Consider the following 56,868-nt stretch of genomic DNA (forward strand, 5'->3'; position numbering starts at 1 on the left):
AGATGGCGAACATGATCATGTAGCCGGTGTGAATGTCATTGATGGACTTGTAGTAGTCGAACACCCAGCCGCCGATCTTGGTCATGACCACGCCACCCAGGCCGCCCGCCATGCCGCCGATGCCGACCACGGAGGCCACGGTCTTCTGAGCAGACAGATCCAGTTGCTGGAACAGCAACTGGGCGTGGTGCTGATCGAAAGGACGTCCCGCTCGGTGTCGCTGGTCAGCGCCGGGATGGGCGTTGCGATCGTTCCCGAAGACTCGCGCAACGCCTGTTTCGAGAATGTCATCTTCAAACCTGTACAGACCCAGACACAGTATGAGATCCACTCCATCTGGCGCGACGGCGAGAATGATCCGGCCATCTCGGCAGTGCGAGATATCATCCTGCGGGCCTGGGTTTCGAACTAGGGAGTCTGCACGGTCTCTTTTCATCTACGGCCGGGCGTCAGCATGATTTCATCGTCTTGAGAACTCGCACCTTCGCAAGTTCATGCGCATTACCATAGGGTCATGGAAAACAGGGCGTGGAGCAGCAGATGGCAAGGCACAAACCGGCAACGAAGGGCGGTTATCAGCGCGGTGAAAGCACCCGTGCTGCCATTCTCATGGCTGCCGTCGAGGTATTTGGAAGACGCGGTTATGAGGGCGCCTCGACCCGTGACATTGCCAAAGCCGCCGAGGTCAATGCGCCTGCCATTCAATATTATTTCGACAGCAAGGAAGGTGTGTATCTGCAGTGCGTCGAGCACTTGATCACACTGTTGTGGCAGAAGATGGGCGCTGCGGTTGAAGCGGCGGAAATGGCCGCTTCCGACAGAACCAGCGACGATCAGCGATTGATCGAAGCGGCTCTGGGGATTCTTGCAGCGGTGCTCGTTACTCAGGAAGACACCCACCATAGAAAAGCGTGGCGTGCGTTTTTCGATCGTCAGCAGGCGGGGCCGTGCCCCCCAAGCGCGACGGTTGCCTTCGAGCAAAAATTCAAAGGGCGCATCGACTCGGTAATGCGGCAGCTGATTGCTCGCCTGTCCGGGTTCGCTCTTGAAGACGAGCGTACGATCCTGCACGCCATGGCCTTGTTTACCCAGGGACTGGCATTTCGAGCGCATAAACCCAGGTTGGCGACAGCCCTGGGCCAGGAAAACGTCAGTCGCAGCCAGATGAGGCTGGCCAACGATATCGCGCTGACCCAGGCCCGTTTTACCTTGCACGGACTGGCGCAACGGAACCCATCCCTCACACGCTAGTTTTCTCCTGCCTATCACTGCCTTCTGAACTGGGAGTACGCCAGCACAAACGCTACTAACGTGGCTAGGTATCTGTGGGGTATCCACATCGCTCGCACACCAAACATATTCACATCGTTTATTCTACATTAAGAATTTAATTCCCATTATGGAATCGTGCTATTCCTCACTCTCATCCAGACGCGACATGGCTCAAAGGTGATGACCGATGAGCTGACATTCAAAATCGGGTGGGACAAAGATGAACGATGGTGTGCTGGACTCACTGCGCGTGATCGAGTTCTGTGAAGGGATTGCGGGGTCTGCGGCGGGACTGCAGCTCAGCGAAAGCGGTGCCGAGGTGATCAAGGTCGAGCTGGCTTCACAACCGCTCGAGCGCGGCGGTGCTTTGTTTTCGGTTCTCAATCGTGGCAAGCGCCATGTCTCGCTGGAATCCGTTGCGCAGCTGTTGACGTTGCTCGAGAGCGCGGACGTGTTCATTCACCAACTGACCCCGGCGCAGGCCGCTTCTAACGGACTCGACGATGGGTCGCTGAAACGACGGTTCCCCTCGCTGGTGGTGTCGGCCATTGGCGGCTGGCCAGCACGTCATGCCCTGGCAGACGCCGTGCCGAGGGAGACGCTGGTACTGGCACGCCTAGGTTTGCTGGACGAGCAGCCTGGCCATCGTCCGGGGCCGGTGTTCGTGCGCATGCCCTTCGCCAACTGGATTGCCTGCTGGTTGTGCGTGGTCGGCGTCATGGCGCGGCTGATCGCCCGCGACCGGGATGGTCGTGGCGGTGTCGCTCACACGAGTCTGGCGCAGGCGGCCCTGGTGCCCATGAGCATGCATTGGTCCCGAGCCCAGACGCCCACCCCCGTTTTTGCAAAAGGGCTGGATAAGCACATCCCCATCCCGTTGCACCGCTGCAGCGATGGCCGCTGGCTGCATGTGCATTATTCCCCGGACAAGGCCCCGCTGATGGCGCATGCGCTCGAAGCGCTGGGCCCTGCTGAAGTTGCGCGGCTTAATGCCGCCTGGCCGGAGAGTCACGTGGCGCCTAACTTTGGCGCCAACCGGCACATTTTTGCCACGCGTCCCGCACAGGAATGGGTCGAGCATCTCTGGCAATGGGACGTCGCGGCGCAAATCGCAGCGCCGTTTGGTGCGGTCTACTTCGACGAGCAGGCCCGGATCAACGGCTATGTCGTGAAGGTGAACGACCCACTGCGTGGCATGACGCTGCAGCCGGGGCCTTGTTACTCGGTGCAACCGCCTGCCAGGCTGCGCGGTCCGTCGAGTCTTGGCAGCGAGGGCATCCACAGCATCGAAGCGCGTTCCCCGGCACCCGTGGTGGCCGGCGCCTCCCCGTGTCACCTGCCACCGCTGGATGGCTTGAAGGTGCTGGATCTGGGGGCTTATCTCGCGGGGCCGTTTGCCTGCATGCTGCTGGCTGACCTGGGGGCGCAGGTGATCAAGGTCGAGTCGCCCAACGGCGATGCCATGCGCCGACTGGAACGCACTTTCAGCGGTACCCAGCGCGGCAAGCGTGGCGTTGCATTGAAGTTGGGAGAGGCTGCAGCCCAGCCTGTAGTCGAGGCGCTGGTGCGCTGGGCTGATGTCGTTCATCACAACATGCGCCTGCCGGCCGCGCGCAAGCTCAAGGTCGATTACCCGAGCCTGAGCGCGATCAATCCCTCGCTGCTCTACTGCCACGTCAGCGCCTATGGTCCTGATGGCCCTCGTGCGGACTGGCCCGGCTTCGATCAACTGATGCAGGCCGCGTCTGGCTGGGAAACCGCGCAGGGTGGCGAAGGCAATCCTCCGCAATGGCTGCGCTTTGGTGTCGGCGACTTTTTTGCCGGTTTGTCGTCCCTGTATGCATTGCTGCTCGGCGTCTACGCCCGCAACCGCACGGGAGAGGGGCAGATGGTCGCCTCGTCGCTGTTGGGGGCGACGCTGTTGACGATGGCCGAAGCCGTCGCACTGGATGACGGGTCCATCACCGAAGTGGATGTCCTGGACAGTGCGCAGACCGGCCTCAGCGCGGTGCATCGCCTCTATGTGTGCGGCGACGATGCCTGGCTGGCCGTCGCGGCACTGCACGGCGATGAAGCTGCGCGTCTGTTGGCCTTGCTTGGGGCCGAACCCGGCGTGTGGTTCCTGAGCCGAACCCGTGGCCAAGCCATTGCCGAACTCAAGCGCCACGGGATCGCAGCCGAAGCGGTGCGCCAGGATCAGCGCGACGCATTCCTGGACGATCCACAGCACGCTGCGGCGGGCTTGCACGCTCACTATCCCCATCCGGTATACGGCGATCTGCAACAGGTGGGCGGCTTTTGGGATTTTGGCAATTTGCCGCTCAAGCTCGATCGTGCCCCTCCGGCCTTGGGGCAGCACAGTCGTGAAGTGCTGGCCGAGTTGGGTTTTGACGACAGTGAACAGCAGCGCCTGGTCGAGGCGGGCGTGCTGCGCCTTTGAATGCAACGGGTCATCGAGGAGCAAGCGCAATGGAGGAACTGGATTTCAGCGGCAAAACGGTACTGGTGATCGGCGGGTCCAGCGGGATCGGCAATGGCATTGCGCGCAGTTTTCTGGAGCGCGGTGCAACGGTGTATGTCTGGGGAACGCGCCCCAGCGCCGATGACTACGCCGACTCGCCCGATGCATGCCTTGAAGGGTTGCATTATTGGCAAGTCGACGTGGCAAAGGCGACGCAGATCGATGCTGCGCCCACGCCGTTCGAGCGCCTGGATGTGTTGGTTCAGGCCCAGGGCACCGTGCTGTATGACCGGCAGGAGTTCGAGCCCGAGGGGTTCAGTCATGTCGTTGAGGTCAACCTCATCAGCCTGATGAGCTGCGCGCGCAAGTTTCATGCGCAGCTCAAGGCCGCGCAGGGAGCCATGATCATCATCAGCTCGGCGGCGGCCTTTCATTCCACCCGCGGCAACCCGGCCTATAACGCTTCGAAGACGGGCGCTTTCGGGCTCACCCGCACCCTGGGCGAGGCGTGGGCCCGCGATGGCATAAGGGTCAACGGCATTGCACCGGGGCTGGTACAGACCAAGCTGACGCGCGTCACGACCGACAACCCCAAGCGTCTCGAAGGCGCTTTGCGCGCCATTCCCTTGGGACGCCTGGGCACGCCCCAGGACATGGCCAATGTGGCTATTTTTCTCGCTTCGCCATTGGCCGCCTACATGCTCGGGCAGACCTTGCTGGTCGACGGCGGGATGCTGCTGGCTTGATTCAGGATTGCGAACAGACGAGGAGGGCTCATGGCCTGGGACTTTGAAACCGATGCCGATTTTCAGGCAGAACTGGACTGGATCGACAGATTCGTGCGCGAGGAAGTCGAGCCTCTGGAGCATGTCCTGGGCAGCCCTTGGGACATTCACGATCCGCTGTTCCAGTTATTGGTTCCGCCGCTGCAGGCGCAGGTACGTGAACGTCGGTTGTGGGCCTGTCATCTGGGGCCGGAGCTGGGAGGGGCCGGGTATGGGCAGGTTCGTCTTGCACTGATCAACGAGATTCTCGGACGCGCCTTGTTCGCGCCCATCGTCTTCGGTTGCCAGGCGCCTGATTCGGGGAATGGCGAGATCCTTGCGCATTTCGGCAGCGTCGAACAGAAACGCCGGTATTTGCAGCCGTTACTGGATGGCTCGATCGTCTCGTGCTTCGCCATGACCGAACCCCAGGGCGGGGCGGACCCGAGTGTATTCACCACCCGTGCTACGCGGGAGGGCGATGGCTGGGTGCTCAATGGCGAGAAATGGTTCGCCTCCAACGCGCGCTACGCCTCTTTTCTCATTGTCATGGCGGTGACCGATCCTGAGCAGGGAGGGCACGGCACGATGTCGATGTTCATCGTGCCCGCCGATGCACCGGGCTTGACCATCGAGCGCAACGTGGGGATCGCCGACGACCCGCAGGCTACCCACGCGTACCTGAAATTCGACGGCGTGCGACTGCCCGCCGACAGCATGCTGGGCGAGCCAGGTCAGGCTTTCGTGGTGGCGCAGGTCAGGCTCGGTGGCGGGCGCGTGCATCATGCGATGCGCGTCATCGGCCAGGCGCGCAAGGCATTCGATGCACTGTGTCAGCGTGCATTGTCTCGCAGCACACAGGGCAGCCGCCTGGCGGACAAACAGATGGTGCAGGAGAAGATCGCTGACTCGTGGATCGAGCTGGAACAGTTTCGCCTGTTGGTCATGCGCACGGCGTGGCGCATCGACAAGTACCAGGACTACCTCAAGGTTCGCAAAGACATTGCCGCCGTGAAGGCCGCCATGCCCAAGGTCCTGCATGACATTGCAGCTCGGGCGTTGCAGATTCACGGGTGCCTTGGCGTGAGCGACGAGATGCCGTTTGCCGGGTTGATCATCCGCTCCTTTCAGATGGGCTTGGCCGACGGGCCGACTGAAGTGCACAAAATCACTCTGGCCCGACAGGTGCTGCGCGACTACAGCGCTGAAACCGACATGTTTCCCGCCTGCCACCGGCCAACCGCAGCACGGGCTGCGCGGGAAAAATTTCATGGGGCACTGGAGTCCTTGGCGCTCGCCGGCGGTGACGCATGACCGGCATCGCTTGGCAGGCGCTGGTCGATCTGCGCCGTCTGGCTGACTGGATGGATCGGCAGGGGCTGGGCAGTGGCCCGATCGAACACCCGCGGCGCCTGACCGGCGGCACCCAAAACTTGCTGTTGCACCTTGTGCGGGATGGACGCGAATACGTATTGCGTCGCCCGCCGCAGCATCCCCGTCAGGATGGCAGCAGGACCATCGCGCGCGAAGCGCGAGTACTCGCGGCACTGGCCGATACTTCGGTGCCCCATGCGGCGTTGATTGCAGCCTGTGATGACCCTTCGGTGCTTGGGGCAGGCTTTTATCTGATGGAGCCTGTCGCAGGTTTCAATGCCAGCGCAGGGATGCCGGCGCTGCATGCCAACGATCCGCGCATGCGTCAGCGCATGGGCTTTGCCATGGTTGACGCATTACTCAAGCTCGGCGAGGTCGACTACCGACAGGTGGGCCTCGAGGGTTTCGGCAAGCCCGAAGGTTTTTTGCAGCGTCAGGTTCAGCGATGGCTGTCGCAGCTTGAGGGCTATCACGATTACCAGGGCTGGCCTGGCACCCAGAGCCTGCCTGATGTCGGGGTTATCGCAAAATGGCTGGAGCAGCGTTGCCCGGCGCAGTTTTCGCCAGGCATTCTGCATGGCGACTACCACCTAAACAACGTGATGTTCAGCCTGCACAACGCCGAGATCGCCGCCATCGTCGATTGGGAACTGGCGACGATCGGCGATCCTTTGCTTGACCTTGGCTGGTTGCTGGTGACCTGGCCCGGTGCCGATGGGCGAGGCGCGGGAACCATTCACGTTCAACCCTGGGAGGGATTTGCAACGGTCCAGGCGCTCATCGAACACTACCGCCACGCCACGACACGTAACCTGGACGATCTGACCTGGTACATCGTGCTAGCGGGTTTCAAGCTCGGCATTTTGCTCGAAGGCAGCTATGCAAGAGCCTGTGCCGGAAAATCCCCCATGGATACCGCATTGACCCACCACGCGAGTGCCTTGCGCCTGTTCGAACAGGCCCGCGTGCGCATGGCCGGGGAGCCCTGAACGCTTTTTATGGGAGGCAGCAAATGGCAATTGACCGACAACTCGATGGCAAGAACATCATCGTCACCGGCGGGGCTCGAGGCATCGGCGCAGCGGTGGTCAGCGCCTATGTCGAACAGGGGGCGCGCGTCATCAGCCTGGACATCGTCAACCAACAGGACCTGGCAAGCGATCACGGGCCGGGGTGGGTCTTTCACCGCCAGTGCGACACTGCCCAAAGCCAGTCGGTGGACGAAGCGTTTGCCTGGGCGGCCCAGCGGCTGGGCGGACTGGACGTGCTCGTTCACGCCGCCGGGATCGCTCCCAACGCCATGGCACAGGACATCGAGCTGGATCAGTGGGAGCAGGTGTTCGCGGTAAATGCCAGAGGCACCTTCCTGACCAATCGGGCGGCCTATGGACTGATGAAAGACGCAGGTGGCCGGATCATCAATTTCGCCTCTGCCGCCGGAGTCATGGGACAGCCGGGCAAGGCGCACTACGCGGCGAGCAAGGGCGCGGTGCTGGCGTGGACCCGCACTGTCGCCCGTGAGTGGGGACCGCTGGGCATTACCGTGAATGCCATCGCCCCAGCCATGTGGACACCCATGTACGACGCCACCCGCGCCAGCATGAGCCCGCAACAGCTTGAGCAGCATGACGCGTTCATGGCTACGCATATTCCGCTCGGCGGGCGCCTGGGAGACGCCTGCACCGATCTCGCACCGCTGCTGGTGTTCCTGGCGGGCGAGGGATCACGTTTCATCACCGGCCAGACCCTGCCGGTGGACGGCGGCATGTTAATGCTCAGTTGAGCCGGTAGCCGTCGGCATTGCGGTAGGCAGCAGCACGGCATGGATCATTTTGGTGTGCAGGCCCACCGTGGTGGTCAGCGAGCTGGTGTGACCGGGACTGTGCCAGCTGCTGATCTCGTTGAGCATCGCCAGCATGCACGGGACCATCGTCTTGACGGGCACCTTGACGAAGCGTCCCTGGTCCATCCCCGCTTGCAAAATGGCCCCCAGTCGCTCGGCGGTGTCCTGGCGCAGTGCGTGAATCCTGCCTTGCTGACTGGCCGTCAGGCAACGGTATTCCAGGCGGGCGAGGAGCCAGCGTTGGCGGTGCTCAAAGGTAAAGGCGACGTGGCTCTTGATGAACGCGTTGAGCGCCTTGAGCGGATCGCACAGGATGAGCAATTTGCCTGGCAGCGCCTGCAGCAGGTCGGTTTCATAGGCTTCGATCAACTCGAAAAGCAGCGCATCCTTGCTCTCGATGTGGTTATAGAGCGAGCCCGCCTGCATGCCGATGGCGCTCGCCAGTTGACGAAGGCTGACGGATTGATAGCCGCGCTCGACGAACATTTGCAGGGCTGTGCTGCGGATCAGTTCATGGGGTGAGCGTGTCGTACCGGTAGGCATGACGTCTTGCGTGGCGAGAGCCTGCATGAGTAGCACCTCGAAAAGGAACGGTGAATGTGCGCCCGGCGGCCTGGCGCAGGCCGGCGGGCACAGACTGGATTACAACTGGGTCACGCGAATCCGCGCAGGCTGCACCTCGATCACGCCGCTGCTGTTCGCATTGGCCGCGTCAGTGCCATGCCATTGCTCCAGCAAGGCGGCCAAACGTTGCCGTGCATGTTCCAGATAACGTTCGCGTATCGGGCCGAAACCGCGCACGGCATCAGGCAGGTCGGCCAGTGACACCGCCAACGGGAGGTTATCGGCGTTGAGTGGGGGCAGCAGTTCGTCGAGCAGCGACTCGTAATCGGCCAGCCACTGCAGCTCGATCTTGCGTTCATGGGTGCGCCCAAAAGGATCGAGCCAGGTGTTGCGCAGCCATTTGAGGCGTGCGAGCACCTTGAAACCTTTCATCATCCACGGCCCGTAACTGCTCTTGCCTGGCGCTACACCGTTGACAGCCTTGTGCAGCAGCGGCGGGGCGAGGTGAAACCGCAAGCTGTAGTCACCTTCGAAGTCCGCGTGAACCTTCTTCAGGAATTCGCCATTGCTGTACAGTCTGGCAACCTCGTATTCATCCTTGATCGCCAGCACCTTGAAGTAATGACGCGCCACTGATTCAGTCAATGCACCGGGTTGCCCCGTCAGTATGGTCTCGGCCACCGCGAAGCGCTCCACTCGCTGGCGATAGCGTCTGGCGTAGGCGGCGTTCTGGTAGTGAGTCAGGTAGTCGACGCGACGATCGATGCGCTGCTCCAAGGTCTGCGCCATTTCGCGATCGGTGCCCTGGACCTTGAGGGTTTGCAGCCGTGCAACCAGGCGCGGCATGTCCACCGCCGCGCGCCGCCCCCAGAGGAACGCCGTACGATTGAACTCGACGGCTGTCCCGTTCAATTCGATGGCTTGCATCAAAGCTGGCTCGCCCACAGGCAGCCAGCCCTTCTGGAAGGCAAAGCCGAGCATGAAGGTGTTGGTCGCAATGGAGTCGCCCATCAGGGCGGTTGCCAGCCGGCTGGCATCGACGAACAGCGCCTGGTTTTCGCCCACTGCTTCATTGATCTGCCGCGCCATGTCCTGGCTGCGAAACACCGGATCGGGATGGCTTTCCAGGTCGCCGCTTTCAGCCTGTGCGGCAAACCGGCGCACGAAAGCGCTGGTGACGCTCTGTTCGGTATTGATCAGCGCGTGGGTTACTTCATGACGCAGTTTGACCAGCGTTTCACCACTGGCGCTGACCACCAGATCGCAGCCGAGCAGTAAATCGACTTCGCCCTCGGCGATGCGTGGTGCATGGAGCTGTTCCTGGTGTTGAGCAATGCGGATGTGCGACCACACTGCACCACCTTTTTGCGCCATGCCGGCCATGTCCAGATTCAATACGCCTTTGCCCTCGATGAACGCGGCCATGCCCAGCAACGCACCAATGGTGACGACACCCGTGCCGCCGACGCCCGTGACCAGAATGCTGTAGGGCTGATCGAGCGCGGGTGAGGGTGGGTCTGGAAGCACCCACTGTTCCTGGACATCGTCGGCCAGCGCCTTGGGTTTGCGAGGCCTGCCACCCTCGACAGTGACAAAGCTGGGGCAAAAGCCTGACAGGCATGAAAAGTCCTTGTTGCAGGACGACTGATCGATTTCCCGCTTGCGCCCGAATTCGGTTTCGACCGGCACCACCGACATGCAATTGGACTGACTGCTGCAGTCGCCACAGCCTTCGCAGACCGACTCATTGATGAGTACACGCCGCGCCGGATCCGCGAACTTGTCACGCTTGCGTCGACGACGTTTTTCGGCGGCGCAGGTCTGATCGTAAATCAGCGCGGACACGCCGGGGTATTCGCGGAGCTGCTCCTGAATGTCCTCCATGTGCTCGCGAGGGTAGACCGGTACATCCGGCGCAAGATCAGTCACGCCCTCGTAACGCTCGACCTCGTCGGTCACCACCACGATTCGCTGCACGCCCTCGGCTGCCAGTTGGCGGCTGATCCGGGCGACGCTCAGGGTGCCGTCCACCGGCTGACCGCCGGTCATGGCCACCGCGTCGTTGTAGAGAATCTTGTAGGTCATCGGCACCTTCGCCGCGACTGCGGCGCGAATCGCCAGGAGTCCGGAATGGAAGTAGGTGCCATCACCAAGGTTAGCGAACACATGGGGCGTGCGGGTAAACGGCGCCTGACCGATCCAGGCCACGCCTTCGCCGCCCATCTGGCTGAATGTCTGTGTCTGCGGGTAGATCCACGCGGCCATGTAGTGGCAGCCGATGCCCGCCAGCGCGCGACTGCCGGCAGGCACCTTGGTCGAGGTGTTGTGTGGACAACCCGAGCAGTAATGGGGTACCCGATCCATCAGATTGGCCGGGGCCTGGCTGCCAGCCAGCTGTGCATCCAGCACGGCCAGGCGCACCTGCAGCGGGCCATTTGGATGAACCCGCAATATGCGCCGCGCCAACGCACGGGCGATGTGCGATGGCGTCAACTCACCCACGGCAGGCAGCAACCAGCCCGTGTGCGGCAGGCTCCATTCACCTTTTTCGTCGAATTTGCCGACGATGCGCGGGCGGACATCTTCGCGCCAGTTATAGAGTTCCTCTTTGAGCTGGTACTCGAGTAAGTGGCGCTTCTCTTCGACCACGATGATTTCTTCCAGCCCCTGGGCGAACTGCCTCACGCCCTCGGCGTCCAGCGGCCAGATCATCCCCACTTTGTAGACCCGCAGCCCGATCTGTTGGGCAAGCGTCTCGTCGATCCCAAGCAGTTTCAGGGCCTGACACACGTCCAGGTAAGACTTGCCAGACGTGATGATGCCGATACGAGGTCTGGCAGCGTCCATCACCACACGGTCGAGGCCGTTGGCCCGCGCATAGGCCAGCGCGGCATAGAGCTTGTGCTCGATCAGGCGTTTTTCCTGGGCCAGTGGCGGGTCGGGCCAGCGAATGTTGAGGCCGCCTTCGGGCAGGGCAATGTCCGGAATGACCGGTTGCACCCGGTCCGGATCAAGGTCGACGATGGCCGCGCTCTCGACGGTATCGGCCACCGCCTTGAGGGCCACCCAGCACCCGGAGTAGCGCGACATGGCCCAGCCATGCAGCCCGTAGTCCAGGTATTCCTGCACACCGGCCGGCGCCAGTACCGGCATCATCACAGCCTTGAACACATGCTCGGTCTGGTGGGGCAGGGACGAGCTGCGCGCACCGTGGTCGTCGCCCGCCACCGCCAGGACCCCGCCGAATCGGGACGTGCCCGCCGCGTTGGCATGGCGGAACACGTCGCCGCAGCGATCCACGCCCGGCCCCTTGCCGTACCACATGCCGAACACGCCATCGTAGGTCGCGCCTTCGAAAATATTCACCTGCTGGGTGCCCCAGACCGAGGTCGCCGCGAGGTCTTCGTTGACGCCCGGATTGAACACCGTGTGATGGGCTTTGAGGTGCTCGCGAGCCTTCCACAGCGCCTGATCGAACCCGCCCAGCGGCGAGCCGCGATAGCCTGAAATGAACCCGGCCGTATTCAGCCCATTGGCCAGGTCCCGCTGGCGCTGCATCAACGGCAGGCGCACTAGCGCCTGAATGCCGGTGAGCAGGACCTTGCCCGTGAGCTGAACATATTTGTCTTCCAACGAAGGTGCAGCGGACATGGCGTTCTCCGGTCTTGTTATACCCGTGCCTTCGAGGGCACGGCTGTTATGTCGGCGAGTCTGGCGATGCAGGGTTGAATCGTAAAATCACAAAATTGCGCGGACGCTATTTGAAAAACCGATACCTGAAGCACGGCAGTTAACGTAGCGCATTAAAATGTGAGACACAATTGCAAAATCTGTTCTATTATTTCGCCAAGTCCAATTGCTGACTACAACAATAAGAGGAGTCCGAACCATGCGTGCTGCTGTCATTCATGAGCGCAATGCCCCACCTGTCGTCGAGCAGTTCCCCGAGCCTCAGCCGCAAGACGGGTGTGTGCTGATCGATATGGACACCGCGGGCCTGGGCGGTTGGGACGTGCTGGGCGCTTATCGGCTGGGGGTCAGCTATCCCTGTGTCATCCGTGGTGAGGGCGTGGGCCGTAGTGCCGATGGCAGGCGCGTGTATTTCGGCGAGCGCTCGATCCAGCCTTTCGGCGCCTGGGCCGAGAGAACCCTGGTGCCGGTCGAGGAGGTGTGGGAGGTTCCGGACGACGTCGACGACAAGACCGCGATCAGTATGGGCATCGCCGCCACCGGTGCAGTGGTTCCGCTGGAGCTGGCCAATATTCAGAAGGGCGAAAAGGTGCTGATTCTGGGGGCGACCGGAACCCTTGGTCTGATTGCCCTGCAACTGGCACGACTGTTGGGTGCCGGACGCGTCGTCGGTGCCGCCCGTTCCGCCGAGGCGCTGGCCGGTCTCAAATCCCGTGGTTTTGCCGACCAAGTTGTGCGACTGGGCGGGGACGATGACAGCGCGGCGTTGAAGGATGCGGCCGAGGGCGGCTTCGATGTGGTCCTGGACCTGGTCTGCGGTCAACCGCTGCTGTCGTCGCTCAAGGCGACCAATCGTGGGGCGCGGATCATGACCATCGGCACCGGGGCAGGCCGCAAGATCGAGCTGGATATCGCAGACCTTCTGTTCCGCAACCTGTCCTGCATTGGTACCGGTCAACGTCCACCGGCAGACCGCCGGCAGATATGGGAACGCTTGCTGCGTACCGCGCGCGAACAGCGGATTCACGTCGATTACGCTGACTACACCCTGGAGCAGGCAGGTCAGGCCTGGGCCGATCAGGTCTCAGGTCCGCACGCCAAGATCACTGCGCGGGTTCGCGGTTGACCGATGGCGCGAACCAGCGACGTCTCCCTGCGTCAGTTGCGCTATTTCGTGGCCGCAGCCGACGCGGGTCAGTTCTCTCAGGCCGCATTGAGGGTTCACGTGTCGCAATCGGCAGTGACTGCCGCGGTGCTGCAGCTCGAAGAAGTTCTGGGGGTAAGTCTTTTTGATCGGCTGCCTCACGGCGTCGCGCTAACAGCCGAAGGGCACAAGTTCGTGCAGCATTCGCGGCATATTCTTGAAACGCTGCAAGACGCCTTGAGTGAGCCATTGTTTCTCAGTCATGCCATCGCCGGGAGCGTGCGGGTCGGAGCGTCGTATACGGTGCTCGGCTATTTTCTGCCGTCGTTGCTGGCAAGGTTCAAGCGCAGCTATCCGCAGATTGAAGTCGATCTGCTGGACCTTGACCGCGTGAACATTGAAAGCGCTGTCGCCCAAGGCGAACTCGATCTGGGATTGACCATCGTCTCCAACACCCAGCACCTGCACGTTTTCGAACACCGCGTGCTGATCCGTTCACCCAGGCGCCTGTGGCTGTCGAACCAGCATCCCTTGGCGAGCGAGGCCTTACCCCGCCTGGACGATGTCGCGGAGCATGCGTACATCCTCGCCACGGTGGACGAGGGGGAGGTGTCCACCCAGCGTTACTGGCAGGAAAAAGGCGTGACGCCTCGGGTCGCGCTTCGCACCTCATCGATGGAAGCGCTGCGCGGGTTGGTGGCCCATGGATTCGGGGTGACGATTCTGTCCGACATGCTCTACCGGGCGTGGTCGCTGGAGGGCAAGAAAATCGATATTCGCCCGCTGGCCGACGCCATTCCGCCCATGGAGCTCGGGTTGATCTGGCACCCGCAGAAAAAACTGAGCGAGCCGGCGCAGGCCTTCCGGCAATTTTTGATCATGGCCTGCACCGGTTGACCTTGAACTTCCTTGCTCGATCACTCCCCGGCGCTGCAATGCCGGTTATCAGCCGTGAACCTGGATAATTACAACAAGAAGGAGAAGACCATGCTCATCGATGTCCATGCACATTTGCTCACCAAGGGAATGCTCAACCAGCACGAGTTCTGGGGGCCATTCATGAAGACCCAGGGCCTGACCGTGGGGCATTTCTCACTGGGTACCAAACAGCCCGCCAAGGCCGCGACGGACGAAGAAGCCGAGGCCAATCTGCTTGCCAGGATGACCCATGCCAGCCGGCGGGCACTTATGGCCGAGCGGGGCGTGGACAAGCTTGTGTTGTCAACGCCATCCCACGCGTTCATGTATTGGGCTGGCGAGTTCGGCTCCGAATACACGCGAATCTGCAACGACGAGATCGCAGCGTTCTGTCGCGCCGATCCAGAGCATTTCGATTTCTGGTGCCACGCCAACATCGCCGAGCCCGAGACAGCGGCTCGTGAAATCGATCGCGCGGTCAGGGTCCTGGGTGCCAAGGGCGTCTGCGTGGGAGGCGCCAATTTCAACGGGCTTGAAGCCCATGACGAGAAACTGTTTCCAGTCTGGGAAAAACTGTCCGAGCTTGATGTGCCGATCATGGTGCACGGATACAACCAGTCGATCTGGCTGGGCGAGCGTCATACGCAGGACAAGTTCGAGACCAGTTCGATCGTCGGCGATTGCGTGGATGAGACCCTGTTCTTCTGGTACCTGATCAACGGCGGTGCGCTGGACGTTTTCCCCAATCTCAAAACCTACATCACTCACGCGGGCGGTATGGCGGTGTTTCAGCTGGGGCGGCTGAGCGAGCTGAATCGAGCCATGGCACCGGACTCAAGGAATAAACGTCCGCTGATGGACTACATGGACAACTTCTACTTCGACCTGGACGTCCATGCGCCGGCACTACGTCGCGCCGTGGCAGAAGTGGTGGGCAGCCACCGACTGCTTTACGGCACCAACTTCGGCGGCGCATACGATCATGGCGACCTGACAGAGGGCCTTGGGCTGAGCCAGGAAGAGCGTGAACGCATTCGCAGCGCCAACGCGATAGAGCTACTGAAGCTGAGTGTGCCAACCCCTGTGGTCTAGGCGTACAAGCGCCATTGCGAGCCGCGCCCGGCGCGGCTCGTTCCCCATCAGGGCTTATTGCCGATCGGCATTGCGCGCCTTGATCATGGCGGCGAAGTCACGCTTGAGCTGAGGGAAGTAGGCGATTTGTCCGCCCATGCCCCCGGCGATATCGATGGAGGCCGCACTGATGAAACTCGCGTACTCGCTCGCCAGAAACAGCGCCATTCCGGCGACATCCTCAGGCTTGCCATAGCGTCCGAGAGGGACGACTTTCATCACCATTGCGTCGAATTCCTCGCGACTCACGCCCGGGCCCATTTCCTTGTAGTGACGGTCCCATTGGCCGGTGTCGATCCAGCCCATGTTCAGACTGTTCACCAGAATGTTGTCCTTGGGCAGCGACATGCCGAGGGTTTTCGACAGCGCAATGCAGGACGCCCGATTGATCACCGATGGGATGCCGTCCGGTGTCGGGATCGCGCCCGCCAGCGCATTGATTTCGATGATTCGTCCCCATCGCTGTTCACGCATATGCGGGACGACCGCCTGGACGAAACGAAAATGGCCCATCTGCAACACATTGGCGTGCTCGAGAATGGCTTCCGGTGTGAGGGTGTCCAGATTGCCGCCGCGTCCCTGACCTGCGTTATTGACCAGCACATCGACCCCGCCCCACGCCTGCACCACCTTTGACACGAATGCCTGCACTGCAGCCGTATCGGTGACATCCACAGCCCTTGCGATGACGGCTTGCGCCTGCGCCGCGAGAACCTGGCCCGCTTCATTGACTGCTTGTTCGCTACGAGCGCAGATCGCGACACGTGCGCCTTCGACAGCGAAAGCCTTGGCGATCGCCAGGCCGATGCCTCTTGAACCACCCGTGACGATGACGCGCTTGGTGCTCAGATCGATATTCATCAATTTCTCTCTTTTTGTTTGGAGTGTCGCATTTCGCCTCGAAAGGCAGGCTAGAGCATGTTTGGCTGAAGCGATTAAGTCTCCTGCGAGCCGAAACATCAGGATACGTCCATGCAAAAACTTTAATTGAACAATAATATTAATTGTGTGCAGTATTGCCTCTGTAGCGAGCGGCTGCAAGGTGAGGAAGGGGAGCGCTAAACGATTCTTTAAATTCTGTATAAAGAATGTGAATCTTTATGTGGAATTTCAGAATCAGATCATTTACCTTGAGATTCAGCTGACGAGGTAGCGGTAAACAGAGGTGATGCAAACCTCAGTGGCCAATCGTCCGGCCTGAAACGAAAAAGCGATCTATCCTGCGGGACAGAGCGCGGAGCAGCAGGGCCTGGATGCACATAAACGACTGAAAATAAAAATAAAAGGTAGTTTGTATGAAAGAGATGACCAACCTGGGTCGCTGCGCGCTGACCCAGGGTGCTATCACGCTGTTGGTGCTGGGATGCGGACAGTCTGCTTTGGCCGCGTCCTTCGATTTGCCTAACCCTGACTACCGCTTGCGCTGGGATAACACGGTCCGTTACAACCTGGGCATGCGTACCGATGGGCAGAACAGCCGCATCATGAATACCCCGAACTATGACGAGTCGGACGGCAAGTTCGATCGGGGCGATATCGTGACAAATCGGCTGGATGTGTTAACCGAAATCGACTTCTCCTACCTGAACGACTGGGGTGCACGCCTCAGCGCCGCCGGTTGGTATGACCAGGCCTACCACGACGACGATGTAAAAAGTCGCGTCGCCGGCTACTCCACCAGCTATCAGAACGATCATTACAGTGGCGAAGTGAACCGCTACGTCCGCGGGCCTTCCGGCGAAATTCTCGATGCCTTCCTGTGGCGCAACTTCAACATTGGAGATACCCCTGTCAACGTGAAGGCCGGTCGTCACACTAACTATTGGGGCGAAGGCCTGTTATTCGGCGCCCACGCGGTTTCCTACTCCCAGGCGCCGAGCGATGGCGTAAAAGCAGCCACCAGCCCGGGTATCGAAACCAAGGAAGTGTTCCTGCCGGTCGGGCAGGTATCGGCCAAGGCTCAGGTGACCGACAGTCTTTCGGTAGCCGGTCAGTACTTCTATGAATGGGAACCCACTCGCATTCCCTACGGCGGAACCTATTTCGGTGGGGCCGACCCATTGTTCGAGGGGCCTGATCGCCTGCCATTGGCGGCCAATGGCTCAGTGCTCCAGCGTCAGAATTCGCGCTTCGGTCGCGACGGACGTAACTGGGGCGTGATGGCCAAGCTCAATGTCGAAGAGCTGGAGTCCACTTTCGGTGCTTACTATCGCGAGTTCGACGACTATCAACCCTGGCTTGCCCCGCAGGTCAAAGCGAGTTCGGGTCTGTATCGCGTGGTCTATCCGCGTGGCGTGAAGCTGGCGGGCCTGAGCTTTGCCCGGGTGATCAACACCGTGGCGGTGGGTTCCGAATTGTCCTACCGCATGAACGGCGCGCTAAATGCCACCGGCGTCAGCGCCGTCGATAACGAAGGGCCTCGTGGCGATACGCTTCATTTCATCGCCAACGCGGTGTACGGCGTGCCACGTAACTTCATTGCGGAGAACGCGACACTGGTCGGGGAGTTTGCCTACAGCCATCTGCTGCGTGTCACTGAACACGACGAGCTGTACAAAGGCGTCGGCACCGCCGCCTGTACCAATGGCCGGACCCCGGGCATCGCCGGCTCCGGTAGTGAGTCGGATGGTTGTTCTTCGAAAAACTACTACGCGGTGGCAGTCAACTACACCCCGCAATACATTTCAATTTTCCCGTCGTGGGACCTGGACGTACCGCTGACCGTCAACTACGGCTTGCACGGCAACGCGGCCACTGCCGGTGGTGGTAACGAAGGCGCGTTGTCCTACTCGCTCGGCGTCAAGTTCACCTACGCGCAACTGTACGAGTTTGGCCTGCGTTATGCAGATACCGACGCGCGTTCGAAAAATCTGGCAAATAACACCATCGGCGGTAACGGCGCCGTTGGCGGCACCGATCGTGGCTGGCTTGCCTTCACGTTCAAGACCTCATTCTGACAAATCCAATAAGAATCGGAGTAAGTGTGTATGAAGCGACAACTTGCCTTATCCCTGGTGTTGACGGGATTCGCCACCTGCAGCCTCGCAGCGGTACCGGCCAATGAGGCAGCGGAAATCGGGAAGACGCTGACCCCCTTCGGCGCCCTGTTGGCGGGCAACGCCGATGGCAGCATTCCGGCCTATACCGGCGGCCTGACCGCGGCCCCGGCAGGCTTCAAACCCGACAGCGGTTTTTGGGTAGATCCGTTCAAGGATGAGAAGCCTCTGTTTCGAATCGACTCGAAAAACGTCGACAAATACGCCGAAAAACTCAGCGAAGGGCAGAAAACCCTGCTCAAGAAATACCCCGATTACTACCTGGACATCTATCCGACTCACCGCACCACGGCGTACCCGAAAGCGGTGCTTGATGCTTCGGCGCGCAATGCCACCAACTGCCAGATCCAGAAAAATGGTCTGGCAGTCGACACCGCATGCCGCGGCGGACTGCCGTTTCCGATCCCCAAGACCGGCAACGAGGTGATGTGGAACCAGCAACTGCGTTACAAGATCGGTACCGGTTACTCGACCACGTCGTCGTCCAACAGCTGGGTGGTCGACTCCAATGGCGCGATTACCAAGACCGCCGAGCAGGCTACTTTCGAAGAAACCCCGTACTACCAGGTCAACCAGCAAGATCGCGATCCGACCCTGTACGCCCGGGTCTTCTCGCGAAACGACTATCCGGCGCGGCGTTCGGGCGAAGTGGTGATGCTCAACGATTATCTTGACCCGCAGGCCAAGGCACGCCGTTCATACAGCTACTCGCCGGGCCAGCGCCGGGTGAAACTGGCTCCCGAATTCAACTTCGATACGCCGGTAGCCAGCCAGGGCGGGGTGACTCTGTTTGATGAACTGCAGATGTTTTCCGGCAGCCAGGACCGCTTCGATTACAAGCTGGTCGGTCGCAAGGAAATGTACATCCCGTACAACGCCTACAAGTTCTACTTCACGGCAAAACAGGACGATCAGTTCAAGCCGCACTTCGCCAATCCGGAATACGAACGCTGGGAGCTGCACCGGGTGTGGGTCGTCGAAGCAACGCTCAAGCCGGGCATGCGCCACGTGTATGGCAAACGGACCTATTACCTCGATGAAGACACCTATGGCGTGGGCCTGTATGACGCATGGGACAAGAGCGGCGCGCTGTATCGCTCGATCTTCCTCAGCGGCGTGCAACTTTACGACAAGACCATTCCCTACAACGTCAAGAACGTCGTCTACGACTTCAACAAAGGGATGTACGCGTTGCTTAACGACGGTTTGAAGGGTGGGTACAAATTCGTCGAAAAACCGTTGGCCGAACGTGACATGAACATGGAAGCCGTGGTTGCTCGCGTCACGCAACGTTGAGGCAGGAACGGTTGGCGTGAAGGCCAGATCGGGCGCATTGCGCAGTCTCGATCCGGCGAACGAACCGTAGAGCAATGCCATCGGGTGACCAGTCCAGGTCGCCCGGATGAGGATAAAAATAATGATCAGCTCTGAACCTCATACCGTTTGCCACGCCGTACTGGCCAAGGAAAAATCATCGCGCCCGTGGTTCACCGCCGCGCGCGCCTGCCTGCTGACTGCCTGCCTCATAGCCGCCATGCAGCCCGTGCGGGCGGCACAAACGAGCGCTAACAGCGAGGTGCTGGACGCGCCGGCGCAATCGGTCGACGAGCGTTTGCCGGTACCGACTCTCTCGGTGGCGCGGGTTGGCGACGCATTGGTCGCAGTCGGTCCGCATGGCGTCATACAGCGTTCCTCGGACCATGGGCAGAGCTGGCAACAAGTGTCGAGTCCTGTTTCCAGCGATCTGGTCCAGGTGCGTTTCATCGATGATCGCAATGGCTGGATCGTCGGCCACGATTCGCTGGTCATGCACAGCAGCGACGCGGGCCAGAGCTGGACGGTACAGCTTGACGGCCGCAGCCTGATCAAGTTGCTGGCTGACTACTATCAACCGCTGGCCGACAAGGGCGACGAGGATGCGGCCCGGATCGTCAACGAAACCGCCACTGCCACCAGCACCACCGCCACGCCGGGGGTACTCGCCGCGCCCTTTCTGGATGTGCTGTTCGATGCACACGGCAACGGTTTCGTCGTGGGCGCGTTCGGCATGTTGCTGCATAGCAGTGACAACGGCGCTCACTGGCAGCCGTGGATCGAGCGCAGCGACAACGACCGGCGCATGCACCTGTATGGCTTGGCGCAGCGCGACGGCGTGTTTTACATCAGCGGCGAACAAGGACTGCTGCTCAGGCAGGACGTCTCCGGCGAGCGTTTCACGCACCTGGAACTGCCATACGCCGGAACCCTATTCGGCGTGACGGCCTTCGACGATCTACTGTTGGCTCATGGTCTGCGGGGGAACCTGTACGCCAGCCGCGACGATGGGCAGCAGTGGCAGAAGATCGAGACCGGCATCGGCTCAAGTCTGATGAGCGTCGTCGATCAAGGTAAGCAATGGCTGCTGGTCGGGCAGGGCGGTGAGCTGGTGACCCTCGATCCCGAAACGCTCAAGGTCAGCACGTTGCGTGGGGTCGAGGGCGGTGAGGTTTATGGCGCCAGCGGGACCGGCAAACCGGGACAACTGCTGGTATCGCGATTTACAGGCGCCAAGGTCGTGGATATCGCCACTGCCCAGTGAGTTTGGCAACGCATTGCAACGGCAACGACAGCTGTTTGGCTGGCAAGCATTTTCAACGGGAACGCAGCGATGGTAGAGCAAAAATACAACAGCGGAATGCCGGTGATCGCAGAGCTCAAGGACTTCGACATGAAGTCCGGTGGGCGGCTGGAGCGCATCATCTTCAACAACCGTATTCCGGTGATCATCGCCTGCTTGCTGGCGACGCTGATTCTCGGGTTCTTCGCCACCCGTCTTCAGGTCAACGCCAGTTTCGAGAAAATGATTCCCAGCGCCAGCCCCTATATCAAGAACTACCTGGCCTACAAAAGCGAACTGCCCGGGCTGGGCAACACCATTCGCATCGTGGTCGAGAACAAGACCGGCGATATCTACGATCCCGAATACCTGCAGGCACTGCAGAAGGTCAACGACACGCTGTATCTGATCCCCGGCGTCGACCGGTCGTGGATGAAGTCGTTGTGGATGCCCATCGTGCGCTGGAAGGAAGTCACCGAGGAAGGTATCGAGGGCGGTGCCGTGATGCCTGCCGATTACAACGGCAGCGCGGCATCCATTGACAAGCTGCGACAGAACATTGCCCGGGCCAACATCATCGGCAACCTGGTGGCCAACAACAGCCAGTCGAGCATGATCGTCGCGCCATTGCTGGAAACCAATCCACAGACCGGCCAGCCTTTGAATTACGGGGACTTCTCCAAACAGCTGGAGAGCCAGATTCGCTCATTGCAGAGTGACAAGATCGGCATTCACATCGTCGGGTTCAGCAAGCTGGTCGGCGACCTGATCGATGGCCTGTATGCCGTGATGATGTTCTTTGGGATCTCGGTGGTCATCGCTGCACTGTTCGTTTATCTCTACACCCGCTGCTTGCGCAGTACGCTGCTGCTGGTGGGCGTCGCAATAGCCGGGGTGATCTGGCTGCTGGGTCTGATGGAGTTGCTGGGCTACTCACTGGACCCGTATTCGATTCTGGTGCCATTTCTGATCTTCGCCATCGGCCTGTCCCATGGCACGCAGAAGATGAACGGAATCCTGCAGGACATCGGCCGCGGTACGCACAAGTACATTGCCGCGCGTTATACGTTCAGGCGCCTGTTCCTGACCGGCTTGACCGCGCTGCTGACCAACATCGTCGGTTTTGCCGTGTTAGTGATCATCGATATTCCAGTGATTCGCGACCTGGCGCTGACCACCAGCATCGGTGTTGCGGTATTGATCTTCACCAAGCTGTTGCTGATTCCCGTGGCGTTGTCCTATCTGGGCGTCAGTCAGCGAGCGGCGCGCATTGCGATCGAGAAGGACCGTGCCGGGGAGGCGAACAAAGGCATTCTGGGCAAGATCTGGCGCGGGCTCGACCGCTTCACCGAACGGCGCTGGGCGACCCTGGTGATTGTCGTATCCCTGCTGGTGACTGCCGGTGGCAGCGCGGTAATGATGCACCTGAAAGTCGGCGACCTCGATCCCGGCGCGCCGGAATTGCGTCCGGATTCACGCTACAACCAGGACAGTGCATTCATCTCGAAAAACTACGGGCTCTCCAATGACCAGTTCGTGGTGATCATGACCACCCCCGAGGACAGTTGCCGCCTTTACCCGGCCTTGCAGGCCATGGATCGCCTGGCATGGCGTCTGCGGCAGACCGCTGGCGTGCAAACCACAAACTCTTTGCCCGAAGCAGTGCGGTTCATTACCTCCGGCATGGCCGAAGGCAGCGGCAAGTGGTTGACGATCAGCCGGGACCAGGCCATCACCAACGCTTCGGTGGATGCGGCGATGATCTCCCAGCCTGGCATCACCAACCAGAAATGTTCGGTCACGCCGCTAATCGCCTATCTGGCCGATCACAAGGCCGACACCCTCAACCGGGTGCTCAATGTGGCCCAAGATTTCGCCGGTCAGAGTAAAGCCTCCGGCGCTGCTGATCAGCCGCAGTTTCTTCTGGCGGCCGGCAACGCAGGGATCGAGGCCGCGACCAACATCGAGGTCGAAAAAGGCATCGTTACCATGTATTTCGCGGTGTATGGCGCCACCGCGCTGCTGTGCCTGCTGACTTTCCGCAGCTGGCGCGCGACGCTGGTGGCGCTGATTCCGCTGGTCATGACCACGATCATCTGCAAGGCCTTGATGGTCTGGCTGGGCATCGGCCTGAAGGTCGCGACACTGCCGGTGATCGCCGTCGGGGTAGGGGTTGGCGTCGATTACGCGCTGTATCTGTTGAGCGTGCAACTGGCCGTACAGCAGCGCGGCGGCTCGCTGGCCACGGCTTATCGCCGTTCGCTGGATTTCACTGGACGCGTGGTCGCCTTGATCGGCCTGACCATGGCGGCTGGTGTCATCACGTGGGCCTGGTCACCGATCAAGTTCCAGGCTGATATGGGGATCCTCCTGACCTTCATGTTCCTGTGGAACATGCTCGGCGCGCTGGTCCTGATTCCGGCGCTGTCCCATTACCTGCTCAATCCGAAGCTTCGCAGCGACAGCGAACACCAGCAGGCCAGCACGCTCGACGCCACGGAGTCGGCTACGCCCAAGGATCGTCCCAGAACACATTCGGCCGCCGTCGTCGCCCATTGACACGCCGTTGCCACGACACGGCTGGTAGCAGCCAATCCATAAAGACAACCGCTGCCAGACCAGCGGGAAAAGCGAAACAGCACAAGGGGAAAGGGTATGTTCGAGTTGTTGATGAGTGCCGACATGATGGTGCCGGACCCGGATGCCATGACCGAGAAACTGGTCGACAAACTGGGTATCCATAAACACGAGCGCTGGCGTCAGGCGTTCGATAACCATCCTTACATCGCGCACTTCCTGCGGGTTCACAAGTCGCTGGCGGTATCGCCGACCCGTGTCGAACCGCAATGGCACCTGGACAAGCCCAATCCCGGCGATCCGCTGTTCCATGATTTCCTGGAAAGCCTCAAGCAATACCAGGGTCGGCATCGGCCGATGATCACCCACTCCATTGTCCTGGCGATCCATGGCGACAAGTTCAACGCATTGGTAGACAAACTGATGCGTCGGCGTCTGCCGTTCCGCATGGCGCAGCGCACAGACGAGATGCCGTTCGATCGGTTGTGGCTCGGCGTCACCCCGGAAAAACCGTATTACGAGCCTTCGGTGGATGGCGGCCTGTGCATCGAAATCATGCCTATGGAACCGTTGCAGATGCCGCCGGAGACATTTGCAGAGCCACCCGTGCAGCCCCGGGATCTCAAGCCTGGCGATATGGTGCGCGTCACCGCGCGCGGCTATCTGGTGCGTGATCTGGATGACACGTTGCGTCGTTGCTCGGCCAATCTGGGTTGGGGGCCAAGCGGCCCGATCCAGACCTTGCATGAGGAAGGTTATCGCCGCGCGCGCATGGGCTTCACCCTGGCCAACAGCGCAACCCTGGACGTTATCGAAGCGACCCGTTGGGACAGTGAGGTCGGGCTTTATCTGAACAGTTGGGGCCCTGGTCCTTACTACATCCGCATTGGCGTCCACGGTCTGGAGGCCAAGGCCGAAGACCTGCGCGCGCGGGGTACGGCATTCATGTGGATCGAAGCCAGCGAAGCCGTGGGTGGCAAACCTTTGATTCGTATCGATCCGAAGGAACTGGACGGCCAGTTGTTCGAGTTCGAGGAGTGCTGAGATGAGTGCCGAGCCTTTGCACCAGGAACTCAGAACCGTCATCAACGAAGCCGTTTCCGTCGAACGCGATGGCGCGGTGGGTTGGCTGGTGCTGACCCGTCCCGGACAGATCAACGCGATCAACGACCAGATTCGTCACGGCGCCCCGCAAGGGCTGCGCGAGCTTGAAGCCGATCCGCAGATCCGTGTCATCGTGATTCGTGGCGAGGGCGAGCGCGGGTTTTGCACCGGGGCCGATATCAAGGAGAGGCGCGGTGAGGAAACCGCGCTGCAAGTGCGACAACGGCTGCAAGGCTCGCGCTGGATCGGCAGCCTGGACAACATCGCCAAGCCGGTGATTGCCGCGATACATGGCTATTGCATGGGCGGCGGGCTGGAGTTGGCGCTGGCTTGCGATATCCGCTTCGCGGCGCCCAATGCCGTGTTCGCATTGCCCGAGACCGGGCTGGGCCTGATACCTGGCGGTGGCGGTACACAGCGTCTTTCCCGCGTCGTCGCGCCGGGCCGCGCGCTAGACATGTTGCTCACCGGTGACCGCATGAATGCCTTGGAGGCGCGGGAAATAGGCCTGGTCAGTCGACTCGCCAATGATTCTGCGACATTGCGCGATGAAGTTCTGGCGTTCGCCCGGCGTATCGCCGCCAAACCGCCCGCGGCCTCGGCTTCGGTCAAGCGCGCGGCGCGGGCCGCTCTGGAGCTAGACCTCAGACAGGGGCTGGATCTGGAGCTGGATCTGTTCGCGTTACTTGCGCCCAGCAAGGATGCGCGGGAAGCGGCACTCGCGTTCGCGGAGCGTCGCGAGCCACGTTTCACCGGCGAATGAAGCGCTGATCAACGACAGGAAAGAAGATCATGAGCACAGCAAGACTGGCAGAGCGGGTCGCCATCGTTACCGGCGGCGGCAACGGATTGGGCGCCGAGTGCGCACGGGTGTTGGCCAGCCACGGCGCCCATGTAGTCATCGTGGATATCAACGGCGATGCCGCCGAACAGGTTGCAAGCTCGATGAGCGAATCGGGCGGGCAGGCTCTGGCCGTTGCTTGCGATGTATCTTCAGAGGAACACGTCAAGGGCATGGTCGCGCAGGTCAAGGCGCGTTTCGGGCGTATCGACATCCTGCACAACAACGCCGCAGTGCTCAGCGTCGATCAACGCCAGCGCGACCGCGATATCTGCAACCTCGACATGCAGGCCTGGGATCGAGCCATCGCGGTCAACCTGCGCGGCGCGGTGCTGTGTTCCAAGTACGCGATCGCCGTGATGCTCGAGCGCAAGGCCGGCTCGGTGATCTTCGCGACGTCAGGACTGGGGATGCAGGGCGACATGTCGCTCACCGGTTATGCCTGCTCCAAGGCTGCGTTGATGATGCTGCCGCGCAGTATCGCCGCGCAGTACGGCAAACAGGGTATCCGCGCCAACGCCGTGCAGATCGGCCTGGCACCGGCTGACAACGCCCACGCCTCCATGCCGCCGGAGCTGCTGGCGATCATTCGCGACAACCACCTGACCCCGGAGCTGGGCACGCCTCGTCAGATCGCCGATGTGGTGGCGTTCCTGGCATCCGACGAGTCGTCGTTCATCACCGGCACCACGCTCGTCGCCGACGGGGGCTTCAGCAGTCACACTCCGTCGCTGGTGGCGATGCGAGCGTTGTTCGAAAAAACGGGCCGTTCGGGGATGTAAAGCCTCATTCCACTTTTTGCCTTCATGCCTGTGCGCCGGCACCTCCCGGAGCGATGCCGGCGTGTGGGCCACTGATGCTGGCTGAAAAGGATTTGACATGAATACTGCTGCGCAGAAGTCCGAATACGATGTGGTCATTGTCGGCGGAGGGCATAACGGCCTTTCGGCGGGTTGTTATCTGGCAGGCGAGGGCAAGTCGGTGCTGATCCTCGAGGCACTGGAGAAGGTGGGGGGCATGGCGTCATCCGGGTACCTGATCCCCGAAGCACCCAATCACCTAGTGCATCCGTGCGCCGCCGATTTGCTGTCGCTGCGTGCTCACTCGGTGGTCGAGGAGTTGCAGCTCGAACGCCACGGTTTCAAACAGGTCGAGCTGAAACCCGCTTATGTCTACCTGCACCCGGATGGCACGTCGCTGGTGTTCTGGCGTGATCCGCAGAAGACCGCTGAAGAAATTCGCAAATTCTCCCCGCAGGACGCCGATGCCTACGTCAGATTCGTCGAAGTGATCTTCGCTTTGCTCGACGTCGTGCACCCGATGATGCGCGTGGACCCGGCGCAGAAGAATCTGGGCGTCAAGTTCAAGGCCTTCCGCACCCTGCGCAGACACAAGGCGATCAAGCCGGACATCATCGCCCTGGCGACTGGCTCGGCCTACGGGGCGGCCGTCGAGCGCTTCGTCCATCCGGTGACGATTTCTGCGCTGACCTGCCTGACCGGCGCCGCGGGACCGGTGAAAGCCGATGGCAGCGGTTTGTACTTCGCGGTGCTGGGCTTCCTTCATCGCTTCGGCATCGGTCGGCCTATCGGCGGCATGCAGACTATCCCCAACGCCATGCTTTCGCGCTTCAAGGAACTGGGTGGTGAAGTGCGAACGCAAGCGCCCGTGGCAGAAATTATCTCCAGTAATGGCAAAGCCAATGGCGTGCGCCTGCAAAACGGCGAAGTGATCAAGGCCCGAGCGGTGGTCGCCAGTTGTCACCCCAAGGTAGCGCTGGACATGGTGACAGCTGGTGAACTGGAACGAAAATGGCTGACGCGCATTGCCATGGCGCCTGCCAATGCTCACGGCGGCTCGCCATTGAAAGTCGACATTGCCCTGAGCGGGCAGATCAGCGTGCCGTTGCATCAATCCAGACGCGCCGACGGGCTCAACCTGCGTGGCCCGGTATTACTGGTGGGGACCGCGGAAGCTGTAATCGAGAACTTCGAATCCGCCGCACGCGGCGAGGTGCCGAAAATGCCCTGGATGTGGATCGCCACGCCCAGCGCTATCGATGAGTCACAGACTCCGGAGGGGCAGGACATCGTGTATCTGTACCCGCCGGCAATGCCGGTCAATCCGCGCGAGGGCTGGGAAGCCATTCGTGAACAGGCCGTACGCCAGACCCTCGAGTTCGCCAGTCAGTACGTTCCGGAAATCGCCAGTCTGGAAATCGGTCGCCGCGTGGAGACCGCCCCGGAATTGGCGAAACGTCTGAATGCTCACAATGGGTGCGTGTTGCACATCGATACATCGATTTTTCGCTCCAGCACCATGCGCCCCGCAGCCGGGCTAGGGGGCGAGACGCTGCCGGTCGCCGGGCTGTTTTTCGGCGGTGCGGGTATCCATCCAGGTGGTGGCGTGACCGGTATGCCGGGCAAGATCGCTGCAGGTCGGGTCAAGCGCTTCTTGAAGTGAGCCAAAGCCCCATTAGGCGCTTGACGGGCCAGGCGCTGCGATGCTCGCCAGAACGAAGTCGGCCGAATGCGTTCGCCATGCCCGCAGGCCTTCTTCGGAATAGGTGTCCAGCCCGGTCAAGGCTGCTGTGGAATAGCGATTGGTGAACCAGCCCGTGGTCACCAAGGCGGCGGTGGCCAGAAACAGACGCGGGTCGAGCCCTTGCCGGAAGACCCCCGTTTCCGCGCCCCGCGCGAGTATGCCGTCGAGCTTGTGCACCAACCGGGGCGCCTGCTCCAGGAAGTGATTGCGCGGCGTGTGATGCGCGTCGTGATAACGGATGCCTTCCAGCGCCAGCGAACCCATCAGCGGGTCTTGTGTGTACTGATCGAAAAAGTGATTCAGCACCCGCCGCAGCGCTTGGGTCGGCTCAAGGCTGTCGACTTCAAGCCCCAGCAGTTCCGACATGATGCTGTCCGACGCTTCGTCGAGCACTGCGACGAACAGGCCTTCCTTGGTGCCGTAATAGTGATGGATCAATTGTTTGGTGACGCCCGCGTCCTGGGCAATGTCCTCGATGCGCGCGCCTGCCAGCCCCTTGTCGGAGAACGCCTGCCGGGCCGCGGCCAGAATCCGCTTGAGGGTATTGAGTTTACCGACCTCGGGCTGTTCGGGGCTTTTCACCGTCGTCTCCTTGCTGGTGGTTTTTGTTGTTGTTGGTGTTGCTGCGTGACAGGCCGTTGCCGCGATGAACGACACACTGCCGTCGTCCGCCGAAACAAGCAATCCCTGTGGGCATCTTCTGCGCGACGACGTTTCGTTTTACCCCGGGTACAACGAATTGAACACGCTGCGCACAGCTCTGTGGATACCATCGGTCGAGCGCGTCATTCACTCGACAGCCCCATAAGAACGACAAGAAAAAGGTGTGAAGCATGAGCAGCGAAAATACCGTTCTGAACCTCGAATCCGCTTACTCGGCCGTCTCGGATATGTACAAGGGCGCCGACCTCGACATTCACGCGCTGTGTCGGGAAATGCGCCGTCAGTCGCCGGTCCACGAAGGCGATTTCATCGCCCGGTTCGGCGTACCCACCAACGCCGGCATGCAGGCTGGAACCCGTCCGACATTCGCCCTGTTCAAGTATCAGGATGTGATGGCAGTGCTGCGTGACGGCGCGAGCTTCACCAGTGGTTTCATTGCCGAAGGCCTTGGCGCTTTTTTCGATGGTCTGATCATTCTGGCGATGGATGGCGAACAACACCGCAAAGTTCGCGCATTGCTTCAACCGGCGTTCATGCCGGAAACCGTGAACAAATGGCGCGGCAAGATCGACCGGGTGATCCGCGAAGATTTCCTGATCCCGATGATCGATGACAAGCGCGCGGACCTGATGGATTTCGGGCTCAATTTTCCGATCCGTGAAATGTACGCGCTGATGGGCTTTCCTGAGGATGACCCGCAGACCTATCGCCAATACGCCGCCTGGGCGCTGGCCATGGTCGGAGGCAATCAGATCGATCCGGCCAAGGCGCCGGAAGCGCGTCGCCTGGCGGGCATCGCGGTGAAATCCCTCTATGACGAGATTCTCAAGGTCGTGATCCAGCGCCGTGCCGATGGCAGTGACGGCGATGACCTGATTGGCCGTTTGCTGCGTGCCGAGCACGAAGGGCGTCAGCTTGACGATCATGAGGTCACGACCTTCGTGCGCTCGTTGCTGCCCGCTGCGGGCGAAACCACTTCACGTACCTTCAGCTCGGTGCTGACCCTGCTGTTGACCACCGACGGCCTGCTGGACCGCGTGCGCGACGACCGCTCGCTGATCGGTAAGCTGATCGACGAAACCGTGCGTTACGAGCCGGTTGCGACCTTCAAGGTCCGCGAAGCTGCCAGGGATGTGGAAATCGGCGGCGTGAAGATTCCCAAGGGTGCGTTCGTGCAATGCATGGTGGTGTCGGCCAACCGCGACGAAGAGGCATTCGAGAACCCGGATGCATTCGACATCGATCGCAAACCCAAGCCGTCATTCGGGTTCGGCTTCGGCCCGCACATGTGCATCGGACAGTTCGTCGCCAAGGTCGAACTCAACTGCGCGATCAACGCGATCCTCGACCTCTTTCCCAACGTACGTCTGGACCCTTCGAAACCCGCTCCGGTGATCAATGGCGCACAACTGCGCGGGGCGTCGAGCCTGCCGGTGATCTGGGACTGATACGGCCAGGTCGTCCGTTTGCCTTTCAGCAAAGAATTTCAACAACAAAAAGAGGGATTACGCAGCATGAAAACCTTCAAGACCATTCCTGAACGCGGAGACTTCGGCTTCCAGCAACTGGTGGGCCCGCACAAGGTAACGGGGCCTGCCATGGCCGGCGAGCGAGGATTCTTCGGTCTGCAACTGAGCAAAAGCGCGCCCTTCGGTTCCGTGCGCGACGAGGAGGGCAACATCTACTCGTTCGTGCGCTCGATCATGGCCCCGACCGGCACGCCGAACCCGACCAAATTCTTCTTCATGACCACCCTGGTCGATGGTAAGAACCTGCGCATGGACCAGACGAGAATCGCCCGGCAGGCGCTGACACCCAAGCCGGTGCAAGTGGTCGAAGGCGACACCGTGCGCTGGAGCAGCCAGCCCGGTGAGCCTGGCAACGGCTGGGAGATCACGGCGTCGAGCGAGCGGATCACCTATCGCGAAGACGGGCTGTTCAACCTGGAAGGACGTCTGCTCGCACCGGGCCTGCAGTGGTATCTGCCGGGCGTGGAGTGGGGAACGTTCTATGTCTCTCAGGTGTGGGACATCGCCGGCGTGTGTGACGGCAAACCGGTCAAGGGCGCGATGGCGCTGGATCAGTTCTATATGGCCGAAGGCGGCGCGATTCACTTCAAGAAAGACCTGGTGGTGAACAACAACAAGCACGTCATCTGGTGGACCTTCGCCACGGTGTACAAGGACGGCACCTGGGACACGGGCTCGTTCATGGTCGGCCACGATCATCTCGGTTACGCGATCTTTGCCAATGAAAAGGGCGAGGTGCGAGTTACCAACGACATCGAAGGGCTGGTCAAGCACAAGGAAGGCAGCTACTTCGTCGATACCGCGCGAATCGTCCTGGACGGCCAGGAAGAATGGGAATATCTGCCCGATCCGAAAGGCGAAATGATCGACTTCGTAGGGGGCTTCCCGGTCACCGCACAGCAGGAAGGACGCTGGCGCCGCGTGGGCGATACCCGCGAGCCGGATCGCTGGCTGGCGTGGGGCGAGTCGGACCGCCGCAACGGCCCGTCGCGTAACGTCGAGGGTTCGGATATTTGAACCCTGCTGTAGATCGCCTGCAGTCCTGACGCAGGGAACACATAGCAGCCCGAGTTGCCGCTGGTAGGGAGCTTGAGTACGCCACCGCCGGCAAGCGGTGCTGCTACGGCAAAGGGCATAAGCCCGTCGTAACACTGATCCAAACACAATAATAAAGAGGTCTGGCTCATGAGATTCAAAGACAAAGTGGTACTGGTGACCGGTGCAGGGCGTGGCATGGGACGGGCCATCGCCCTGGCCTTTGCCCGCGAAGGCGCGAAGGTCGTCGTCAGCGCGCGCACTGAAAGCCGTGGTCAGGAAACGGTGGCGCTGATCGAGGCCGCAGGGGCCGCTGCGTGTCTGGTCGGCGGCGATGTGGCTGACCGCGCTGCAGTGAAAGGCATGATCGAAGGCGGGGTCGATGCATTCGGCACACTGGACATTCTGGTGCACTGCGCAGCAGACACCAGCAGCGGCCTGATCGTCGAGATGGCCGACGAAACCTTCGATCACATCGTGCGCAGCAATGTACAGGCGCTGTTCTGGCTGGCCAAGGATGCCACGCCGCACCTGTCCCGATCCGCTGACAAGGGGCGACTGATCTACATCTCTTCCGGCGAAGCCAATCGCAAATACACCCCGCGCCTGATTCCCTACGGCTCGACCAAGGCCTTCATGAACGCTTTCGCCCGAGGTCTCGCAGTGGAACTGGGCGCGCTCAACGTCCTGGTCAACGTGGTCGAGCCCGGTCTGATCGGCACCGATCACATGCACGAAACCCTGGGCCATGAACTGCCGGACACACTCGCATCGAATTTCCCTGTGCCACGGGTCGGCAGGCCCGAGGAAATCGCATCGGCGGTGATGTTCCTGGCGTCCAATGAGGCGTCGTACATCACCGGAACTTCATTGTTGGTGGACGGTGGCGCAACCATGGTGGCGCTGCCGAAGATCGATGCCTCACTGAAAAACGCCCATTAATTTTCGATGCGCCGGGCGACGATGCTGCCTGACGCCGGAGCATGATCATGACCGTTTTACAGGATTCATTGACGCGCCGCGTCAGCACGGGCGAGTTCCACCGGGGCTGGCGCATCGTCGTATTGGGGCTGGCGGGCGTGCTGACCAGCATGAGCGCCGCGCTGCTGTATGGTTTCGGCACGCTGGTTATTCCGCTGCAGGACGCATTTGGCTGGAGTCGCGGCGAACTGCAGACATCGATCACGTTTCTGTTTGCCGGTGTCGCCATCGGCTCGCAACTGCTGGGTGGCCTGTACGCCCGCTATGGCTTGCGCCGGGTGGCCCTCGTCAGCCTTGTGCTGCAGGTGTTGTGTTATCTGTCGCTGACGATGCTCGGCGAGAGCGTTTACTGGTTGTATCTGGCGTTCTTCGTGATGCCGCTGCTGGCACTCGGCACCATCGCCATTACCTGGACCCAACTGGTCAGCCTCTGGTTCGAGCGCCACCGTGGCGTGGCCCTGGCGGTCATTCTCAGCGGATCGGGACTGGCTGCGATGATCATGCCGCCGCTATTGGCCTGGTCCATCCATCTCGGGGGCTGGCGTTCGGCGTTTATCCTGCTCGCGGCGATGCCGTTGCTGCTGACCTTGCCGATGGCGTTGGCGTGGCTGAAGTTTCCTGCGTCGTCGACCGCGGCAGAGACGTCCAGATCCGAACCCGTCGTCGAGGGGCTGCGGTTTGCCGCTGCGATTCGTACGCGGGTGTTCTGGGGCTGCAATCTTGCGCTGATTCTTTCAGTATCGTTGATCGTCGGCATGGTCACCACGATCGTGCCGTACCTCCAGGACAAGGGCGTGCCAAGCCTGACGGCCAGTCAGATCTTCAGCAGTTTCGGCATCTCGATCATCGCAGGAAGGCTGCTGGTGGGGTATCTGCTGGATCGCTTCGCGCCCCATGTAATCGCTGCCGCCAGTCTTTGCGTCCCCGCGCTGGGGTGCCTGCTGTTCATGTTCAGTGGTCCCGAGGCCATTGGTTTGCTGGTGCTGGCGACGATCTGCATCGGATTCAGTGCCGGTGCTGAATTCGATATTGCTGCGTTCATGATCGCGCGCTATTTCGGGCTTCGTGACTATGCGCGCATCTTTGGCTTGCATCTGGGGCTGGTGACGGTCATTTCCGGCCTGGCCCCGGCCCTGTTCGGTCACCTGTTTACCCTGTTCGGCAACTACAGCCCGGTGCTTTTCTATTGCCTGGGGTGTGCCGTCATTGCGCCGCTGGTGATGCTGACCCTGGGGTCCGTGCCGCTCTATCGCTCGCCTTCGACCTGATCATCTTTCGAGGTTCATCCATGACTATTCCCGATCAAAAGACCATCGAGCATTTCCTGCACGGGCAAGTCGAGTGCTGGAACAACGGTGACAAACAAGGGTTCTTCGCGCATTACCGACAGGTCGCCAGCAGAGGCCTTAGCATCGAATATGTCGGCCAGCCCGAACGGGACGCCTGGCAGGTGCTTGAAGGTATGTGGACGCAGCAACAGCCGCGGATCCGCATAGAAGTCAAACTGGTGGTGATCAAGGGTGACGAAGCGGCCTGTCATCACCGCAACGCGATCATCGGCAGTGAAGCGGGGATCGACACGATCGAGTTGTATCGGTTCGAAGAGGGGCTGTTGTCGGTCCGGTACTTCATTGCAGGTTGACGCGGTGGAGGCGGGGCCCGAACCCCGCCTGTTCCGCCCGAACTCAAAACCCGTCGGTTGAAGCCGACAGCGCCTGCCAGCGTTCGATTTCGTCGCGCATGCGCACCAGCTTCGCGTTGACCTGGCTGTAGGCATCGCTGCCGGCCAGGTAGCGCAGCGGCGGGGTTTCAGCGTTGGCCAGGGCGATCAGCGCGTCCGCCAGTTTTGCCGGATTGCCTGTCTGTTGGTGGTTACCGGCCGCGCAAGAGGCCTGTAGCTTGTCTACAAACGCTGCGTAGTCGTGCAACGACAGCGCACCGAACGCCATGGAGCTACTGTCGAGGAAGTCAGTGCGAAACACGCCCGGTTCGACCAGCGTCACGCGAATCCCGAAGCTGGCGACTTCCTGAGCCAGCGCCTCGCTGAAACCCTCTACGGCGAATTTCGATGCGCTGTACAACGACGCTCCGCCCATGCCAATCAAACCGCCGACGGACGACAGGTTGAACACCTGGCCGCTGCGCTGATTGCGCATCGCCGGCAACACCGCGCGGCACATATTGAACACGCCGAACACATTGGTCTGGAATTGCCGCTCCACTTGCGCCTGAGTGTTGGTTTCGAACGGGCCAAGCTGTCCGTAGCCGGCATTATTGACCAGCACATCGATGCGCCCGAAATGCGTCAATGCCGCATCCGCCGCGGCGTTTGCCTGCTGCGGATCGGTGACGTCCAACACCTGCTTGAACAGCTGATCCGGGCCTTCAGTGAAACACTCGTCCAGCGCTTGCATACGACGGGCCGTTACCATTACGCGGTCGCCAGCGGCCAAGGCAGCCCTGGCAATGAACGCACCCAACCCGCGCGAGGCGCCAGTGATCATCCAGACCTTGCTCATCGTTCGACTCCTGTAAAAGTCCGTTCGGATTCAGGGCCTGTTGGCCACTTCCCATGCCTTGAGTTCGAACCCCGGCGCTGCCGCTTGTGCCGCGGTCAGGTGGGGCGCACGGGCGAGGATCTTGCGGGCTGCCATGTGGTCGCCCGGACGATTGCAGGATTCAACGGCGATCAACTGATCGTTGCGGAAACACAGCACCGACAACTGTGAGGTTTCGGGCGAGCCGACGATCACGCTGCTGTCGTAGCCGGTGGAGAGTCCCGCGATCTGCAGCTTGAGCGGGCCTTGATCGGTCCAGAACCACGGCAGGGCTTCATAGGCAGCAGGTTTACCCATGAGGCGAGCCGCGATGCAGCGCGCCTGATCCACGGCGTTTTGTACCGACTCCAGGCGGATCGGCTGCTGATCGTTATGCAGGCAGGGGAAGCACGCGACATCGCCGAGCGCTGAAATCTGCGGGTCGCTGGTCAGCAGGTGAGCGTCGACCTTGATCCCGTTTTCGATGTGCAGCCCTGCTTCACTGGCGATTTGCACGTTGGCGATCACGCCGATGCCGAACACCACCAGATCGGCTGGCAGCCTGCGACCGTCACTGGTGATCACCGCGCAGACTTTGCCGTTGTCGCTTTCAATGCTTGCCAGCCCCTGGCGAAAATCGAAATGCACCCCCCAGCCTTCATGAGCCTTGCGGAACACCTCGGACATCTCCCGGGATACCGCACGTGCCATAGGGCGGTCGCCCAGTTCCAGCACATGTACGTTGGCTCCAAGGGCTGCGGCCACCGCCGCGAACTCCAGACCGATGAACCCGGCGCCCACCACCACCACGTCTCGCGCGGCATGGACCAAGGGCGCGAGGGTGTCGGCGTGCAGTTTGGTCTTGATGCCGAAGACGCCTTCGAGTTGCGCGCCGGGCACCGCCAGCGGGCGGTTGTGTGCGCCGGTCGCCAGCACCAGATGGTCGTAGCTCAGCGCTTCGCCTGAGGCCAGCAGAACCCGGCGGTTGAGCCGGTCAATGGCGGTCGCCTGATCGTGGATCAGTTCGATGTTCTGCGTGGCGAAAAAATCGGCCGGGCGAAACAGCAGTGCGGTGTCTGCAATCTTTCCCAGCAGGTATGCCTTGGACAAGGGTGGGCGCTGATAAGGCAGGCCGGGTTCGTCGCCAACCAGGACGATACGGCCGGTATGACCCTCCTGCCGCAGCGAAGCGGCGACCTGATAGCCCGCCTGACCTGCGCCGACAATCACGATTGAGGCAAGTGACATGACAACTCCTTGAACTTGATTATCGGAAAACAGGCTCAGTACTGGGATTCCGGCAACCGCAGCACCAGACCGTCGAGTGCGTCGCTGACGATCAACTGGCAGGTCAACCGGCTGTTTTCGGCCCGGCCGCAGGCGTAATCGAGCATGTCCGATTCCGTTTCTTCGGCGGTAGGGACGCGTGCCAGCCAGGCATCGTCGATGAACGCGTGACAGGTCGCGCAGCTGCAGGCACCACCGCAATCGGCTTGCAGGCCCGGGACGTTGGCAAAATTGGCGGCCTGCATGACCGATTGGCCAATGTCGGCGTGGACGCGGTGTTCAGTACCGTTGAATTCGATCAGGGTCAGAACTGGCATGCGGGTTTCCTCTGGTTTTTATTGTTGGGCAAGTCACGAAAGGCTGGCGCTGACAGCGGCAACGGGCGTTCAGGATTGGGCTGCCAGTGCAGCACCCTGAAAGCGCGGTGCGCGTCCCAGCATCAGCAGCAACAGCGGGCCGATCAGACAGCAGGCCATGCAATACACCAGCATCGCCGAGTAATCGCCGCTGCGACTGAGCATGAAAGCGAACAGCAACGGTGCGAGGGCCGAAGCCACGGTGTTCAAGCCCTGATGCACGCCGAACAGTCGGCCGTATTCCCGCAATCCGAAGTAGCGCGCGACGAGAAAAGCGGCGATGTCGAACTCGGCCCCTGCACCGAAACCCACCAGCATGGCCGCCATCAACAGCAGCTGAAAATCCGTGGTTCCACTGAGGTAAATCATGCAGCCCACGGCAGGCATCATCAGGCTGGCGGCAGCCACGGCAGGCGGCCAGAGCCGATCGAGCAGATAGCCGATCAACATCCGGCCGACGATCAGGGAGATCCCGAACCCGCTGAAGATCAGCCCGGCATCGGCGGCACTCAGCCCTTTGGACTGCAACAGCGGGATAGTACTGGTGACCATGCCAACTACCGAGGACACCACCAGCGATAGGGCCAGATTGCAGATCCAGAACTTGCCGGAGCGCATCCCCTCACGAAAGCTCATGCCGGGGAGGGCGAGCAACAGATGGTCAGCGGCTTTCTCTGCGTTCTCAGTTTGTCTGGCTTCGACACCCGGCAAGCGAAACCAGAGCAGGGTCAGCGGCAGAAGCACCACAAGGTTCAGAATTGCGAGCATGACAAAAGCCGCCCGCCAGTCCCACTGTTCGATACCCCAGGTCATCAGGCGCGGGACGATGGCTGCTGTCAGGCCAGTGCCCGACAAGCCGATCGCCAGCGCCAGGCCACGATTGCGCTCGTACCAGAGGCTCAGCAGCTGGGTCCATGTCACCGCGAGCGTGCCCATGCCGACGATGGGCAGCAGTGCGAACGCCAGATACATGGACCAGATCGAATGAGTGAGTTGGGTGGTCGCCAGGTAGCCGAGCACTAGCAACAGCAATGAGATCACCGTCACGCGTTTGATGCCGTAGCGAAGGTTGAACCAGCCGACCAGTTGCAGGGAAATGACGGCGCCACCAAACAGGAAAGTGATGCACGCCTGCAATTCCGGCCTGGTCCAGCCGAACGCCTGATTCAACGGCACGACCAGCGTGCCGAAGCCATACAGCAGCGCGGCATTGATGCTGATCGCGACACCGGCCACGGACAGAATGAGGATCTTCCAGGCGCTTCGAAATTCGCTGAAATCGATCGCCGCTTCGTTTTTCGAAGAGGTCATGTATTGGCTTCCTTTATAGGTTTTGTTGAGCCAGGCGTCGGAGCGTGCAAACCGTGCGAGTGATACGGCAGTTTCCGTTCGAGAACTGCGTTCCGGATCGAGAATATGGCAGCTGGGGATAGCTGTCCAGCGATCGCAAGCGGAATCACCGCTTAATAATAGACATAATTTCGATATATGTTCATCAATGCGCCGAAAAAGCCCGCGATTAGACCCGTGCAGAACACGCGTTAGCACTGCTCGGACGCTTTAAAAACGCTCAAGAGCGGGAGTTAGCGAGCAACGTGGCGTTTCAGATCATGGCAAACGGATGAAATATTTACAGTTGCCATGAAAGTGTTCATTATTGGCGCAACTGAACCTACAAGGGAGACAAGAAATGAGTTCAGACAAAGCGCAATTCAAAGTGGTGGCCGACCGTTCACGCTGCTGCGGCTATGGCCTGTGCGCGGCCGTTTGCCCCAGCATCTACAAGCTTGACGACGATGGACTGGTCTATCTTGATGATGACCGAGTGCCTCCTGAGCTTGAAGAGGAAGCCCGCGAAGGCGCCGCAGCCTGCCCGGCCGAAGCGATCTGGCTAGAACCTCTCGACACTCCCGACAACGCTGCCTGAGTCTTTGCCTGACGACGCTTTTGCCGTCAGCAATCGAACAACCGTGTGGGCATGAACAGGGGAAGGAAAGGATGGCAGGTCGTTTGCAGGAAAAAGTGGTCTTGATCACCGGAACCGGTGGTGGACAGGGTCGCGTCGCGGCGCTGAAATTCGCTCGTGAAGGCGCAGTCGTGGTGGGGTGTGATACCAACGCCGGCGCGCACGAGGAAACTGCCGCGCTGATGCGTGCAGAAGGGCTGAAATTACACGGATCGGCACCCGTCGATCTTGGAGATCCTGAGCAAGCCAAGGCTTGGATCGAAGCAGCCGTGCAGGAACATGGCCGCATCGATGTGTTGTACAACAACGCTTCGGCGGCGAAATTCGGGCCGGTGAGCGAGCTGTCCATCGAGGACTGGCAATTCACCATGCGCAACGAAATCGATTTGCTGTTCTACACCACCAAATATGCTTGGAATCATCTGGCTGAACAGCGCGGCGTCATCATCAATATTTCCTCGACGGCAGGCTGGGGCGGTTCAAAAGTCGCAGGCATCAGCGCCCATGCTGCCGCCAAGGGCGCGGTCATTGCCTTTACCCGGCAACTGGCCGTTGAAGGCGCGCCGGTCGGGATACGCGCGGTCAGTATCAGCCCTGGTTTTATCGCCACGCCGGGCACCGCTGCTTTCATGGACAACCCGAAGGTTCGTGCAGCGCTGCTCGACGGCGTGTTGATGGACCGTCCCGGCGAACCGGAAGAAGTAGTTGCCATGGCGCTGTTCGTGGCATCGGCCGAAGCCTCATTCATCACAGGCTCGGATATCGTGATCGACGGCGGTCTGTTAGCTATCTGACCGACGCCTACCCAACAAGAACAACAGGTGCACTCAATGGACATCATCGGTATCGGTTATCTGGGTTTTGAAACGCCGAGTCTGGACGCCTGGCGCGACTATGGGCCGCAGGTCATGGGCTTCGGTATTGCGCCGTCGCCTGCCAGCGACAGTGAATCGCTGTATTTCAAGATCGACGATCGTCGTCATCGCTTTGCCTTCCATCCCGGCAAGCTCGACCGCCTGGCCTATATCGGCTGGGAGGCCATGGGCCGACAGGCATTCGATGCCGCGATCAAGACTTTCGAAGCCAATAACGTGGAGATCACCCGCGGCGATTCCGCACTCTGCGAACAGCGTGGCGTTCGCGAACTGATCCGCTTCCGTGATCCGGTTGGCTATCAGCACGAGCTGTTCTACGGCCAGAAGTGGACCCCGCGTTCATTCCTCCCGGGCCGCCCGCATGGCGGCTTTCTTGCCAACGAACGCGGGGCCGGGCATGTGGTCGTCATCACGCCCGAGTACACCGACGAGCTGGAAGACTTCCTGACGCGCATCATGGGGTTCCATTGGTACGGCGCCGGTGCCGGCAAAGGCCGCACAGGGTTCTTCCGCTCGAAGCTCAATCACCACACCAGCCATGACATCGCCTATGGCCACGGTGCCGGGCGTATGGGGGTGCAGCACGTCGGCCTGTTCGTCAACAGCATTCGCGATGTCGGTGAAACCTACGATATCGTCAAGAAACGTGAATTGCAGATGATGATGACCCTCGGCCAGCACACTCAGGATCCGCACCTTTCCTTCTATCACTTCACGCCCTCGGGTTTTGCCTTTGAGACCATCGCCGAAATCGAACCGTGGCAGGGCGATCCCTTCGAGCTCAACCCTGAGTCTCTGAGCTTGTGGGGTCATGAAATGGTCGGTCCGATTCTGGGGGCGAGCGTCAAGACCCCCGAAGAGGTCCTGGACCCTGAATACCTGGCGAGCAAACGCTGAGATGCGCCTGATCAGGGTCGAATATCGGGCGGAGTGCTTCTGGGCTCTGCTCGACACCAGCGCGACCTACCTGCAGCGGATCCGTGCACCGTTCGCCGAATGGGCTGCCGAGTATGCGACCCGAGGCAGCGCTGCTCTGGCGTTGGACAAGGTCGGCATCGCCCTGGCGCAGTGCCGCATCTTGCCGCCCCTCGAACCCGGGGCACGGGTATTTGGCGTGGGTCTGAATTACCTCAGTCATCTGCAGCATCTGGGCAGCACCGCCCCGGAACATCCGCTGGGTTATATCAAGCCGGAATCGGCATTGGTCGGAGCCACCGATGACATCCAGTATCCGGCGCTGACCGCGCAGCTCGACTATGAAGTCGAACTGGTCGCAGTCGTCGCGCGTCCCTTGGGTGATGAGCCGCACGCCAGTGCCTGTCTGCTGGGTTACACCTGCGGCAACGACATCAGTGCACGGGATGCCGGCAAACGCATCGGCCGTCTGGATCTGTTGACCCAGAAGGCCATGGATCGCACGACGCCGGTCGGCCCCTGGGTGGTTTCCCTCGACGAGTTCGGCAGCGGGCAACCGCAGCTGGACATAGAACTGGTGGTCAACGACGAACGGCGTCAGTTCGACAACACCCGGCAGATGCTCTTTCCCATCGATGAGCTGCTGAACTTCGTCGACGCCCGGATAACCTTGCAGCCGGGGGATTTGCTATTCACCGGCTCTACCCATGGCGTGGGCCTTGAGGACGGGCGTTTCCTGCAGCCGGGGGATCGGGTCGAAGTTCGCATCGAACGCATCGGCGGCATGAGCAACCGCGTCAGCGAGCCACGCATTCTCAATAGCTCGCGTGCAATGGGCCGGCTCGGCCAGCCCGTCTCGCCATGAATGACATTCCCGAAATGAGCCAGGACGAGCAACAGGCGCCTCACGTCCGGCCCGCATCAGCCTGGGCGCCGTTGCGCAATCGCAGCTTCCGCTGGCTTTGGTGTGGCGGCGCCATGGTCAATCTGGCGATCTGGATGCAGACCGTCGGCGCTGCCTGGATCATGACGCTGCTGTCGACCTCGCCGCTGATGGTCTCGCTCGTGCAGACTGCCATCGCCTTACCCGCGTTCCTGTTCGGCTTGCCCGGTGGGGTGATCGCCGACCTGGTCGACCGGCGCAAATGGCTGACGTTGACCCAGGGCGTCATGCTGATCGCGGCCGCGAGCCTGAGCACCTTGTCATCTCTCGATTTGCTGAGCGACTGGTCACTGCTGCTGTTCACGTTTTTGCTGGGCACGGGCAGCGCGCTAAGCATGTCGGCCTGGATGGTCACCATCGTCTCGGTTTTGCCACGCGATCAGGTGCCGGCGGCGGTTTCCCTCAACGGTATTTCTACCAATGCCGCGCGCGCGTTAGGGCCGGCCATTGCAGGTGCGCTGATCGGCTATTGGAGTGCGGCGTTGGTGTTCACGGTCATCACGGTGTGCCTGGCGCTGGTGATTCTGCTGGTGGCAGCCTTCACACCCAGACACACTCCCCAAGGTCTGCCATCGGAAAGCTTCGGCGCAGGCCTGCGCAGCGGTGTGCGTTATATCCGTCATTCGACGGTGCTGATCAGCGCGATGAAGCAGGTTTTCGTCTTTACCCTGAGCGCCAGCGCGCTGTGGGCGTTGATGCCACTGGTGGCCAAGCATGAACTGGGGCTGGATGCCGGGGGCTACGGCTTGCTGATGGGGTTTCTGGGAGCCGGCGCGGTGATTGCTGCATTCAATCTCACCGGAATGTATCGCCGGTTTGCGCTGCGGGTGCTGATCATCGCTGGGACTGTGGGTTTTGCCCTGGCAACGCTGGTGGCAGCGCTATCCCATAGCCGGCTGGCAGTATGCGCGATGCTGATGGTCGCCGGGATGTCATGGATGGCGGTCAACGCGACCATTTCGACCGTGGTGCAGACGTGCGCGGCGAACTGGGTACGCGCCAGAGTCGCTTCCGTGTACCTGCTGATGCTGATGGGTGCGATGGCCATTGGCGGAGGCATCTGGGGCGCACTCGCCGAATATCTGGGCTTGCGCCAGAGCCTGTTGCTGGCTGCGCTGACGCTGGTGCTGGGTCTTATGCTCACGCGCAACGGTCGGCTGGAACTGGGGCAGGAGGCTGATTACGCTAGCGCGATCCAACCGACGGATCGACTGTTGGTGCCTGAGCAATTGAACCCCGGCCCGGGCCCGGTCTCGATTGAACTGGCGTATCGGGTTGCACCGGTGGATCGCACGCGCTTCATCAAAATCGCCTATGCGGTCGGCCAGTCCAGACGCCGCAACGGGGCGACGAACTGGCGGCTGTATCACGATCTCGATGAAAACGGCCATTACGTCGAGCGTTTCATCGTCGACTCCTGGCTCGACTATCTGCGCCAGGAGTCACGCATCACGCAGGCCGACCAGCTGCTGGAGTCCACATTAAGCCAGTACCGCTGTGACGCGCAGGTATCGCGGCGCTACATCCATCAGCCACAGTCCGGCCTCCGCGAAAAGAGCTGATCGGTTTCAATATTAAACTGCTGGTACATCGGCGTTCTCAGGTTAGAATGCCGCATCGCTCGCTCACCCGGTATTCACGATGCCCCGTACCAAGACCGACAGCACTGCTTCGCAATCTCCTGAAACCGCTGACACTCCCGACGGCCAGAAGGGGGCGGTCAGCGTCAAGCCGGTTTCGAATGCCATTCGCATTCTTCGCCACCTTAGCCAGGGCGGAACCCCAGAGCGTTCGGTGGATCTGGCGCGTATTCTGGGTATCAACCCCAGTACCTGTTTCAACATCCTGCGCACGCTGGTCATGGAAGACGTGGTGGATTTCAACCCCCTGTCCAAGCGTTACTCAGCTGGGCTCGGTCTGGCGCGACTGGTCGAGCAGCTGGTTACCCAGGGCCAGCGCGTGGAGTTCGCCAAGCCAATGCTGCAGGATCTGGCCGCCCGCTTGCGGGTAACCGTAACCCTGTGGCGACGTATGGGCGCTGATCGTATTGTCATCGTCAGCTCTGCCGCCAGCCCGACCGATGTACGCATCGACATGGCCGAAGGGCAACGCCTGCCGATTCTGATGGGGGCCAGCGGCCGACTGTTCGCCACCCGGATGGACATGGAAGACGCCAAGCTCAAGGACGATTTCGACACCATCCGCTGGGCCCGCCCATTGCCGCTCGAGGTCTACCGCGAAGACGTGGCGCTTGCCGCCGAGCGCGGCTGGGCGGTGGATGACGGCTACTTTTCCATCGGCATTCTGGCGATTGCCGCCCCGGTCTTTTCGCCCTCCGGCAACATCGACTTCACGGTGTCCGCCGTGCTGTTCAGAGGTCAGCGCGATGAAGAGGGCATCGAAGAAATCGGCCGTACGCTGGTGGCTTTCTGCGCTGAGCTGAGCAAGGTGTTGTTCTAGACACGCTGCTCAGCCTTGTTTGATGAACGCGGTTCAGTCTTTGGCCAGCAGCAGGCTCCCTCCCAATGGGCCACCGCCGGCGGCCACGGCGGCGACAGTGTGTGGCCGCGTCTGACGGCCTTCGGCGCGGCCCCATAGCTGCAGACACGCCTCATGCACATAGCCAAGGCCGTGGGTGCGCCCGCCGGACAGCTGCCCGCCATTGGTGTTGATCGGCAACTGGCCGTTGAATGAAATACGCTGCCCGCCCTCGACGAACGCACCGCTTTCCCCAGTCGGGCACAGCCCAAGTGCCTCCAGCCAGATCATGGTCAGAATCGAAAATCCATCGTAGAGTTGCGCCGAGCCGACGTCGGCAGGCGTGTAGTCGGTGCGCGACCACATCATTCGGCCCACGTCGAATGCTGCCATCTGAGTCAACGAAATCTGATCCCAGGACCAGGGCTGATCGAGCGCCGCGCCCATGGCCTCGATGCGAATGGGCTGATGTCGCGTATCCGTCGCGGCGTCCCGACGAGACAGGACAATGGCAGTAGACGCATCGCAGTGCACATCACAGTCGAACATGCGCAACGGCGAGGAGATCATCCTCGAAGCCATGTAATCTTCCATGGTCATGGGCGTGCGATAAATCGCCTTGGGGTTGCGCTGCGCATTGGCGCGGCAGGTCAGGGCGATCTGTGCCAGTTGTTCCGGGCGGGTGCCGTACTCGTGGAAATGCCGTTGGGCATACAGGGCCATCAGGTTGATACCCGAATGCACGTCGAAAGGGGTGAACCACTGCCAGGCGTGACTGCTATCGCGACCCTGGGTCTTGGCGCTCAAAGCCCCAGCTTGTTTGTTGTTCAGCCGGGCCGATGCCTCAGTGATCGTGCGGAAGACCAGCACGTGGCGACACAGCCCCGCGGCAATGGCCATGGCAGCGTTGATCATCCCTGCCAGCGGGCCGGGGCCTTCGTATCCGGCGCCGAACCAGTTGACGTTCAAGCCAAGCGCGCTCTTCAAAGCACTCGGGCCGACCGGCGAAAAAGGATCGCCATTATTGTTGTCCCCCGGCCAGCAGGCCACACCGTCGATGTCCTCGCGGCTCAAACCGGCATCGGAAATGGCTTCAAGGCATGCCTCCAGCGTCAGGCGCATGGCCGATTTGCTGGAAGGCCGGGCTACCTCTGACTGGCCGATACCGGTGATGGCGACGTCTTTTTCGTAGCGATGATCGAACATCATTGATCCTTCTCGAACAGGGGCAGCCAGACATCCTCGATGTTTTCGAACCTGACATGCACGGGCATGCCAACGCCGACCGACAGCGGGTCACAGCCGACGACATTACTGAGAAAGCGTAAGCCGGGCTGTTCGATCAGCTCGATGATCGCCACTACGAACGGGGTATCCAGTTCGGGCGTCCATTGCTGATAATTGACCGTGAAGCTGGCGACCGAACCCTTGCCGGACACGGGGCGCGGCTTGACATCGAAGCTGGCGCAGCGCGGGCAGATGGGCGAGGGCGGATGAAAAAAGTGCGCGCAGGCCTCGCAATGGTGAATGAGCAACTGCCCGTGTTCGCCGCCCTGCCAGAAGGCGCGGTTATCGGCGGTCAATGCAGGGAGTTTTCTGGGCATAGGCGTGGAAGTCCGGATAGGTTTTATTGATTCCAGTCAACGAATGCACAGTATCATCTGTACATATTTTTAAAAAGTGTCTTATATTATCGTCACGCCGCGCTCACCCCTTCAGAGTGGGCCCAACAACAATAAGAGGAAATCGCGATGTCCAGTTCTCGCCAGGACCAGGCGTTTGAAGACACACCGTTGCACGCAAAAGTGATGGTCGTCACCGGTGGCTTCGGTGTTCTTGGAAAAGCGCTCGGTCAGCATTTGCGCGCCCGCGGTGCCCGGGTTGCGCTGCTGGATCGGGCCGAGACGACACAGGAAAAGGTCAATGACGACGGCGACATGCTTGCATTGGGAGGAGTCGATCTGACTTCTGTCGAGTCGGCAAACGTAGCGCTCAGACAAGTGGCTGAACATTTTGGCCGTATCGACGGCCTGGTCAATGTCGCCGGTGGTTTTGCCTGGGAAACCCTCGAAGGCGCAAGTCTGGCGACCTGGGATCACCTCTATCAGATGAACCTGCGCACAGCCGTCGTCGCTTCGCAGGCGATCCTTGAGCATCTGTTCGCCGCACAAGGGGGGCGAATCGTCAACGTCAGCGCTCAGGCGAGCATCAAGGCAGCTCTGGGGATGGGCGCTTATGCGGCGTCCAAGGCCGGTGTCGCACGTCTGACCGAAGCACTGGCCGAAGAACTCAAGGACCGCGGCATTACCGTCAATGCCGTGCTGCCCAGCATCATCGATACCCCGACCAACCGCGCCGACATGCCCGAGGCCGACTTCAGTCGCTGGGTAAGCCCGGTTCAACTGGCTTCGGTCATTGCCTTTCTGCTTTCCGATGAAGCAGATGCCGTGACCGGCGCCTGTCTGCCCGTGAGTGGCCGCGTATGAGGCTGGTGACGTTTACTCGGGACGATGGCGTCGAGCGTGCTGGCGCGTTGATTGATCAGGATCAATCGGTCGTCGACCTGCAAGCGGCCCACCGCGAGGTTCAGGGCGGCGAAAGTACCGCGCTGAGCAGCGTGCTGAAGCTGGTGGAAGGCGGCGAGCAGGCGCTGGAACTAGCACGCACGCTGCTGCGTAAATCACCGAGCCTCAGCGTTACCCCGCGCGATGAAGTGCGGCTGCGCGCCCCGATTCAGCCGCCTCCGCAGATGCGCGACTGTTCCTGTTTCGAACTGCATCTGCGTCAGGCATTCGCGGCGGCTCGGCGGTCGAGGGCGCTGCGCACTGAAGATCCGGAAGCCACTTTGAAAGCGATGAACACCCGCGCCGACGACCGGGTGATCGAAACATTCAATCGGCAGCCCATTTATTACAAGTGCAACCGCTTCGCAGTAATCGGTGCCGACGACGAATTCCTCTGGCCTTCCTTCAGCAAGGCACTGGATTTCGAACTGGAATTTGGTTGTTACATTGGCAAGAAAGGCAAGGACATTTCGCGGGAAGCCGCGCGCGAACACATCATCGGTTTTACCATCTTCAACGACATGAGCGCCCGCGACGCGCAGGCCGCCGAGATGCCTGGCATGCTCGGCCCGGCCAAGAGCAAGGATTTCGACACCGCCAACATCATGGGGCCTTGCCTGGTGACCGCTGATGAGCTGGGTGATCCTTATGACCTGGACATGGTTGCGCGGGTCAATGGCCAGGAGTGGGGCAGAGGTAATACGCGGGACATGCGCTGGCGCTTCGAAGATGTCATCGCCCACGTGTCACGCTCCGAGACGCTCTACCCCGGCGAATTTCTGGGATCGGGCACGGTTGGCAACGGATGCGGCCTGGAGCAGTTGCGCTATCTCAAGCCCGGTGACCGGGTCGAGCTGGAAGTTGAGGGAATCGGTGTGCTGCGCACGCAGGTCGGCAGCGCGCAGTAGGCGTGCCCAGGGATTGATTTGCCGGCGAGACAAACGCTAGCGCTATACATTATTTGTGAATCTGTCTTATATTCAACCGGCTCGGAGTAGCCGTGACACCCTGAACTGGAGGCCAACATGCTAACAAGAACAAGCCCCGTACTGTCTGATGGAACCAAGGTCGCAGACCTGATCTATCCCTCGACACGCGAAGTGCAGATGCGTGTATTGTCTGACCGCGAAATCTACGAAATCGAGATGGAGAAGATTTTCGGCAAAATCTGGGTCCTGCTTGGCCACGAGTCGGAAATTCCCAATTCCGGCGACTTCATGGTCCGGGACCTGGGTTCGGACTCGGTCATAGTCGCCCGCGACAAGGAAGGTGCGGTCCACGTCACCCTCAACGTCTGCCCTCATCGCGGCATGCGCATCAGCACTGCCGACTGCGGCAATACCCAGATCCATAAGTGCATCTATCATGGCTGGGCGTTTCGCCCCAACGGCGACTTCATCGGCTCGCCAGTGGATCGCGAGTGCATGCACGGCAAGATGCTGCCCAAGGAGCAACTGGGCCTGAAAAAGGCCAGGGTGACTCTCTACGGCGGTCTGGTATTCGCAACCTGGAACGTCGACGGACCGTCATTCGACGAGTTCCTCGGCGATGCCAAATGGTATTACGACATGCTGTTCCTGCGCTCGGACAAAGGCATGGAAGTGCTCGGCCCACCGCAGCGCTTCATCGTCAATGCCAACTGGAAGACTGCAGGCGAGCAATCGGCCGCCGATGGTTTCCACACTTTGACCCTGCACCGCTGGCTGGGTGAGGTCGGCAACTATGCGAAGAAGGACGAGAACGGCCAGAGTGCCGACCTGAGCCCGGAGATGTACGGCGTCGAGATCAGTTCGCCCCACGGCCATGCGCTGCGGTGTATCGACCTGGCTCGCAAGATCAAACGCCTGACCGGGCTCGACCCCGAAACCTTGACGGTAGAGCAGAAGCTGCAGGCCCTGCCGCCAGCCGGAATGACGGCTGACATGGTCGAACAATTGGCTCGAAACCTCAGTGAAGATCAGCTCAAAGTGTTGACTAGCATGCCGCCGCAAGTGGGCGGGATGTTTCCTAATATCCTCTTTGGTTTCGTCTACATCCCGCAGCCAGACGGCAGCGTGGTTGGCTCGATGACCCTGCACGCCTACGTCCCGCAAGGCCCGGACAAGCTGGAGTTCGTGAACTGGATCTTCGCCGAGAAAGACGCTTCGCCGGAACTGCGCGAGAAAATGCTCAAGCAGACCATTCAGCTGTTCGGCACCTCCGGCATGGTCGAACAGGATGACTCTGACACCTGGCCGCACATGACGCTTGCCGCGAAAGGGGCGATGGGGCGCAAAAGTACGCTCAAATATCAGGCCGTATTCGAAACGGGTGCGCCGCAAGGCTGGCCCGGCCCCGGAATTGTCAATGAGGGTTTCACCAAGGATGACACTCAATGGCACTGGTGGCTGTACTGGCATGAACTGATGACCGCGCCCGTAGAGGAAGATCAGTAAGTGCCCCCGCGCACCGTTATTCAACAACAATAAGATTCGGGGATTCATTCATGTCTGACACTCAATTGGCGGAGAAACCGCGGGTCGACGTACAGCAGCGCGGCGCCGACCATGTTCAACCGGGCTCGCCGCTGGGCATAAAGCGTGTGCCTATTGGCTCGCCGGTCTACAACCAGGTGGTCACGTTTCTGTATGAAGAGGCCACGCTGCTGGACCAGATCCGCTTGCAGGACTGGGCGTCTCGCCTGGCGACGGACCTGGTCTACACCGTGCCGCTGCGCCATACCCGCACGGCGGCCGAACTGTCCACGACCATCGTGCGCAGCGTGCAGCATTACCACGATGACTACCGGTCGATCATGGGGCGCATTCTGCGTCTTTCAGGAAAGAGCGCCTGGGCCGAAGACCCGCCTTCGCGTACGCGGCGGCTGGTGACCAACGTGTTCGTCGAAGAGACCGACAACGCCGACGAGTTCATCGTGACCAGCTATCTGCTCCTCACCCGCAGTCGTTTCAAGGATCACCACGTCGACATCATCAGCGGCGAGCGCCGTGATCTGTTGCGCGTGGACGGCGACAGCTTCAAGCTCGCCCGCCGTGAAGTCATCCTCGACCAGGCGGTACTGGGCACGCCGAACCTGGCGGTGTTCCTCTAAACGCCAGGCGTACTGAAAGCGTTCATTGTGTCGCTCCTTTAGCCTGCTGACTTGTTCAGCAGGCTTTTTTGTACTCTTTTTTTATAAAAGCAGCTTCGATGAGTCCAACTTTATCGGGTGGCGCTTGTGCACTCATGCAACCATTGCTGGTCGCTGGCGCACAGTGCTTCATTGCTCGCGATATCCCATGTCGACCCCACCATGCGCAGTGCCTGCGGCGCGCGAACGGTCTGCTGGGTGTAGCAGCGATCGGTGCTGGAGGCGTGGATCTGGCCATCCAGATTCTGTGTCTTGCCAATGGAAATCATGGTGCAGCGCCGCAGCAGCAACGCGGCTTCTGCGAGTTCCGGGGTTAGGGTGTTCAATGCCCAGCGCGCCATGCCTTCGCGAATATTCACACCGGCGAACGGTTCCGGGCCTTCGATGATCGCCCCACTGATTCGCCACTCCAGCAACTGCTTGCCGTTCAACTGCAGCATTGCTCGCGTTCGACCCTCTACCCGCAGTGGAACCTGAATGTCGTAGCGACGCAGTTGCGCGGGCCGTAATGCTGCAGCGACCGCCAGCCCGGCCAGATCCAGCAAATGCGTGCATTGCTGTCGCGCGTCGGTCTGCCGCGTCACCGAATGGGCAATGGGTGACAGCGCCATGCCCGACAGCGCCTGCAACGGCTCAATCGCCTGAGGGCAGGCGGAGTACGGAAATCTCAGGGCCTGGCCAGTGATTTGGCTTAGCACGCCGTGTTCATGGCGCAGGCAAACGCGGAAATGATGGAAATCGTCTTCGAGGGCGGCGCGAACTTCCCCGCTGTCGGTTTGGCCACTGGAAACAATCTCAATGCGGCGGCGAAACGTACTCATCCGGCTTATCCTTTTTGTCTGGCTGAGCGATTGGTTTTTATCGGTTTTATTTAGACACTATATCGGATAATGTTCATCTATGTAGCGATGGAATTCCTCTCGGACAACAACAAAAAAGGAGCGGCTATGGGCCTGCTGCGAGAACAAGTGGCGCTGATCACCGGCGCTGGTGGTGGTATCGGACGGGGCGTGGCATTGAGCTTTGCCAGGCAAGGTGCAGCGGTCGTGGTGGCGGAACTCGATGAGATCAGCGGCGCGGCGGTTGCCGAAGAACTCAAGGCTCTGGGTGCGCAGGCCCTGTTCATCAAGACTGATGTCAGTTGCAAAGCGGATATCCAGGCGGCAATAGATGCGGCCGTCAGCCATTTCGGCGGCCTGGACATCCTGGTGAACAACGCTTTCGCGCCAACGCCTAACGTGTTGCTGGAAGAAAAGACCGACGACATGCTCGAGCGCACGCTGAACTCCACGGTCTGGGCTGCCTGGTGGTCGATGAAGGCTGCATTTCCCCATATGCAGGCTCGGGGCGGCGGCAAGATCATCAACTTCTATTCCATCGATACCGAGATTGGCGCCTGGCTGCACGGCGACTACAACACGGCGAAATCCGCCGTGGTCGGGCTGACCCGCAGTGCTGCGTCGGAGTGGGGGCGTTTCAACATTCGCGTCAATGCGATCGCGCCCACGGCGATGGGCGCGACCTTCCACAAGCTGGCGGAGGAAAATCCGGGTTTCGCTGAAATGTCCGCCGGGCTACGTCCCTTGGGCCGTTGCGGCGAGCCGGAAGAAGACATTGGCCCTGTGGTCGTGTTTCTGGCATCCGAGATGTCGCGTTTCGTCACAGGCGAAACGCTACATGTAGATGGTGGTCTGCACCTGCCAGGCTACAACTCAAGGCCAAAGCATATCCCTGCGCGGGAGTACTGACGGGGCAAGAAACGCGGCGTGCCCGGCACGCCGCGTTATCCCTCAGCGCTTCGCGACCTTGATGTCGGTATCGTCGAGATCCCATGTCGTCGCGGTCTTGCCCTCATCGCGCAGCAGATATTTGAGGACCCGGCCCTGGGGGTTCTTCGGCAGGCTGCTGCGAAACTCGATGTAGCGCGGTAGCGCGTAGTAAGGCACGGTGTCCGCTGCCCAGTGAAACAGCGCTTCCGGCGCCAGCTCGGTGTTCTCATGCAACACCGCAGTGACTTTGACGTCATCCTCACCTTTGTCCGAAGGCACCGCGTGCACGGCTACTTCCGACAACGCCGGGTGAGTGGCGAATGCCGCCTCCATCTCGAAACTGGAAATGTTTTCGCCACGACGCCGCAGGTAGTCCTTCTTGCGGTCAACGAAGTAGAAGAAGCCCTCGTCGTCGAATTTGCCTACATCTCCGGTGTGGAACCACATGTTGCGCATCAGCTTGTGGGTGTCCTCCGGACGGCGCCAGTAGCCCTGAAACATGATATCCGGGCGTTGCGGCCTGACCACGATCTCGCCTGGCGTGCCAGCCGGCACTTCATTGTCTTGATCGTCGACAATGCGCACGTCGAAGTCAGCAATACGCTTGCCCGATGACCCCGGTGCCGCATATTCACCGGCGGCCAGCGACGTTACCACGCAGGCTTCCGTCAACCCGTACCCGTTTCCGCCAACCAGCCCGGTGCCGAAGCGTTCCCGCCAGATTTTCTTGGTCTCTTCTGTATACGGGTTGCCACGGGCGGTATGAATCTGTCCTCGGCAACGCAGCATGGCTTCGTTATCGGGCGCTTGTGCCAACAGACCACCCATGCCGCCGAGAATCGAGGCGATTGTCGCGCCAGAGCGCTCCACTTCGGGCCAAAAATTAGACACAGAGAAACGCGGCAGAATTGCCGCGCGCGCTCCCACCAGAATGCTGGCGATGATGCTGACGCAGAGCGCATTCATGTGAAACAGCGGCAGCGGCGTGATCGTTACATCGTTCTCGTTCGCGGGGCCCGCTCGCAGTTGCAGCCGGGCAAGGTTGCACATGAAGTTGTAACTGATCATGCAGCCTTTGGATGGGCCGGTGGTGCCGGAGGTATAGATCAGACAGGCGAGGTCCGACGGCTGAGGCTTGCGCTCGAAGGCGGAATCATCGGTGCCGCGGTATGCATCCAGTGGCTCTATCGGGAAAGGGCTTTGAGGTAACGCGTGCTGGCGACCGTTCGCGTCGCGGAACAACACACGCTCCACTTCCGTGAGCTGGCCTGCGATCGCGGTGATACGCGGCAGATAGTCGGCTTCGCAAATCACCAGATGCGTGCCGGTATCAGCGATCTGATGACGCAGGAATTCGCCTTTGAGTGCTGTGTTGATCGGCACGCTGACCGCGCACAGCTTGTTGATCGCTAGCCAGGTGACGACCGCATCAATGTTGTTGTCGAGCATCGTCAGCACCGTGGCGCCACCACAAACGCCAAGATCGGCCAAAGCGTGGGCCATCCTGTTGGAAAGCTGATCAACTTCCCTGTATGTGTATAACGTTCCACTGAAATCCAGCAAAACCCTGTCTGGAGCCCGTGCTACCGCTCGCTCCAATGCAGAAATTACCGTGTCTCTTTCACTTACCGCCCAGGCTTCGGGATTCCCAGTGCCACTCATGAATCTTCTCCTTTTTGTAGGCGCCCCGGTGAAGGTGCGCCTGAATCTTATTTTGGTGAGAGAATCGAATTCTATGGAAAGATTTAACGCTTGTCTCTAGGTAGAAGTTGAACAAATTCTCACTGAAATGCTTAATTCCTATGCTAACGTGGCACATCGAAATGTCCATGAGTCTGTTCATTTATGCCGAAAGCTCTAAAACAACAGGCCGAAGCCGCCGCGCCGAAGGCTACGTCTGCCGCCAAAAAGAAAGCGGCAACCCCTGCCAAGGCAACCCCTGCCAAGACAGCCCGCGCCGGCACCAAAGCGGCTGCGCCGACAGGCTCCGGCGTCACCGGAGCCGCCTTGCCGGGGAAGGTCAAACCCAATCGCCGATCGGAAGAAACCATCGCCAATATCCTTGCCGCCACTGAAGAGGTGGTGTTGCAGTCGGGTGCCGATCGCATCTCGATTCTGGATGTGTGCAAAGTCGCAGGTGTCTCACGCGGTACTTTTTATCGCTATTTTTCGTCTCAGGAAGATCTGCTCGACACATTCTCCCGTCACAAGCGGGACAGCTTCCACGTGTCACTGACAGCGGCGCTTGGGCGAATCGAAGATCCCGAAGCGCGGCTCAATGCCTTGTTCGTCTACCTGGACAACTACCTGGAGCAAAGCCGCGCACGACGCCTGCTGGTGGTAGCGCCGGATTACGCGCTGAGCTTCTTCAGACGAATCTTTCATGACTCGATCGTCCGGTTCCAGGACGTGCTCAACATTGTTTTCGACGACTGGGACAATAAGCTGGGCGTGCGTCTGGATCGCGAGCTTCTGTGCGAAATGATCATCCGCTATGTGCTTAGCGAAATCCTGGTGCCGGAAAGTGCCAGTCGGCGATTGTTGCCGGTGCGGGTCAAGAAGCTGGCCGCTGCAATGACCATGGGCTCGACTTCCCGTACCCGGCGTTGAATCGCCTTATTTAGACACTTTTCTAAACACGTGAACCGGCCCCTGCGCTTGCAGGGGCCGGTTTTTTTTTCGCCTCTGATTCGCCTCTGACCCCGAATTTCCGGTAGTGAACGTTGGACTCGCAGTGCGATCAGCGTCCGCGAGTGGCTCTGGCCCGGCCCTCGGAGCCAGGGCGACAAAATAAACTGAACACTATTTTGATTTATGCTCAAATTAATTTTATGCTTCGTTCAGACCAGAGCCGTGCGGGTCAATTTCCCGGGCCGCCTCCAGGGGCGATTCATGCACCGTGCTTCGGGTCAGCAATACCGAGAACAATCACAAAAACCAGAAAGTTCCTACGTAGAGGTCCCGGATTATGCTTATCGATCTTCACGCTCATGCTCCGCTCCCTGGCTATTACAACCAGCACCCGCATTGGGGCCCGTTTTTCGAACAGTGCGATGACGGTGATATCCGTTTGCGCGTCGGCAAATGGCAATTGACGCTGGGCTCCCCGGAACGCAAGGCCGCCGTACGTGCCGGCCAGGGATTGAAGCTTGAGGAATACATGGCCAAGTGGGCCGATCCGAAAGTCCGCCTGGCGGGTATGGATGCCGCTGGCCAGAATCTTCAAGTGGTGTCGGTTCCTTCCCACTGCTACATGTATTGGACTGAAGCCGAGTACGCAGTCCCTTATGCGCGCACGGTCAATGACACGTTCGCCGAATACTGCTCGGCCGCCCCCGATCGCCTGATGTTTTGGGCACACGCGCCGCTCAACGCGCCTGAAGCGGCGGCGGTGGAATTGCGCCGTGCCTGCACCAAACTGGGAGCCAAGGGCCTTTCTGCGGGCGGCGCGAACTTCGGTGGCCTGGAGTTCGACTCTCCGGAACTCGACGTGGTCTGGAAAACCCTGTGCGACCTCGACCTGCCGATGTTCATTCATGGTTACAACCAGTCGGTGACGTGGGGCGACCGCGCCAATGAGGACCGTTACGAAACCACGGCGATCGTCGGCATGCAGTACGACGAAACGCGCTGCTTCTGGAACCTGGTGTGTGGTGGCGTGCTGGATCGTTTCCCGGACCTGAAGGTGTACATCACCCATGGCGGCGGATATGTGCCGTATCAACTGGGTCGTCTGGCGCAGACCAACAAGAACCTCGATGTGGTTCACAACAAACGTCCCGTTCTCGACTACATGAAGAATTTCTATTTCGACGTCGAGCTGCATGAATTGCCGATGCGTCAGGCGTTGATCGAAGTCATCGGTGCCGATCAGATGGTCTACGGTAGCAATTTCGGCGGCAGCGATGCCGTACGCCACGACTTGACCCATGGCTTGAAACTCAGCGATGCCGACTTGCAGAAAATCCGTTGGCAGAACGCTTGCAAGTTGCTCCATCTGGATCCGGCAAAAATCGGCCAGGTCACACCTGCCAAGGTAGCGGTCTAATGAAATTGGCTCGCTGTTCCTATTTCGAGAGCGGCGTGTTCTGGGCGGTGGTCGATGTCCAGCAGGACATGGTCACGCCTATCGCCGGTGATTTCACCTCATGGGCGCCCAAGGTGGCGCGCGGTGCCGGAATCAGCGCATTGCGCTTTTCCGGACCACCGCTGGCCTTGTCCCAGGTCACGCTGCTGCCGCCGATCGAGCCGGTCAACCGGGTCGTGGTGGCAGGGGCGAATTATGCCAAGCACCTTGTGGAATTCGGTTTGTCGGCGCCATCACAACCTGTGGCCTTTCTCAAGGCTTATGGTGCGTTGATCGGCGCCAATGACCCGATTCGCTTTCCGCCGCTCACCAATGAGCTGGATCATGAGGTTGAACTCGTGGCGGTGATTGGCAGCGACGAGGTGGACCTTGACGATCCGCTCGCCTGCGTTCTGGGCTACACCGTCGGCAACGACGTCAGTGCACGGGACTTGCAGCGCAGCGGTCCGAAAGGAATCGGCATGGACCTGTTCGCCGCCAAGAGCCAGGACAAGACCACCGGTCTGGGCCCGTGGATTGTAACCAAAGATGAACTCCCAGGCGGTTCACCCGAGTTGCGTTTGACGCTCAAGGTCAACGGCCAGACGCGTCAGGACGGCAACACCGCGGACATGACCTGGGACGTGGGCGAACTGATCGCTTTTGTACAGCAGCGTTCCAGTTTCGCCTGTGGTGACGTGTTGTTCACCGGCTCGCCAGCTGGGGTCGGCATGGGCACGGGGATATTCCTCGATTCCGGAGATGTCGTAGAAGCGAGCATTGAAGGCATTGGTACCTTGCGCAACGTCGTGGGTGAAAAGTCACCCGTCAACTCGAAGGTCTCGGCATGAGCATTGATAAAAACAACAAAGTAGTGGTGGTCGGTGCGGGGCTGATGGGCACGGGCATCGCGCACGGTTTTGTCAGTTCCGGATTTCATACGGTGCTGGTCGACACCAACGCGCAGTCTCTGAGCAATGCCCGGGCGACCGTTGAAAACATTCTAAAAAACGGCGTCAGCCTCGGTAAGGTCTCGGCCGAGCAGGCTGACGCTGCAATGGCCCGGCTCAGCACTGCGGGCGATCTGGGCGAGGCGGCCAGCGGCGCCAACTGGCTGGTAGAAACCGTTTCCGAACAACTCGCGATCAAGAAAGCCATCGTCGCTCAGGCGGCACCTTTGATGGCGCGCGACGCGATTATCGCAACCAATACATCGGCACTCAGCGTCACCGAGATTGCGGCATCGATCGACAGCGCCGACCGGGTCATCGGCATGCACTTCTTCAACCCGGTGCACAAGATGAAGCTGGTCGAACTGGTTCGAGGGCTCGCTACCAGCGATGAAACCGTCGCACGCACGCGCGATCTGTGCGACGCCTTGGGCAAGACGTCGATCGTCGTCAACGAATCGCCAGGACTGACCACCAGCCGCATGTCCGCAATGCTGGGCAATGAGGCCATGTACATGCTGCAAGAAGGCATTGCCAGCGCCGAGGACATCGATACCGCATTACGCATGGGATTCAACCACCCCATGGGTCCGCTGGAACTGGGTGATCTGACAGGCTGGGACACGCGGTTGTCGGTGTTGCGCTACTTGCACCAGACCCTGGGCGAGAAATTTCGTCCCTGCCCGTTGATCATCAAAATGGTCGCGGCAGGGCGTCTGGGACGTAAGACCGGGCATGGCGTCTATCGCTATGAAGACAGCAAAGCTGTGCCAGGCAGCGGGCTGCGAGCGAGCGTGCTATGAAAGAGATCGTGATTGTCGATGCCCTGCGCACGCCTGTTGGCCGGTTTCGCGGCAGCCTGGCCGGGGTGCGGGCCGATCAGTTGGGCTCCTTGGTGATCAACGCTCTGGCCGAGCGCAATGACCTGTCCCCCGTGGCGGTCGA

General features: G+C 60.5%; 51 protein-coding genes and 1 pseudogene (1 of these 52 only partly in view). 39 read left to right on the plus strand and 13 right to left on the minus strand.

The genetic code is table 11. The features are described from left to right. Positions 1-160 (minus strand): annotated as a pseudogene (locus tag ACRER8_RS06270) (MFS transporter); the annotation flags it as partial. Between the two features lie 3 nt (positions 161-163). On the opposite strand from ACRER8_RS06270, the gene ACRER8_RS06275 reads away from it, so the two are divergent. The 7 genes from ACRER8_RS06275 to ACRER8_RS06305 all read left to right on the plus strand — a co-directional run bounded on the left by ACRER8_RS06275 (position 164) and on the right by ACRER8_RS06305 (position 7,654). Next, positions 164-412, plus strand: coding sequence for a LysR substrate-binding domain-containing protein (locus ACRER8_RS06275; RefSeq protein ID WP_431745481.1), 249 nt, complete (start codon positions 164-166; stop codon positions 410-412). Positions 413-540: 128 nt separating this feature from the next. After that, positions 541-1,251: a CerR family C-terminal domain-containing protein gene (locus ACRER8_RS06280; RefSeq protein ID WP_431745482.1), complete on the plus strand. Its 711-nt coding sequence runs from the start codon at positions 541-543 to the stop codon at positions 1,249-1,251. A 241-nt stretch (positions 1,252-1,492) separates the two neighbouring features. Continuing rightward, positions 1,493-3,712 carry a CoA transferase gene (locus ACRER8_RS06285; RefSeq protein ID WP_431745483.1) on the plus strand — a complete coding sequence of 740 codons (2,220 nt, stop codon included), beginning with the start codon at positions 1,493-1,495 and terminating at the stop codon, positions 3,710-3,712. Between the two features lie 29 nt (positions 3,713-3,741). Further along, positions 3,742-4,479: an SDR family NAD(P)-dependent oxidoreductase gene (locus tag ACRER8_RS06290; RefSeq protein ID WP_431745484.1), complete on the plus strand. Its 738-nt coding sequence runs from the start codon at positions 3,742-3,744 to the stop codon at positions 4,477-4,479. Positions 4,480-4,509: 30 nt separating this feature from the next. Beyond that, positions 4,510-5,811 carry an acyl-CoA dehydrogenase family protein gene (locus tag ACRER8_RS06295; protein WP_431745485.1) on the plus strand — a complete coding sequence of 434 codons (1,302 nt, stop codon included), beginning with the start codon at positions 4,510-4,512 and terminating at the stop codon, positions 5,809-5,811. After that, positions 5,808-6,860, plus strand: coding sequence for a phosphotransferase family protein (locus ACRER8_RS06300; RefSeq protein ID WP_431745486.1), 1,053 nt, complete (start codon positions 5,808-5,810; stop codon positions 6,858-6,860). The genes ACRER8_RS06295 and ACRER8_RS06300 overlap by 4 nt, the downstream gene beginning before the upstream one ends. Positions 6,861-6,883: 23 nt before the next feature. Next, positions 6,884-7,654 (plus strand): SDR family NAD(P)-dependent oxidoreductase, encoded by a 771-nt coding sequence (locus ACRER8_RS06305; RefSeq protein WP_431745487.1) that lies wholly within the window; start codon positions 6,884-6,886, stop codon positions 7,652-7,654. Here ACRER8_RS06305 and ACRER8_RS06310 read toward each other — a convergent pair. Both ACRER8_RS06310 and ACRER8_RS06315 read right to left on the minus strand, forming a co-directional pair. Further along, a complete protein-coding gene (locus ACRER8_RS06310; RefSeq protein WP_431745488.1) occupies positions 7,640-8,284 on the minus strand; it encodes a TetR/AcrR family transcriptional regulator in 645 nt (214 codons plus the stop codon). The genes ACRER8_RS06305 and ACRER8_RS06310 overlap by 15 nt on opposite strands. A gap of 72 nt (positions 8,285-8,356) precedes the next feature. Then, positions 8,357-11,950, minus strand: coding sequence for an indolepyruvate ferredoxin oxidoreductase family protein (locus tag ACRER8_RS06315; protein WP_431745540.1), 3,594 nt, complete (start codon positions 11,948-11,950; stop codon positions 8,357-8,359). Positions 11,951-12,167: 217 nt separating this feature from the next. Here ACRER8_RS06315 and ACRER8_RS06320 point away from each other — a divergent pair, with 217 nt between their 5' ends. The 3 genes from ACRER8_RS06320 (at position 12,168) to ACRER8_RS06330 (ending at position 15,122) form a co-directional block, all read left to right on the plus strand. Further along, the gene (locus tag ACRER8_RS06320) at positions 12,168-13,094 is read left to right on the plus strand and encodes a quinone oxidoreductase family protein (RefSeq protein ID WP_431745489.1); all 927 of its coding nucleotides are present in this window, start codon (positions 12,168-12,170) and stop codon (positions 13,092-13,094) included. Between the two features lie 3 nt (positions 13,095-13,097). After that, positions 13,098-14,009: a LysR family transcriptional regulator gene (locus tag ACRER8_RS06325; protein ID WP_431745490.1), complete on the plus strand. Its 912-nt coding sequence runs from the start codon at positions 13,098-13,100 to the stop codon at positions 14,007-14,009. A 90-nt stretch (positions 14,010-14,099) separates the two neighbouring features. Continuing rightward, positions 14,100-15,122 (plus strand): amidohydrolase family protein, encoded by a 1,023-nt coding sequence (locus ACRER8_RS06330; RefSeq protein ID WP_431745491.1) that lies wholly within the window; start codon positions 14,100-14,102, stop codon positions 15,120-15,122. A 54-nt stretch (positions 15,123-15,176) separates the two neighbouring features. Here the strand turns inward: ACRER8_RS06330 and ACRER8_RS06335 are convergent, their stop codons facing one another. Continuing rightward, positions 15,177-16,022: an SDR family oxidoreductase gene (locus ACRER8_RS06335; RefSeq protein ID WP_431745492.1), complete on the minus strand. Its 846-nt coding sequence runs from the start codon at positions 16,020-16,022 to the stop codon at positions 15,177-15,179. Positions 16,023-16,456: 434 nt separating this feature from the next. On the opposite strand from ACRER8_RS06335, the gene ACRER8_RS06340 reads away from it, so the two are divergent. The 8 genes from ACRER8_RS06340 (at position 16,457) to ACRER8_RS06375 (ending at position 27,798) form a co-directional block, all read left to right on the plus strand. After that, positions 16,457-18,118, plus strand: coding sequence for a DUF1302 domain-containing protein (locus tag ACRER8_RS06340; RefSeq protein ID WP_431745493.1), 1,662 nt, complete (start codon positions 16,457-16,459; stop codon positions 18,116-18,118). A 30-nt stretch (positions 18,119-18,148) separates the two neighbouring features. Further along, positions 18,149-19,513: a DUF1329 domain-containing protein gene (locus ACRER8_RS06345; RefSeq protein WP_431745494.1), complete on the plus strand. Its 1,365-nt coding sequence runs from the start codon at positions 18,149-18,151 to the stop codon at positions 19,511-19,513. A gap of 121 nt (positions 19,514-19,634) precedes the next feature. After that, positions 19,635-20,795: a WD40/YVTN/BNR-like repeat-containing protein gene (locus ACRER8_RS06350; RefSeq protein ID WP_431745495.1), complete on the plus strand. Its 1,161-nt coding sequence runs from the start codon at positions 19,635-19,637 to the stop codon at positions 20,793-20,795. Positions 20,796-20,864: 69 nt separating this feature from the next. Beyond that, the gene (locus ACRER8_RS06355; RefSeq protein ID WP_431745496.1) at positions 20,865-23,372 is read left to right on the plus strand and encodes an efflux RND transporter permease subunit; all 2,508 of its coding nucleotides are present in this window, start codon (positions 20,865-20,867) and stop codon (positions 23,370-23,372) included. A 96-nt stretch (positions 23,373-23,468) separates the two neighbouring features. Next, positions 23,469-24,434 (plus strand): lactoylglutathione lyase, encoded by a 966-nt coding sequence (locus tag ACRER8_RS06360; RefSeq protein ID WP_431745497.1) that lies wholly within the window; start codon positions 23,469-23,471, stop codon positions 24,432-24,434. 1 nt (position 24,435) lies between these two features. Beyond that, complete coding sequence (locus tag ACRER8_RS06365) at positions 24,436-25,257, plus strand: enoyl-CoA hydratase/isomerase family protein (protein WP_431745498.1); 822 nt, start codon at positions 24,436-24,438, stop codon at positions 25,255-25,257. Positions 25,258-25,286: 29 nt separating this feature from the next. Then, on the plus strand, positions 25,287-26,117 hold the full coding sequence (locus tag ACRER8_RS06370; RefSeq protein WP_431745499.1) for an SDR family NAD(P)-dependent oxidoreductase: 831 nt from the start codon (positions 25,287-25,289) through the stop codon (positions 26,115-26,117). Positions 26,118-26,214: 97 nt separating this feature from the next. Then, entirely contained in the window at positions 26,215-27,798 is a 1,584-nt protein-coding gene (locus tag ACRER8_RS06375; protein ID WP_431745500.1) for a phytoene desaturase family protein, read from the plus strand. Between the two features lie 12 nt (positions 27,799-27,810). Here the strand turns inward: ACRER8_RS06375 and ACRER8_RS06380 are convergent, their stop codons facing one another. Continuing rightward, positions 27,811-28,461, minus strand: a complete 651-nt coding sequence (locus tag ACRER8_RS06380; RefSeq protein WP_431745501.1) for a TetR/AcrR family transcriptional regulator — start codon at positions 28,459-28,461, stop codon at positions 27,811-27,813. 251 nt (positions 28,462-28,712) lie between these two features. On the opposite strand from ACRER8_RS06380, the gene ACRER8_RS06385 reads away from it, so the two are divergent. The 5 genes from ACRER8_RS06385 to ACRER8_RS06405 all read left to right on the plus strand — a co-directional run bounded on the left by ACRER8_RS06385 (position 28,713) and on the right by ACRER8_RS06405 (position 33,729). Next, the gene (locus tag ACRER8_RS06385) at positions 28,713-29,990 is read left to right on the plus strand and encodes a cytochrome P450 (RefSeq protein WP_431745502.1); all 1,278 of its coding nucleotides are present in this window, start codon (positions 28,713-28,715) and stop codon (positions 29,988-29,990) included. 66 nt (positions 29,991-30,056) lie between these two features. Continuing rightward, positions 30,057-31,088, plus strand: coding sequence for a hypothetical protein (locus ACRER8_RS06390; RefSeq protein ID WP_431745503.1), 1,032 nt, complete (start codon positions 30,057-30,059; stop codon positions 31,086-31,088). Positions 31,089-31,256: 168 nt separating this feature from the next. After that, positions 31,257-32,048, plus strand: a complete 792-nt coding sequence (locus ACRER8_RS06395) for an SDR family NAD(P)-dependent oxidoreductase (RefSeq protein WP_431745504.1) — start codon at positions 31,257-31,259, stop codon at positions 32,046-32,048. A gap of 47 nt (positions 32,049-32,095) precedes the next feature. Further along, positions 32,096-33,355, plus strand: a complete 1,260-nt coding sequence (locus ACRER8_RS06400) for an MFS transporter (protein WP_431745505.1) — start codon at positions 32,096-32,098, stop codon at positions 33,353-33,355. Positions 33,356-33,375: 20 nt separating this feature from the next. Continuing rightward, entirely contained in the window at positions 33,376-33,729 is a 354-nt protein-coding gene (locus tag ACRER8_RS06405; RefSeq protein WP_110950356.1) for a hypothetical protein, read from the plus strand. Between the two features lie 43 nt (positions 33,730-33,772). Here ACRER8_RS06405 and ACRER8_RS06410 read toward each other — a convergent pair whose 3' ends face one another. The 4 genes from ACRER8_RS06410 to ACRER8_RS06425 all read right to left on the minus strand — a co-directional run bounded on the left by ACRER8_RS06410 (position 33,773) and on the right by ACRER8_RS06425 (position 37,578). Next, positions 33,773-34,606: an oxidoreductase gene (locus tag ACRER8_RS06410; RefSeq protein WP_431745506.1), complete on the minus strand. Its 834-nt coding sequence runs from the start codon at positions 34,604-34,606 to the stop codon at positions 33,773-33,775. Positions 34,607-34,636: 30 nt separating this feature from the next. Then, entirely contained in the window at positions 34,637-35,872 is a 1,236-nt protein-coding gene (locus tag ACRER8_RS06415) for an NAD(P)/FAD-dependent oxidoreductase (protein ID WP_431745507.1), read from the minus strand. Between the two features lie 35 nt (positions 35,873-35,907). Then, entirely contained in the window at positions 35,908-36,228 is a 321-nt protein-coding gene (locus ACRER8_RS06420) for a 2Fe-2S iron-sulfur cluster-binding protein (RefSeq protein ID WP_431745508.1), read from the minus strand. A 69-nt stretch (positions 36,229-36,297) separates the two neighbouring features. Further along, complete coding sequence (locus tag ACRER8_RS06425) at positions 36,298-37,578, minus strand: MFS transporter (protein WP_431745509.1); 1,281 nt, start codon at positions 37,576-37,578, stop codon at positions 36,298-36,300. A 379-nt stretch (positions 37,579-37,957) separates the two neighbouring features. Between ACRER8_RS06425 and ACRER8_RS06430 the strand changes: the two genes are divergently transcribed. The 6 genes from ACRER8_RS06430 to ACRER8_RS06455 all read left to right on the plus strand — a co-directional run bounded on the left by ACRER8_RS06430 (position 37,958) and on the right by ACRER8_RS06455 (position 43,426). After that, the gene (locus ACRER8_RS06430) at positions 37,958-38,194 is read left to right on the plus strand and encodes a ferredoxin (protein ID WP_431745510.1); all 237 of its coding nucleotides are present in this window, start codon (positions 37,958-37,960) and stop codon (positions 38,192-38,194) included. Positions 38,195-38,265: 71 nt separating this feature from the next. Further along, entirely contained in the window at positions 38,266-39,027 is a 762-nt protein-coding gene (locus ACRER8_RS06435; protein ID WP_431745511.1) for an SDR family NAD(P)-dependent oxidoreductase, read from the plus strand. A gap of 36 nt (positions 39,028-39,063) precedes the next feature. Continuing rightward, complete coding sequence (locus tag ACRER8_RS06440) at positions 39,064-40,005, plus strand: VOC family protein (RefSeq protein WP_431745512.1); 942 nt, start codon at positions 39,064-39,066, stop codon at positions 40,003-40,005. A gap of 1 nt (position 40,006) precedes the next feature. Beyond that, positions 40,007-40,888: a fumarylacetoacetate hydrolase family protein gene (locus ACRER8_RS06445; RefSeq protein WP_431745513.1), complete on the plus strand. Its 882-nt coding sequence runs from the start codon at positions 40,007-40,009 to the stop codon at positions 40,886-40,888. Beyond that, positions 40,885-42,528: an MFS transporter gene (locus tag ACRER8_RS06450; RefSeq protein ID WP_431745514.1), complete on the plus strand. Its 1,644-nt coding sequence runs from the start codon at positions 40,885-40,887 to the stop codon at positions 42,526-42,528. The genes ACRER8_RS06445 and ACRER8_RS06450 overlap by 4 nt, the downstream gene beginning before the upstream one ends. A 79-nt stretch (positions 42,529-42,607) precedes the next feature. Next, the gene (locus tag ACRER8_RS06455) at positions 42,608-43,426 is read left to right on the plus strand and encodes an IclR family transcriptional regulator (protein ID WP_431745515.1); all 819 of its coding nucleotides are present in this window, start codon (positions 42,608-42,610) and stop codon (positions 43,424-43,426) included. 33 nt (positions 43,427-43,459) lie between these two features. Here the strand turns inward: ACRER8_RS06455 and ACRER8_RS06460 are convergent, their stop codons facing one another. Next, positions 43,460-44,650, minus strand: a complete 1,191-nt coding sequence (locus tag ACRER8_RS06460) for a thiolase family protein (protein ID WP_431745516.1) — start codon at positions 44,648-44,650, stop codon at positions 43,460-43,462. Further along, the gene (locus ACRER8_RS06465) at positions 44,650-45,048 is read right to left on the minus strand and encodes a Zn-ribbon domain-containing OB-fold protein (RefSeq protein ID WP_431745517.1); all 399 of its coding nucleotides are present in this window, start codon (positions 45,046-45,048) and stop codon (positions 44,650-44,652) included. The genes ACRER8_RS06460 and ACRER8_RS06465 overlap by 1 nt, the downstream gene beginning before the upstream one ends. Before the next feature lie 147 nt (positions 45,049-45,195). Here ACRER8_RS06465 and ACRER8_RS06470 point away from each other — a divergent pair, with 147 nt between their 5' ends. From ACRER8_RS06470 to ACRER8_RS06485, 4 genes are all read left to right on the plus strand, one after another. Then, the gene (locus tag ACRER8_RS06470; protein ID WP_431745518.1) at positions 45,196-45,930 is read left to right on the plus strand and encodes an SDR family NAD(P)-dependent oxidoreductase; all 735 of its coding nucleotides are present in this window, start codon (positions 45,196-45,198) and stop codon (positions 45,928-45,930) included. Then, positions 45,927-46,916, plus strand: a complete 990-nt coding sequence (locus ACRER8_RS06475; protein WP_431745519.1) for a fumarylacetoacetate hydrolase family protein — start codon at positions 45,927-45,929, stop codon at positions 46,914-46,916. Before ACRER8_RS06470 ends, ACRER8_RS06475 begins: the two co-directional genes overlap by 4 nt. Before the next feature lie 117 nt (positions 46,917-47,033). Then, positions 47,034-48,443, plus strand: coding sequence for a Rieske 2Fe-2S domain-containing protein (locus ACRER8_RS06480; RefSeq protein WP_431745520.1), 1,410 nt, complete (start codon positions 47,034-47,036; stop codon positions 48,441-48,443). Positions 48,444-48,493: 50 nt separating this feature from the next. Next, positions 48,494-49,099, plus strand: coding sequence for an aromatic-ring-hydroxylating dioxygenase subunit beta (locus tag ACRER8_RS06485; RefSeq protein WP_431745521.1), 606 nt, complete (start codon positions 48,494-48,496; stop codon positions 49,097-49,099). A 110-nt stretch (positions 49,100-49,209) separates the two neighbouring features. Here ACRER8_RS06485 and ACRER8_RS06490 read toward each other — a convergent pair whose 3' ends face one another. Further along, positions 49,210-49,959: a DUF2889 domain-containing protein gene (locus ACRER8_RS06490; RefSeq protein WP_431745522.1), complete on the minus strand. Its 750-nt coding sequence runs from the start codon at positions 49,957-49,959 to the stop codon at positions 49,210-49,212. Positions 49,960-50,085: 126 nt separating this feature from the next. Between ACRER8_RS06490 and ACRER8_RS06495 the strand changes: the two genes are divergently transcribed. Next, positions 50,086-50,886 (plus strand): SDR family NAD(P)-dependent oxidoreductase, encoded by an 801-nt coding sequence (locus ACRER8_RS06495; protein ID WP_431745523.1) that lies wholly within the window; start codon positions 50,086-50,088, stop codon positions 50,884-50,886. Between the two features lie 42 nt (positions 50,887-50,928). Here the strand turns inward: ACRER8_RS06495 and ACRER8_RS06500 are convergent, their stop codons facing one another. Beyond that, positions 50,929-52,569 (minus strand): ATP-dependent acyl-CoA ligase, encoded by a 1,641-nt coding sequence (locus tag ACRER8_RS06500; protein WP_431745524.1) that lies wholly within the window; start codon positions 52,567-52,569, stop codon positions 50,929-50,931. Between the two features lie 183 nt (positions 52,570-52,752). Between ACRER8_RS06500 and ACRER8_RS06505 the strand changes: the two genes are divergently transcribed. The 5 genes from ACRER8_RS06505 to ACRER8_RS06525 all read left to right on the plus strand — a co-directional run. After that, on the plus strand, positions 52,753-53,517 hold the full coding sequence (locus tag ACRER8_RS06505) for a TetR/AcrR family transcriptional regulator (RefSeq protein ID WP_431745525.1): 765 nt from the start codon (positions 52,753-52,755) through the stop codon (positions 53,515-53,517). Between the two features lie 358 nt (positions 53,518-53,875). Next, positions 53,876-54,955 (plus strand): amidohydrolase family protein, encoded by a 1,080-nt coding sequence (locus tag ACRER8_RS06510; protein WP_431745526.1) that lies wholly within the window; start codon positions 53,876-53,878, stop codon positions 54,953-54,955. Further along, entirely contained in the window at positions 54,955-55,824 is an 870-nt protein-coding gene (locus ACRER8_RS06515; protein ID WP_431745527.1) for a fumarylacetoacetate hydrolase family protein, read from the plus strand. The genes ACRER8_RS06510 and ACRER8_RS06515 overlap by 1 nt, the downstream gene beginning before the upstream one ends. Next, entirely contained in the window at positions 55,821-56,726 is a 906-nt protein-coding gene (locus ACRER8_RS06520) for a 3-hydroxyacyl-CoA dehydrogenase (protein ID WP_431745528.1), read from the plus strand. Before ACRER8_RS06515 ends, ACRER8_RS06520 begins: the two co-directional genes overlap by 4 nt. Further along, on the plus strand, positions 56,723-56,868 hold the 5' portion of the coding sequence (locus ACRER8_RS06525; RefSeq protein WP_431745529.1) for a thiolase family protein. It continues 1,030 nt past the right edge of the window; only the first 146 of its 1,176 coding nucleotides appear in the window; the start codon lies at positions 56,723-56,725; its stop codon lies beyond the right edge, outside the window. The genes ACRER8_RS06520 and ACRER8_RS06525 overlap by 4 nt, the downstream gene beginning before the upstream one ends.

The organism is Pseudomonas sp. (assembly GCF_050739935.1).
Lineage (GTDB): Bacteria > Pseudomonadota > Gammaproteobacteria > Pseudomonadales > Pseudomonadaceae > Aquipseudomonas.

What these genes read in the sequence shown, in the direction of transcription:
- ACRER8_RS06355 (WP_431745496.1), top strand. Translation starts at nt 20,865, where the DNA reads ATGGTAGAGCAAAAATACAACAGCGGAATGCCGGTGATCGCAGAGCTC.
- ACRER8_RS06400 (WP_431745505.1), top strand. Translation starts at nt 32,096, where the DNA reads ATGACCGTTTTACAGGATTCATTGACGCGCCGCGTCAGCACGGGCGAG.
- ACRER8_RS06440 (WP_431745512.1), top strand. Translation starts at nt 39,064, where the DNA reads ATGGACATCATCGGTATCGGTTATCTGGGTTTTGAAACGCCGAGTCTG.
- ACRER8_RS06420 (WP_431745508.1), bottom strand. Translation starts at nt 36,228, where the DNA reads ATGCCAGTTCTGACCCTGATCGAATTCAACGGTACTGAACACCGCGTC.
- ACRER8_RS06360 (WP_431745497.1), top strand. Translation starts at nt 23,469, where the DNA reads ATGTTCGAGTTGTTGATGAGTGCCGACATGATGGTGCCGGACCCGGAT.
- ACRER8_RS06515 (WP_431745527.1), top strand. Translation starts at nt 54,955, where the DNA reads ATGAAATTGGCTCGCTGTTCCTATTTCGAGAGCGGCGTGTTCTGGGCG.
- ACRER8_RS06320 (WP_431745489.1), top strand. Translation starts at nt 12,168, where the DNA reads ATGCGTGCTGCTGTCATTCATGAGCGCAATGCCCCACCTGTCGTCGAG.
- ACRER8_RS06280 (WP_431745482.1), top strand. Translation starts at nt 541, where the DNA reads ATGGCAAGGCACAAACCGGCAACGAAGGGCGGTTATCAGCGCGGTGAA.
- ACRER8_RS06450 (WP_431745514.1), top strand. Translation starts at nt 40,885, where the DNA reads ATGAATGACATTCCCGAAATGAGCCAGGACGAGCAACAGGCGCCTCAC.
- ACRER8_RS06505 (WP_431745525.1), top strand. Translation starts at nt 52,753, where the DNA reads ATGCCGAAAGCTCTAAAACAACAGGCCGAAGCCGCCGCGCCGAAGGCT.
- ACRER8_RS06465 (WP_431745517.1), bottom strand. Translation starts at nt 45,048, where the DNA reads ATGCCCAGAAAACTCCCTGCATTGACCGCCGATAACCGCGCCTTCTGG.
- ACRER8_RS06455 (WP_431745515.1), top strand. Translation starts at nt 42,608, where the DNA reads ATGCCCCGTACCAAGACCGACAGCACTGCTTCGCAATCTCCTGAAACC.
- ACRER8_RS06325 (WP_431745490.1), top strand. Translation starts at nt 13,098, where the DNA reads ATGGCGCGAACCAGCGACGTCTCCCTGCGTCAGTTGCGCTATTTCGTG.
- ACRER8_RS06485 (WP_431745521.1), top strand. Translation starts at nt 48,494, where the DNA reads ATGTCTGACACTCAATTGGCGGAGAAACCGCGGGTCGACGTACAGCAG.
- ACRER8_RS06405 (WP_110950356.1), top strand. Translation starts at nt 33,376, where the DNA reads ATGACTATTCCCGATCAAAAGACCATCGAGCATTTCCTGCACGGGCAA.
- ACRER8_RS06310 (WP_431745488.1), bottom strand. Translation starts at nt 8,284, where the DNA reads ATGCAGGCTCTCGCCACGCAAGACGTCATGCCTACCGGTACGACACGC.
- ACRER8_RS06425 (WP_431745509.1), bottom strand. Translation starts at nt 37,578, where the DNA reads ATGACCTCTTCGAAAAACGAAGCGGCGATCGATTTCAGCGAATTTCGA.
- ACRER8_RS06495 (WP_431745523.1), top strand. Translation starts at nt 50,086, where the DNA reads ATGGGCCTGCTGCGAGAACAAGTGGCGCTGATCACCGGCGCTGGTGGT.
- ACRER8_RS06480 (WP_431745520.1), top strand. Translation starts at nt 47,034, where the DNA reads ATGCTAACAAGAACAAGCCCCGTACTGTCTGATGGAACCAAGGTCGCA.
- ACRER8_RS06390 (WP_431745503.1), top strand. Translation starts at nt 30,057, where the DNA reads ATGAAAACCTTCAAGACCATTCCTGAACGCGGAGACTTCGGCTTCCAG.
- ACRER8_RS06305 (WP_431745487.1), top strand. Translation starts at nt 6,884, where the DNA reads ATGGCAATTGACCGACAACTCGATGGCAAGAACATCATCGTCACCGGC.
- ACRER8_RS06470 (WP_431745518.1), top strand. Translation starts at nt 45,196, where the DNA reads ATGTCCAGTTCTCGCCAGGACCAGGCGTTTGAAGACACACCGTTGCAC.
- ACRER8_RS06295 (WP_431745485.1), top strand. Translation starts at nt 4,510, where the DNA reads ATGGCCTGGGACTTTGAAACCGATGCCGATTTTCAGGCAGAACTGGAC.
- ACRER8_RS06290 (WP_431745484.1), top strand. Translation starts at nt 3,742, where the DNA reads ATGGAGGAACTGGATTTCAGCGGCAAAACGGTACTGGTGATCGGCGGG.
- ACRER8_RS06410 (WP_431745506.1), bottom strand. Translation starts at nt 34,606, where the DNA reads ATGAGCAAGGTCTGGATGATCACTGGCGCCTCGCGCGGGTTGGGTGCG.
- ACRER8_RS06340 (WP_431745493.1), top strand. Translation starts at nt 16,457, where the DNA reads ATGAAAGAGATGACCAACCTGGGTCGCTGCGCGCTGACCCAGGGTGCT.
- ACRER8_RS06460 (WP_431745516.1), bottom strand. Translation starts at nt 44,650, where the DNA reads ATGTTCGATCATCGCTACGAAAAAGACGTCGCCATCACCGGTATCGGC.
- ACRER8_RS06330 (WP_431745491.1), top strand. Translation starts at nt 14,100, where the DNA reads ATGCTCATCGATGTCCATGCACATTTGCTCACCAAGGGAATGCTCAAC.
- ACRER8_RS06490 (WP_431745522.1), bottom strand. Translation starts at nt 49,959, where the DNA reads ATGAGTACGTTTCGCCGCCGCATTGAGATTGTTTCCAGTGGCCAAACC.
- ACRER8_RS06350 (WP_431745495.1), top strand. Translation starts at nt 19,635, where the DNA reads ATGATCAGCTCTGAACCTCATACCGTTTGCCACGCCGTACTGGCCAAG.
- ACRER8_RS06435 (WP_431745511.1), top strand. Translation starts at nt 38,266, where the DNA reads ATGGCAGGTCGTTTGCAGGAAAAAGTGGTCTTGATCACCGGAACCGGT.
- ACRER8_RS06345 (WP_431745494.1), top strand. Translation starts at nt 18,149, where the DNA reads ATGAAGCGACAACTTGCCTTATCCCTGGTGTTGACGGGATTCGCCACC.
- ACRER8_RS06500 (WP_431745524.1), bottom strand. Translation starts at nt 52,569, where the DNA reads ATGAGTGGCACTGGGAATCCCGAAGCCTGGGCGGTAAGTGAAAGAGAC.
- ACRER8_RS06510 (WP_431745526.1), top strand. Translation starts at nt 53,876, where the DNA reads ATGCTTATCGATCTTCACGCTCATGCTCCGCTCCCTGGCTATTACAAC.
- ACRER8_RS06430 (WP_431745510.1), top strand. Translation starts at nt 37,958, where the DNA reads ATGAGTTCAGACAAAGCGCAATTCAAAGTGGTGGCCGACCGTTCACGC.
- ACRER8_RS06475 (WP_431745519.1), top strand. Translation starts at nt 45,927, where the DNA reads ATGAGGCTGGTGACGTTTACTCGGGACGATGGCGTCGAGCGTGCTGGC.
- ACRER8_RS06415 (WP_431745507.1), bottom strand. Translation starts at nt 35,872, where the DNA reads ATGTCACTTGCCTCAATCGTGATTGTCGGCGCAGGTCAGGCGGGCTAT.
- ACRER8_RS06445 (WP_431745513.1), top strand. Translation starts at nt 40,007, where the DNA reads ATGCGCCTGATCAGGGTCGAATATCGGGCGGAGTGCTTCTGGGCTCTG.
- ACRER8_RS06385 (WP_431745502.1), top strand. Translation starts at nt 28,713, where the DNA reads ATGAGCAGCGAAAATACCGTTCTGAACCTCGAATCCGCTTACTCGGCC.
- ACRER8_RS06285 (WP_431745483.1), top strand. Translation starts at nt 1,493, where the DNA reads ATGAACGATGGTGTGCTGGACTCACTGCGCGTGATCGAGTTCTGTGAA.
- ACRER8_RS06520 (WP_431745528.1), top strand. Translation starts at nt 55,821, where the DNA reads ATGAGCATTGATAAAAACAACAAAGTAGTGGTGGTCGGTGCGGGGCTG.
- ACRER8_RS06370 (WP_431745499.1), top strand. Translation starts at nt 25,287, where the DNA reads ATGAGCACAGCAAGACTGGCAGAGCGGGTCGCCATCGTTACCGGCGGC.
- ACRER8_RS06395 (WP_431745504.1), top strand. Translation starts at nt 31,257, where the DNA reads ATGAGATTCAAAGACAAAGTGGTACTGGTGACCGGTGCAGGGCGTGGC.
- ACRER8_RS06300 (WP_431745486.1), top strand. Translation starts at nt 5,808, where the DNA reads ATGACCGGCATCGCTTGGCAGGCGCTGGTCGATCTGCGCCGTCTGGCT.
- ACRER8_RS06365 (WP_431745498.1), top strand. Translation starts at nt 24,436, where the DNA reads ATGAGTGCCGAGCCTTTGCACCAGGAACTCAGAACCGTCATCAACGAA.
- ACRER8_RS06335 (WP_431745492.1), bottom strand. Translation starts at nt 16,022, where the DNA reads ATGAATATCGATCTGAGCACCAAGCGCGTCATCGTCACGGGTGGTTCA.
- ACRER8_RS06375 (WP_431745500.1), top strand. Translation starts at nt 26,215, where the DNA reads ATGAATACTGCTGCGCAGAAGTCCGAATACGATGTGGTCATTGTCGGC.